Genomic DNA, 49,928 nt, shown 5'->3' on the forward strand with positions numbered 1-49,928 from the left:
ACCATAATAAGCCCAAGACTAACTAATGACTGGTTGCTAACCTTTATCATGCAGGATTTCCACCTGCTATATAGTGATAATAAAAACATTGCTTTTATTATCTTTTACGCCCTTGCTTGGCGTACCCAGGGGTCCTAGTGAGAGGCTTGCCTTGAGCTTGCTCAGCAGAAAAAAAACTCCACTAAACATACATTTAGTGAAGTGGCTTGTACTTGCATTTTTCAGCTGACTGTCACCCTTGCGGAAGACTGGACTGAAAGGACTCCGCTTGCTATAAACTTAGTTAAGCATACTCTTTTTTATCTCTAGTACTTTTTCTACCGATAGACCTGTTCCTCTAGCTACTATTTCTTCATTTACTCCTAGTTGTAAAAAACTTATAGCATCTTCTATCTTTCCTTCTAGCTTTCCTTTTTCTCTCCCCTTTTCCTCAGCAGATTTTATCCTAGTCAATTGGTCGCTGATTTCTGCTTGCCTAGATTCATATAATATTCTAGCTTTTTCATCTTTACTAATTATTTGTAGTAAGTCATAAGCTTTCTTTATATCCTTATTCTTTTCTGCTAACATTTCTATCACTCCTTTCGATTTTGCATCTAGGAATTCCATCCATTGAACTATTGGATCATTTTCATCTCTTTCAATATCTTTATCGAATAGCTTCGGTATTTCTAAGAAGTGCACCTCAAGTATATCAGTCAATCTATATCCGCTTTCATCTTCTGTAAGATGATAACTAGAGTACAACTTCTTTATTGGCGTACATTTGAAATCTTCAATATTTATGGTTACACATTTCTTTAGTTTATCATATGTATCTCCTGGCTTTATTTGACTTGTGTACATCTTACTCCAATAAAACATGGTTCGTTCTGCCATGTACTCTGTTGGTAGTATTTGTATTTCAACATCTATTTGCTTTCCTAGCTTAGTTCTTACCCTTACATCTAATATTCCTTTTCTATCCTCTTTGAATTCTTTTATCAATTCATTATTTATTATTTCTATTCCATCAAACTCTTCCTCTGAAATAACTAATATATCGCTTAGTAGTGCTATTAATAGATCTTTATGCTTTTCATTTCCAAATATATACTTGAAAACAAAATCATATTTAGGGGACATTATAAAATTATCATCTATTATGTTTCCTTTTTTCTTACGCATTACTATCACATCCTCTATATTTACCTTTGACTGTTATCCTTAATTATATTCATATCTCTATACCTTTATTTTATCAGAAAATTAGATTTTGTTCCACATATACCTAAACCAAAAAAAACTTCACTAAATTTATTATTTAGTGAAGTTCTTATTCTTTTTGTAATTACCCTCGGGGGATATTGCGAGAGGCTTGCCTTGAGCTTGCCTTTTTATTTAATTCCTTATATATACTAAACTCAAAAACCATCTTTCTATGTTTTTTATAGTTTACAAATAGCTTGAAACGGTTAATTTTAATGACTTCGCAAAAATTGTATTTAGTGAAGTGATTGTACTTGGAAATTTCAAGGTTACATTTTCGTCTAGATTCGCTATTTTTCAAGAGAGGCCAGTCACCCTTGTAGATGACTGAAAGAAGTACTCCCTACTTTATAATATGCAAGTTCTTCTTTAATTTAAATAAATCTTCTTCTGTTTGATGCTCTTTATGTTTAAGAAAATCTACATCATCCGATATTTTATCAATTTTCATATTAGTTCCGGTTATCTCTTCTGTTATTTTAGCTGTATGTTTATGAACGGACCCTAATTTTTTTTCAATTCTAACTTGACCTTCTTTAAGATCTTTTAATTCATTAAGTATTTGTTGTAGTATTTCATTCATATCAATACCTCCATTACATTACTGTCATTATATCATATAGAATATTTTTTATGAATGCCTTTACTAGAAAAAAACACTTCACTAAATCTACATTTAGTGAAGTTCTTGGATTAGCTATTTCTTTACTTATTTTTGAATTTTATTAATATTTTGTTAATAGCCTCCGGAGAATATTTCGAAAGGCTTGTAATTTATACGTTGACTTGGTGGAGCTTGTTAATTATCTTTTGCCTGTTTGTATATTTCATCAATGTTCATATCTTTATAAATTTCTTGTTGTATGCTTAAATAATCCTCACTTCCGTTATTTTCTACTTGTCGTATAAACCTTATAAATCCAGAATACCCCAATTCTTTTATTAATACACTAGAGCCTTTTTCAATTATTTCCTTATCATTATATTTACTTTTTTCATTCAATAACATCTATACTCATCTCCCCTCTAACAAAATCTATAGGATTCATTAATTTTATTTTACCAATTACCTCTTCTAACCTTACATTGTTTTTTATCACGGTTTTTATAAATTTATCATCACATGTTATAAAATAGTCACACTTAAAATATACTGCACAAGCTAAGTGAAGTGCATCTTTAGGTTTTGTATTAGAACTAGCCATTATAAATTTACCTATTTTTAATATTTCATCATTTGGTTCAATATTGATTTTACATATGCTTGAAATAGTCTTTATAGAACTTCTTCTATATGAAAATGGATTTTTATTATTCTCATCATCTAGCATAAAGGACCAACACAACTGATATTGTTCCTTTTCTATCAATTCAAAAATAATATCAATTGCCATTGTTTCAAACTTAATTCTAAGTTGTGATTGATCATCAAAAACTCTGTTATAAATATTCATATCTAAATAAATATGCATTTATCTTATATCTCCATTCTTATTGTTTTCATTTTAATATTATATAGTATTACCTAATATAATAGTATTATATCATCTTTTTTATTTTTAAACATCTTTTCATAAAAACTACAAAACTTCTATCACTCCATTTTGTAGTCGTTTATATTGAATATCTCTTTACTAATGCGTTTTATTATTTTAAGTATAGATGATTCACTAATTTCTAATCAGAAATGAAAAACTTCACTAAAACTATATTTAGTGAAGTTCTTATTGTCTTTGTAATTACCCCCGGGGTATATTGCGAGAGGCTTGCCTTGAGCTTGCTACCTACGGTTCCCACGGGCTGTTATGTGAAAAGCGGCCCCTGGGTAACTTTCTCTTTTCTTGTTCGTCACATTCTTCAACTCCCTTTATATGATTTTTAACATAAACAATTAAATCTAATCAAAAAAACACCAAATAAATAGTTAAACTATTTACTTGGTGTTTTTTTGTAATGAACCCTTCGGGGGGCTATTGCGAAAGGCTTGCTTTGAACTTGCTAATTAGATAGTTTTTTCCTTAATTCATCTATTACCGTGTTTTCCAACTTAGTATATCTTTTTATTTTTTCATTTTGCTCCCCATCTAATATCATTGTTTTAGCCATTTCAATAGCTTTTTTTATTTCGCCTTCTTCTCTTCCTTCTTCTCTTCCTTCTTCTCTTCCTTCTTCTCTTCCTTCTTCTCTTCCTTCTTCCTTGTAATGCAACTTTCTAATCTCGTCTATACTCAATTTAAATGCACCTCCACTTGCCTTTTTATATTCTTCATATTTATTTTCTAACTCCTGATCCTGAATTAAAAATAAGTATTCCAAAAAATCTACTAATGCCCTTATCTGATCATTATTTTTAACTTTATCATAACTTTTTAATTCTTCTGCTAATTTTATTTTTGCCTCATATATGTCTTCATCTCTTACACCTGTTTCTAATAAACTTTTTGCCATCTTAAAGACTATTTTTAATGGGTTGTTATCATTAATTTTTTCAAGTTTTATTTTTTCTACATCAATAGTTTTATAATTATATGTTAATATTTCGCTTTCTATCTCTGGTAATTTATATACATATCTTTTATCTTTTCCTCGCTCACCTTTATAAGTATATATTGCTGCAGCTACTATTTCTGACTTATCTTTATTTTTATATCTAAATTTATCCCATATCCTATAAAAGTATCTGAACATTCTTTCTCCGAAAACTTCATGTTCGCTGCTATAGCTTTGTACTTCTACATGTATGAATAGTATCTTGCTTTTTTTATCTTTTAATCTCACTTTTATTATTTTATCAGATATTACTTTTTCACTACTATCTCTATCAAATATATCTTTTTGTATTTCTTGTAAATCTTTATCTAATGACTCCGTTCCTAACTCCCAATCTACATTATTAAATATCTCTGGAAAAAGCAATTCTACTATTTCTACTTCAAATGCTTCCAAAATTGATTTCCATGCTGCATCAAAATCATGTTTCTTTGCCAAATTTACTCACTTCCTTGTAATTCTACAATTCTTTATTTGTTTAATTAATTTTATTATATCACATTGATTTTCCCTTTACACTACTCTAACTAAAACCATAAAATTTCTATAACTCCATTTATTAGTCGTTTCTATTGAGTATCTCTTTTTTAAACATTTTATTTTTTTAAGTATAGACAATTCATAAATTTCTAATCAAAAATGAAAAACTTCACTAAACCTATAATTTAGTGAAGTGCTAAGATTCGAATCATCTTTGTAATATCCCCCGGGGACTATTGCGAGAGGCTTGCCTTGAGCTTATGAGAATGCTTGTACTTTGGCGCTTTTAGCGCCTTATTAATTGCATACCTTCTATATCTTTCATATATTTGATAATAAGCTAGATAGAAAAATGTTACTCCTATTAAAACTCCTCCGAAATCTATTAAAACATCTCCAACTGAAGAGGTCCTATTTGCTATAAAAGATTGGTGATACTCATCAATTACAGCATAGAGCAAACAAATAAATAGGATATAAATTATTGAATTCTTGCCTTTTTTATTAAAGGCAAATAATATGCCACTTACAAAAAATGCTAGTACAATATAAATAAATGCATGAGCACTTTTTCTAACTATATAGTCTAATTCTTTTTCTCTCACTTTCTGCGCCTTAATAGTATCTTCCTGTATTAATTTACTTTCAATAAAATTGACTATTTTATTACTTTTTGCATGGGATGTTTCTCTATTATTACTTGACATATAAAATATAAATCCCATCCATATTATGCATGAAAATATAATGATTTTCTTCAATTTATCAGCCCCTTGTTATCATTGACGTAAATGACCCCCGGGGGGCATGACACCATTGTTTAATTATACCATATTGATTTTCCCTTTACACTACTCTAATTCCACATGTTTATTAAGATAAAAAACTCCACTAAACCTATAATTTAGTGAAGTGCTAAGATTCGAATCATCTTTGTAATATCCCCCGGGGACTATTGCGAGAGGCTTGCCTTGAGCTTGCTTTCACAGTTACCGTTCTGGGGTGCTCAGCGACCCACTTGCTAATTTTATTAACTTTTTGTGCCCAAAATATTGACCTAAGTACAATTCTTTCTTAAACATATATATAAATAAGTTGTACTAAAATCACACTTTTATATCTGCCTTTAAAACAACTTATTCCTTTTATATTTAATTATAATTTCTTTTACACATTAACTAGGTCATAAATGTCTACATCTCTATTGTTGTTTATATCTTCTTAAGATTATTGCACGCCTAAGATGCACCTTTTCCAATAGTGTTAATTTATAAATTGGCATAAAAATTTTTTTTGTTTTATACATTTTCAAGTGTTGGAGCTGGTATCATTAAAATATCAAACTTGCTTATAGACCTATTACTCCATTCTTACTAAAAGTTACAAGGTCTCCAACACATCCACTTTAGTAGTTATTCAGTGGCTAGTTTTTTTAAGGTTTTGAAATAGATTGTCCACTAGCCAATGACAGTCACTTTATTTACTTCCGTCTTGGTCGCCATATAAGTCTATTGTTAATCTACCTTCCTCCTAGGGAAAGTCTGTTTAACACCTTTGATTTTTTTATGATGTTTATAATTTGAATACTAACTATAGTAATTATTAAACTCATAATAAAGCATATTATAGTATAGATTGCTTCATTTAGAGATTCAAAAATATTTATTTTAACTAGTAGATAATTTGATATGTATATATTTAATATATAAATACCTAAAGATTCAACCCCTATATTCCTGATAACATCAAGTTTCTCGCTATTATATCTATCATATATTATACCCACTACCCATATAACTATTATTGATCCTAATAAACCAATTACCCATCTGTATATATCTATTCCAATAGTATTAAATACGTTTTTAGAATTATAAAAGGACAATCCAGTTGTATAAATATACTTATTTTTGTCCCAAAACAGCATCATTATTATATATGTAGCTGAAATAATCTTAATGTTATATGATTTAATATCAATTTTATGTTTATTCGCATAATATCCGATTGCGAAATATGGGTACATGAAACCATATAAATCTTTACTTAACATATTCGGAAGTAGCATTAACCCTAATACCACCACTACATGAAATAAAATATTATCCTTGAATAATTTATTTCCTATAATTAAACCAATTGAACTATAGAATACAGCCCACAAAAACCAAAGTGAACTTAATACTTGTAATATGAAGCTTTTTACTGTAAAAGCTTCCCCATTAAATATTACCATTAGAACTTTGGTTAATAACGCCCAAAATAGAATAGGAACTACTATCGTCTGTATTTTGCGAATTATCAATGTTTTTGAACTGTATTTATTAATACTAAAGAAAAATAAATAACCACTAATAATGGCATGTGAAAACTATAAATAATTGAAAACACTGGGTTTTCATAAAATAAGCCTGTCATATAGGTACTACCTTTTGATACTTGAATACTATGACCTATTATAACTAATATTATGGCTATGCCTTTAATGACATCAATTTTTTTATCTCTTGTACCTTTATTTTCATTCACCAAAAAACACCCTCTTCTTAAAGTACCTATACGGCTTCTTTATTTCTACCATTGCATGTCAATCCACTCATCTTCTGTTTGGTCTTTTTCACTAGGAATGGTGCAAATTTGTTTGATTTTTGCTAATAGTTTTGATATTTTTTTGAGCATTTATTTCATTCCCCTTTTAACATTTATACAATATCTATATATTAGCATATATTTTTACATCTTCCCATGTATTAAACTAGTATTTCTTTAGCACTCTGCTTAACTAATGAAATTATCTTTGCATGACCTACTCCATTTGGATGAACATCATAACTTACATTTCCTAATGTATCTGTATTAGTATAATAATCTTGATTAATTACATCATTTGTATTAAAAGCATTGTATAAATCTATTATGGTAACTCCTGTTAAAGTTTTAATATAGTCACTAACATCCTTTTGTGTTGGTACTGTACATATATATAATTCAATACCCTTATTGAATAGATATGTTTTAATTTCAGCTATCTTTGTGGCATAATCAGATTGATAATTAGTACCTAAGAACATTAAACAATTAGTTGGCTGAATTGAATTTAGATCTTGTTGCATTCTTGTAAATGCAGAAGTTAAAGAAGCTCCAGCAACACCACTTATGACACAATCATTAACCCCTAGCCTTTGTTGTATTAAAGAGCTAAAGCCCTCGTTGTAATTTACCCCAAAGGCTTCTGTTATTGAGTCACCAATAATATATAATTTAGGATATTTCTTAGCATGTAAATATTGAGTAAAAGATAATATCTTTATATCTCCACCTACAGCAGCAATTACAGTTTTACCTTGCAAGGTTCCTTGGTCAAAACCATAAGTGTGCAAAGGATAACTAATAAATCCTTTTGGGGTAGCTTCCCTAAATATGGTAAAGTATTTAGTGAAGTCAGCATTATGAACTGTTATATTTAATCCTCTACCTATTTTTTCAATCTCAATAGTACAAATATCAATTGAATCTACAGTGAAGCCCATATCATACTCTTGCAATAAAACAATAGCTTCACCAGTTGCTTTAATAGACTTATAAATTTGTAATTTATTTAACATTATCCTAAAACACGAACCATACTTTGTACATTCATCGGGTAAGGTTATTAATTGTAAAATTGTATTAGTTGTTTTTGTGAATTTAATCTATATACCTCTATTATCTAAATTTAGAGCATAATCAGATGTAAGCGTGTTTGTATTAGCTAGTGCTATATTATTTTTCTGCTCAATTATTACTTTATTTTCATATAACTTTTTTAGAGTTTCATATTGATTTAAGCTATTGCGTATCAATGCATAATTAGGGATATAATCAGTCGTTGAGATATTATTGGCATGGTTTAAAAATGGGGTTATTGCCGTTCCTTTTTCCAGCATTGCACCATTACTTTTACTTATAATTGGTATTGATACTACAATGAAGTAACAATTTGAAGGAGTTGTAAAACCATTTACACTTCCTGTTGATATCCCCGAAATATAAACTTTATTTATATCATAATAACAAATATGAGCACCACTTTCAGCAATCTGAGTAACTCCATTGTAATAACTTAATCTATATCCTGTACTTGGAATACAAGAGATCAAAGGTGAATAACAGTATGCCGAATTAGCCTGAACTATTCCATCAGAATAATATTTAAAGCCTCCAATAGTAACACTCTTATAATCAAAAAGGTTTTTAGGATTCACCTGCAATAATATTGGGAATTGTCCATCTTTATAATGCCTAAAATATTCAATAGAATTATTTTTTATATTGAATTCTCCCGTTGAATTTATCCCAACTACCGCAACACTACCACCTGTCATGTTAGTCTTAACTTCTTGTGTTAAATCCCTCATTCCAATTTCAGTTGCTATATTCCTTTTTAATAACAATTGAGCAACTGTATAAGTTGTGTCTGTTTTAGTTGTTTTTAAATCACTTACTTCTGTCGTATTTTTCTCCTATTGCACAACAGCATTTTGTGCAAGTTCGAATCCCTTAATATTATTACTTCCTTTAGTAGAAACAATTTTTGCTGGTACTCCAGTTATAGTTACGTTTGGTTCTAAAAAATCTTTAGTAACAACTGCATTTGCCCCTATTCTTATTCCATCCGCTATTTTAACTCCAACAAGAAGCTTTGCTCCTGGCCCGATAAATACATTATCTCCAATTTCTACATTTAATGCTATGTTAGTGCCATTATATAACTGGCAATTGCGTCCAACCTTAACTGTATCATTAACAATAATAGTACCATGATGAAATATCGCTAACCCTGGTCCAAATATGTTAATGGCTATTGTAAAATCTGATTTCATGCCTAAATTATGTAGTAGATATCTACTACATAGTAATCTCATTCTTCTAAAACAAATATTTTTGCAGTTTGTTAAATATTCAGTTTTTCTCAGTATTCGAACAAATTTCCAAGCTTCATCGCTAAAAAGTCTCGGCTTTCTTCTTTTAATATCCATTGCAATTCTATCAGCTTCAAGATAAAGAAGATAATCTTTTTTAGACTGTATCATTTTATATTTCCCCACCTTTACTCTATAATTTAAACTGTTACGCATTTAACCCTGCAATATTATTTCCAAAACTATTTACTCCAATTGCAACATACCCACTTAACTTTATCTATCTCTAAATGAGTATCCACTCTTAAACACTTTGCTTTCTTTTCATCTGACCAAGCTACATTATTGTAAAGAGTAAAAATTGTATCTTGTGCTTCATCATATGCTCCTCATGCCCTATGTTTTGCCTCTTCAAAAACCACTGCATATTGCATCTCCTAGCTTAGTTTTAATAATACAATTATCAACTATAAGCTTTTGTTTGTACCACCACCGCCTTGTTGATATGATATTACCACACAATTTTCTATTATATTTTTCCTTTTCCAATAGTACCATTTTCCATCTGCCAAAGCTATATATATTCCAGTAGTGCCCTTTGAAAATCTGGATTATAATAAAGCTAACGTTGCATAAAACCCTTTTGAACTACCACTTACTACACTTGCTAAGTCTACATTTGTCGCTTTTCAGGTCTATTGTTTGTTTATAGTTAGTTCGTATTTTTTTCATATTGTGTATTATTTTGTACATCAATATTTAAGTTTACAGGTTTTTTATTTATTAACTTTATTATATTTTCACCAACTTTTACGCCCTTAAGTTCAATGAATTTATACATCAATCCTACTAAGAAATATGTAAGTATTACTGTCATTAAATACAATAAAATTAAGTTTCTTTGATATGTATTCTAAAATATAAAAAGCAAATATAACATGTAGCAAATAACAAGAGTATGAACGGGTACCTATTTTTACTAATAATTTGTTCTTGAATATATTATAGTTTTAAAGTATCGCAAATATAAAAACAAACGATAACGCTGAAATAAATGTCCTTAGCCCTTTGGAATTTAGCTATTTAATTCAATTTATATCATTTCCACTGTCTAATGACAGGGTACAGTTCATTTTTTTATGGTGCCATAACTACCTGAATATCTATAATATCTAACTAAGTCATGATATATTCTTTTTGTTTTAATGCCCTTATTTATTTCAACATTTATGTGCTCTTTGTATGGATCTACAATAGATTCCCGTTTTTTCGTCGTTTCAGTAGAATCTTTTTTAATGAGTTTATCTCTTACGGTCTTACTATTTGGGATTGCTCTATCGTTTTTAATAGTGAAATGATTTTTAACGACAAGAAAACTACCAAAATGAATTTCGGTGGTTTCCTCTAGCTGCCGCCAAGTTTTTTTGTTTAGTCTTTTCAGAATTCTAGAACTTTTCCGTCCAACTTAACTTCTAATAAATCCACATCAACTATCTCATTTTGCCAAGCTATCGCTTCATTCCATTAACTTTTACTCTAATTGAATGCTTATCTGGTCATTTTTGAGATCTCTAAGGTGTCAGTGGGGTACAAACGTCTCCCTTTGCTAACAGTATTTTTGTGTAATCTAGTACCGATACTCTAATTGATGGAAACTACTAAGAATATAGATAGGTGTCTACTCTTTAGGGTTCACTCCAAGTATGCTCTGTATTTTATTATTATCTCCCCATACAGCTAATGAATCATATTTTCTATCAGGAAATGCACCATATTGTAATTTTATTTTAAAATTATTTTTTTCAATAAATTCTTCAACCTTTTCTGCAAGTGAAATTGGGTTTCCAGAGCAGCAATTAATTATACCACCGACTTCGGTTTGTGTAGATGCAGCAACTATTTGCTCTGATAACTCTTCAACGCTTATAAAATCATATTTATTTTTACCAGTAGTAAATGGGAATTTCTCTTTGCCTTCCATTTCCATTTTAGTTATTTTAGAAAATATAGAGTTGCTTTTTAAATCATCACCAGTTATATAGTATGCTCTTAACCATTGTAAAACTATATTGTTATCTTTTATCATCAACTCAATAGCCTGCCTTAGACTATTCTTAGCTATACCATATAATGAAGAAGGGTTAGTTGGTGAATTTTCATCAATAGGTCCTTCCCAATATCCAACCTCATGCATTGTACCCATAACAGATAAATGCTTCAGTCCTCCAGTAATCATATTTTTCAAAAATGTATAATGATTATTTAAATCTTCAATATGAGTTTCTGAATTATGAACAAAGCCGTTTCTCCATGCCATATGTATACATATGTCTGGTTTTCCCAGTTTATCATATATATCTTCATCTCCATTAAATATGGGTGTATATATTTTATTAGCTCTTTCATCTACTCCGTCAAATCTAAAATCACAAGCATCCACATTATATCCACAATTTAGTAACGTTTTTACAATATGTCGCCCAATATATCCATTGGCACCTGTAACTAATATTTTTTTCATATATCCTTACTCCTTCTATCTTATTTAAAATAATATATAACTGTGATTTTTTACACTACTACTAACTTTATTAGTATTTAATTAACTATTGAAAAACAAACATATTAGAATACAAATAATTCAACTTAAAAATAATAAGTTGAAAATTTTCTCATAGACACAAAGCTAATTTAATATCATTATCTTAAATCAACAGTAACACTTCACACCTTAGTTCTCATCTTTTCTTCCAAGAGACTCCTTCTCAAACCGCCATGCATCCCTGCACATTGCTAGCAAATCTCGTTTAGCTACACATTGTAGTTCAATGGACGCTTTGGAAGTATCAGCATAGCAGGCGGCAATATCGCCAGGTCTCCTTTCTACGACTTCATAAGGTACTTCAATAGCATTTGCCTCTTCAAAGGCCTTTACTAATTGCAATACTGATGTACCTTGACCAGTTCCTAAGTTATAAATATGTACCCCTTCAGTAAGATTATTTAGTGCTGCCACATGTCCTTCAGCAAGGTCCATAACATGAATATAATCTCTAACTCCAGTACCATCAACTGTTGGATAGTCATTTCCAAAAATACGGAGTTTCTTAAGTTCTCCTTTTGCAACCTTAGTGATATACGGCATCAAATTGTTAGGGGTACCATTAGGGGCTTCACCAATTAATCCGCACTCATGAGCTCCCACAGGATTAAAATACCGAAGAAGTACCACAGCCCAGTCTGGATTTGCTTTGGCAATATCTGTAAGAATTCGTTCACTCATAGCTTTAGTTTCTCCATAGGGGTTAGTGGTAGGCATAAGTTTTATAGTCTCAACAAAAGGTACAGTATTATCTCCATACACAGTAGCTGAAGAGCTAAAAACAAAATTTTTAACACCATACTTTCTGCAGGCTTTCGATAATACCATTGTAGAAACTAAATTATTATAGTAATATTCCAAAGGCTTCTCTACAGACTCTCCTACTGCTTTAAGACCAGCAAAATGAATAATTCCATCAATTAGGTTATCGGAGAAGATCGTATCCAAAGCTTTCTCATTAGTCACGTCTATCTGATAGAAAGTAATTTCTTTATTCGTTATCTGTTTTATTTTATCTATAGTCTCAGCCTTACTGTTGCAAAGATTATCTGCAACAATAACTGTGTGTCCCGCTTCAAGCAACGCAACGCATGTATGTGAGCCTATATATCCGGCACCTCCGGTAACTAATATGTTCATATACTTTATTTCTCCTTTCGCTGAGTATTAATACTGCCTTTATTCCATCCCATAATACTCCACATACCAATCCGCAAACTTCTGAAGCCCTTCCTCAATGGATATGGATGGTTTAAAGCCTACAGCTTCTTGCAGTAAGTCCGTTGATGCATAGGTTGCAGGTACATCCCCTGGTTTCATAGGTTCAAATACCTTGTCAAAGACTACCTTTCTCCCAGTAGCCTTGCTTAATGTATTTTCCAAAGTTTCTATAAATGTCATCAACCTTTCAGGACTGTTGTTTCCAATGTTAAATACTTTATTAGGAATTTCTTCCACAGGAGGATTACTAAGGAGTCTTTCAATTCCCTCTACAATATCATCTACGTATGTAAAATCTCTGTATAGGTCATGTTTAAAATCCCCATTGTTAAATATCTTAATGGGTTTCCCTGCAAAATACTTATTTGTAAAACCAAAATACGCCATATCCGGTCTTCCCATAGGACCATAAACTGTAAAGAACCTAAGTCCTGTAGCTGGAATATTATAAAGATGGCTATAGGTATGAGCCATCAGTTCATTAGATTTTTTAGTGGCTGCATAAAGAGATACGGGATGGTCCACAAAATCTGATTCTTCGAAGGGTACTTTTTTATTTGAACCATAAACAGAACTAGAGGATGCATACACAAGGTGATCTACGGGATAAAATCTACAGGCTTCAAGGATGTTAAAGAAACCGATGATATTACTTTGTATATATACATCTGGATTCTCTATGGAATACCTAACACCAGCTTGGGCTGCTAAATTTACCACAATATGAGGCTTGTACTCTTCAAAAATCTTCATCATCATAACTTTATCTGAGATATCTCCTTTAATGAAAGTAAACTTTTCAAATGGTTTAAGTAGTTCCAAACGAGCATACTTAAGATTCACATCATAATAATCATTTATATTATCAATCCCAATCACCTTACAGCCCTGTTCCAAGAGCTTCTTGGATAGATAATATCCTATGAACCCTGCTGCTCCGGTAATTAGATAATTTTTACTTGTATCTAAATGTTTATAACTCAATTTCCTGCCTCCTTTAAAATAGATGTCCTTATCTTCCGATAGAATAATACTCTACCCCTGATTTTTTCATCTCTTCTATTCCATATAAATTTCTTCCATCGTAGACCAAAGGTGTTCTCATAAGCTTTGTGTAATCCTCTGGTTTCATATCTTTAATCTCACCCCACTCGGTAAATATAAAGCAGACATTAGCTTCTTTTAAAGCTTCTTCTATATTATCAACATACTTTATACTTCCTTGTCCATTTTTACCTTCTGGGTATAGTCTTCTAAAATTCTCCTTTCCTACAGGATCATAAGCATAAACTTCTGCCCCTTGCTCCAATATTAAAGGTACATTTTCAAGAGATGGTGCCTCTCTTAAATCGTCTGTTCCTGGTTTAAATGTAAGTCCGAGAACTGCTACTTTTAGACCATTAAATGTAATAAGACGTCTGCAAGCTTTCTTATATAACATGGTCTTTTGATCTTTATTTACATCAATGGCAGCTTTAATTGTTCTAAGCTCATAACCATTTTGTCTTGCAATATATTCAAGAGCTTTTGTATCCTTAGGAAAACATGAACCACCATAACCGATACCCGCATTTAAAAAATTTCTTCCAATACGCTCATCAAAGCTCATGCCTTTAGCTACATCTTGAATATTAGCACCTATTAACTCGCAAAGGTTAGCGATATCATTCATATAAGATATTTTAAGTGCAAGAAAGTCATTTGATGCATACTTTATCATCTCTGCTGACCTTCTAGTAACAGATACTATAGGAAGATTAAAAGGCTTATATATTTTCTTTAGTATATCTTCTGCCCATTTGCTTTCAGTTCCTATAATTATTCTTGCAGCATGAAGGGTATCATGAACTGCTGTTCCTTGAGCTAAAAATTCAGGGTTAGATGCAACTTCTACTCTAATCTTTTTACCAGCACCACTTCCGTTTCCTGTACAAACTTCCCCATCATGTGGCAGAAAATCTTTTATAAACTGCTCCACTTTGTCGTTGGTACCCACAGGCACTGTGGATTTTACCACCACGAGACAGTCCTTTTCTATTGTTTCAGCTATCTGCCTTGCAACGGTTGCTATATAACTTAGATTGGCAGAACCATCTGGCTGCTCTGGAGTTCCAACTCCTATAAAGATAGCATCGGCTTCTTTGTAGGCTGATATGTAATCAGTAGTGTACTGAAGCCTACCTGCTGCATAATTCTTCTGCATCAAGACTTCCAAATCGGCTTCATAAATTGGAGAGATACCATCTTTCATTAGATTTACTTTATTTTCATCAATATCTACGCAAATAACCTGATGCCCCGCTTCGGCAAAACATACGCCTGCCACTAGGCCAACATAACCAGTTCCTGCTACTGCTATTTTAAACGAGTTAGTACAAATATTTTGAGTGCTCATATTCTTTCCTCCTTGCTTGTATTTATTAATCATTCTGTATACAACCCTTCTATAATTACTTACCATAGATTTTCGTCATAATCTCCTATTACGGTCTAAACATTTACCCATATACCAATTTCAAAATTCCATATCTTAATTACCTTAGCTGGATTTCCAACAGCAATACAATAATCTGGGATATCTTTTGTAACCACTGAACCTGCGCCAATTATGACTTTATTACCAATGCTAACTCCTGGAAGAACACATACCTTCTCACCAATCCAAACTCCATTACCAATAGTTATATCTTTCACAATTAATGGTTGATCAAGATAATTATCAATTAATGGATTAATTCCATGATTCTCATTACATATAAACACATCGCTTGCTATGAGAACATTGTCGCCAATATTTATTTTCCCTGCACATTGGATAGTCAAATTTCTTGTGGCGCTAAATTTTTTTCCAATATTCAGCTCTATAGGGGTAGATATTCCTTTCCCTTGATAGCTATCCCATACTAATAATCGGCTATTGGCTCCAATACCTACATCTTTACCAAAAGTAATATATTGCTTGTTCTGAAATATGCATGATTCATGTATGTACCCTCCATCTATGGCTTTAAACCCATTATAAACATTATGATGCATTATTGTTTTAATACGTCTAATTGCCTTTTTTATCATATCTTTTCCTCCATCATGAATATTGCCTAAATGTGTAGATGATTTTTAGAAACCAATAAATTTATTCTCACTATGTTATCTTAATTGTCTAGAAACCTTTTAATCCATCCCTCATAATCATAGCTATCTATAATACTCTGCTCAATTTCAACATATGGTGTATTTAAAAAATTATATAGACTTTCAAAATTAATATCATTAATATTATTTGATATAACAAAAATATTGTTCTGGTTGTAAAAATCATAATTCTTTATGTCCTCACTATTCGTTACCATTTTTTTTCTAAAGAATATTGATTCCATACTTCTTTGAGTTAATGCTATCTGTCCTGGTCTAACAATATCCAATATAGCTTTACTTCTAGAAACCATATCTAAGTATGTTGCATAATCAACATATTGGATTGACATGTGTTGATCAAGTTCATCATTATTAGATCTTCTTTGATTTTTAACAATATGAAACTTACACTTCATATTATTTACTAACATTTTCTCTTTCAATTCGACTAGATATTCACCTCTATTTTTCTCTATACCCACGAAAATAATATCCCAATCAATAGTTTTTAAAGGCAGATTCATTCTCTTAGTAAAAAAAAGACTATTATATCGTAAATTATATTTTTTACAATCATTCTTGTCGGTTGTCCAGATATGGTTATGTTCTGAAAATTTTTCAAGTAATACCTTATTATTGTCATCAACTATATTCCAATAGTACAAATGTACTTTGCAATGTTTATTAACATTTCTAATATAGCTTTCGATTTGTTTGTTATATCCCCACTCAAATAATACAACTATATCAGCATCTTTAATTTCGTTCTTCCAATCACCATAAAATAATTGTACTATAGGTAGATTAAATCTAAAAGAGATATGAAAAATCAACCTCAAGAGCTTGTTCCGTGGAATATTAAACGCTTTAAATATTATTGAGCTAAGTTTGGGGAAAAAATATAAACTTGGGTCCCAAAAAATTACAACTGATTTTTGACTTTTCATTATCAAGCTCCTTATTCTAATTTAAAATAAATATTACTTTTCTTTTTCAAAACTAAACTATTTGTTTATATAATTAACCTTTTTTCTTAAAAACGCTAAGCAAATAATTTATGTAAATATTTAATTCTTTCCTATTTACAATACTGTATATGGTAAATATTATAACTCCAATTAAAATACAAAGTACAGAACTTGTCAAAAGGAAAGATATAATTGATGTAAATTTCAATTCTAACATTGACGATATTATTCCTGCAAATACAACAAGCACTATCAATAAAGCGAAATTCTTAGTTACCATTCCATTTTTAAATCCTTTTATTTTTTGCTTTTGATAATTCTTTTGCATGTATGCATTAATTATAAATGCTAAAGTTGGTCCAACTAGAACTAAGGGTGCCGCTATATTTCCACATATAACAACAGCTATAACACTAATGATAGTTGAAACAACTGCATACTTAGCCGTTTCTTTAAAAAAGCCATGTGTAGAGATGGGAATTGAAAAAATAACACGAATGCAGTTTGCTGCCCCGAAAATCACCAGCATATTTCCCATTAGCGGCATATTATAGTCAAGTGATGTATAATTTCTAGTATATAAATCAACAAAAGGAGTAATCAAGAAAGCCGCTGTTGTTAATAACCAAGCTGATCCGAAAAGATACCAAAATTGAAAAATAGAAAATACTCTATTCTCCTTATCTATATTATTTTCTATTACCATATTTCCGTAGCTAGACGTTACTGATTGATAAACTGTTGCTAATACTGCATTTATCAACGCTATCGTGATATTATAAATGGCATAAATACTTGCTATAGTTAAATCGTAAAAAACATTTATTGCCAATAGTGGCATTGTTGTGTTTATTGTATAAAAAATTTCGTGTATAAAAACATACTTTTGTTTCTTCAAAACTACTTTATTTTGTTTTTCTTTAAAGTATATTTTGTCATTATATATCTTCTTAACACAAATATTCAATATTATACCGCGACCGATATTAACCATTAAAGAAAAAGTATAAACCAATACGATATTAACCTTCATATATATTAGTATTATTGCTATTACATTGTATAGTATTGTGCTACCTATCATTGCTACTGATATAATGTAACTCTTTTGATCAGCCATAAGTATAATTCTGCATTTCGCCATAATAAAAAATTCCATAGCACCTGTAAGCCCTAAAATCAAGAATATAGCAAGTACTAAATATTTATTTAGTTCCGTATCAACTATAAAAAATGTATAAATGGGTGCGGTAATTAAAATACCAGTTGAAAATATGGCACCGATTTTTTTGTAGTAGCGGTTTGCATAACTAACAATACTGTTTATTTCACTATAATCTTTTACTAACATATATTTATATAATTCATATACAGCTGCTCCAGCCAATCCTGCCTCTAACAAATTGAGGCATCTAATAACTTGATTTATGGATGAAGTAAGACCATTTATTTCAGAACCATAGTACATTATTATTAATCTTGGTGTTATGAATCCAAAAATCGTAACAATAAGCTGAAATAAAATGGCATAAAAACTATTTTTTATTACATACCTTGATTTCATTCTTGACTTCCTTTCTCAATATGTCTTATTGACATACTTGTCATTTTAAAGAACTCTTCTCAGAGTTTTGATGAAATTGCGTTAGATAAAATTCTTGGTGCCAAATATACACATTCAAGCAAAGCCTTACTTTTATTAAAAAGTGAGCTATTGCTACAATGATACTTAAGAATTCCTTTTGCTAAAACTATAAAATAAGTTTTATATAAAATAGTCTTAAATAAGCTTTCTTTAAATATCTCCGTTTCTTTATTCTGAGTAATAAGTTTGCTTATCCAATCATTCATTATTCCAACTTCAAAATCAGGATTTCTATCACACAATTTAATGTGATTATCACACTGTTTAATATCAGGTGATATTCCTATGTCTGAAAGTTGACTAATGCAAATATCATGTTTGAAATTTTGTTGATCTTCCTTTGCATAAGAAGATATTTGATCATTACTAATACGATATTCAACTAAAGGCTCTTTAATAGCGGTTATGTCCCCTAGTCTTGTCGCCCTTACCCATAAGTCATAGTCTTGGGATCTCTTTATATCATTGTTATAGTAAATTTTATGCGTTGTAAAAAAATCTCTTCTTAGCATCATGCTAGAATGAACAAGGCTAGTGTTCCCAAAAAACAAACTTGCTTTTATATATTGTGGATTTGTACTTTTAATTTTACGTTTCATTATCTTGTTCTCATTTTTTATATAACATGCAGTCCCTAAAGCAATAATTTCCTGATTGCATTCCATAAATTCGATTTGCTTATTCAGCCTAGTTGGTAGACTAATATCATCTGCATCCATTCTGGCCACATATTTTCCCTTAGCTCTCTCAAGGCCATTATTTAAAGTTCTAGTTAATCCAATATTTTGTACGTTTCTTAAATGTACTATTCTGTTATCCTTCGCAGCATACTCACTAACAATAAAATTCGACCCATCTGTGGATGCATCGTCATAAATAAGGAATTCAAAATCTGTTAGTGTCTGAGTCAATATACTTTCTATCGATTCTCTAAGGTATTCCTCTTTCGTATTATACACAGACATTAAAACTGTCACCTTTGGAATTTTCATTTATCTATCCTCCTAGTTACTTATAATTATACCAACATTCAAAAATGCTGATATTCCTTTCAAGGTAGAGCTGCTATTTTTCTGTGATCATTAAAATATAATTATAACAATATAATTAAGTAATATTATTCTGTTTTAACTATAATTTTGCATATTTTTCCTTTCAGTAAAAGCTTTCGCACTTTAATTTTTCTTCTCCGAAAAAATTACCTTTCTCGCCAAATAATGAGTAACCCATATTAATATTGCTCCCCAAACAAATGCCCTAGTCAAGTCCATAAATGCTGCCCTTACCCACCAAATTATATTAACAAATAGCATTAAATAAAAGGATAATTTATAGAAATCACAATCATTTATACATTGTTCTATCTTTAGAGAAATCTTATTTACAAATACGCCTATAAATAAACCACCCATAATAGAAAAATAGCCGAAGTTATAGTATAGCTCTCCTATATAACTCCCTCCCATTGGAGAACCGTCACTAATATTTTTACTAAATGAAGCGGCAATCCCAACATCATTTAGTAATCCATTGAAATTTAGAAATATTTGAGATAAACTATAAAGATATGTTGCACCAAATGAGTAATCTAGTTGATTCGGAACATAAAGTATCGATTGATATACCGTATATATAGTCCCACCAAATTCCTCTAAAATTCTTAAAAACGGATTGTTTTCACTTGTTCTTATTGCTACAAACAACTGATTTACCGATGATATACCCTCGGTTCTTAATGTTGTAAGCGCATTAAGCACCATAATCACCACATACCCAATAAGAAAAAAGGTCACGACCTGCCTAACTCGAATTTTCTTTACTACCGTAAAGAAAATGTATATTACTAAAAGAATGTTAATCATTGCTCGGCCTCTTCCACCAGATAGCATTGAAATTGCATTATAAGCACATGTAATTATAAATATTAAATTAGCCTTCTTTATATTTTTTCTATATGCTATCAACAAAAATACAATACCTATGACATAAAAAGAAGCAATTTGATATGCTACTCCGCTAAACTCCAGTTCAAACACAGCGAGATATCCAGCTTGAGCAGATGTTCTAATTGCTTGAAAATCTATAATAAATCTTACTGGTAGTGAAATAATTAATATAATCCAACCCATTTTCTTATAAAGGTTATCTGATTCTTCTAATACTCGAAAGGATTTTTTACTACTGGGTATCGGTGATAGTAGCATTCCAAGTACAACCATCATAATAACTAATAGAGATAATTCAATTGCATCCTTAAACCATTCACTGTTCAACCACCTTGAATAATTGAGAATAGTAAATTGATAATTTTCTGAAATAGCTAAAATCATTATTTGTCCGAAATGAAATATATATGAGAAACCCACAAAGAATCCACTAAGGCTAAAGAGCTTAACTTTTGATAGATATAAACAAAATAAAGACACTATCATGTGAAAAATCACATACCACCCCATATATTGTAGCCAAATTTTATAATCATATTCTCTAATGATATTTATAAAAATCAGAGTAGCAATTATTATCATAAAATACGCTAATAGAGTGTATATTTTCATTTTACTAATCTTCATTTAAGTTCTCCTTTACAATATAAGTTCTCTAACTGTTTACAAATGCCTTGAATGCCATACCCTGATTTCTCAATTTCTTCTGTAATATCCATTCTAGGAAAATGCCTCTTTTCCAATATAACATCAGCCCAGATTTTTTCTGCAGTTTTTAAGTCCATAAATTTTACTAATTCTGTTACTTTTATCTCTGATGTAACATTTTTTGAAACGATGCATGGTAATCCTGTTGCTTGTGCTTCAACAACACTCACTGGTAGGCCTTCATAAATCGATGGGAACACAAAAATGTCCATAAGCTGCAATATCTCAGGAATATCCGCTCGTTGCCCAGTAAATATCACGTTTTTTTCTATCTCCAATTTAATTACTTTACTTTTTAATTCATCGTATAATGGACCAGTTCCTACAAGTATCAAAACAGCATTCGAGTCTCTTTTATGAATCTCTTTAAAAATATTAATTAAAAAGATGTGATTTTTCTCTACACTCATTCGACCAACATGTCCAATTACAAATTTGTTTTCAACATCAAATTTCTTTCGCATTTCATCTCTTACTTGAGAATTAGGCGTAAACCTCTTTACATTAATTCCATTTTTTATAATTATTCCTTTTTTCTTGAATACATCTTCACTATATAGATAATTACCAGCTTCATTTCCACATGCTAATAAATGTGTTGAATTATTTATTATCCATCTTCTCATAAAGTTTGTATATAGTTTAAAAACCACTGTGGATTTTTTCCCTGGTTTTGTGGTATGTGAATGAGTTATTCTAATTGGAATGCCTTTTTCCTTTGCAACCTTCATAATAAACCCACTATTAAATGAAGTATGACTATGTATAGCATTATATGGACCATTTTCTTCCATGATTTTTTTTATTCTATGCTTAAATTCACGATATCCAACTTCATTTAATGAAGGTGCATGTATAACCTTCCCCCCCATTAATTTTGCTTCTTTCTCAAATTCTCCAACTTTATCTCCATATACTAAAAAGTCAAATTCTATTTCTTCCTTAGTTATGAATCGGCAAAAATTCATTACCATCATTTCTTGTCCACCTATTGTGAGTTGCCCTACTACTTGTAACACTTTTATTTTTAACATTTTATTCTCCTGTTTAAACTTCGCTCAATATACCTGCATGTTTTATCTTTTATAATTAAGCGTAGCTTAGAATTTTTTATTATTTCATAACTTTTATAGTTCACCAACATCATTAAAATTTTCGAAGTATTACAATTAATATTCGTCTTATATACTTCGCCCAATAAAAACCTCTCAAAAACACATAAAATCTATTGCTAATTACCGAATCTCTCTTTAGCTCTTTAATATTTTTTATAGTTCCTTCGTACATCTTTTTTAAATTAGCAGAAAGACCACTAAACCCAAATCCTGGCTTACCACCACCGTAAAACACCATTTTTACCGGCAGATAATAGTAATTATAAGAAGTGCATATTTTTAAGAAATAATTACCATCTTCAGCATATTTCTGATTCTCATCATACCCACCAATTTGTTCGAAAATATTTTTTCTAAATATTGCAACTGACGTTTGAGGAAACATTTTTAAACATAGATCTTTTACATTAGCTTCATATAATCCATTAATCTGTCTCCACAGTATTTTCAATCCTCTATTATCAATATCTCCACCCAAAAAATCAATCTCAGGGTGTTCTTGTATAGTCTTCATTTGTATTTGGATTTTTTCAGGAAGCCAGTCATCATCTGCGTCAAGAAGTGCAATCCATTCCCCTTTAGCAACTTTCATACCTATATTGCGTGCAAACGAAACACCCCCATTTGGTTTATCAATAACAACAATAGGCATTTCTTTGTACTCTATTATATATTTGTTGACCACTTCAAAAGAATTATCTGTCGAACCATCATTAACAACTATAATCTCTAATATTTGCTCAAAAGCGGTTTGATTTTTTATAGAATTAAGGGTACTAATAATAGTATCCTTGCTGTTATACATTGGAATTATAACTGATATTTTCTTTAGTCCTAACTCTTTAGACATCTTACTATTTCTCCAATCATTTTTTAATCTTTTCCCATTCACCCGTATCATGATTATATTTTTTTACCACTTTGGCTGGAGCACCTACAATAATGCAATAGTCAGGAAACTTACCTCGTACTACAGAATTAGCCCCCACAATACATTGCTTACCAAGAATCGTACCCGCCTGTATAGCAGCTCCATATCCAATGAAGCAATTTTGTCCAATTCTAGTTTCTTTAGTCAAATATTTCTGTTTCAAAATATGAACACCTATTTGTCTATAATCATGGTCAATATTAGTAATAAAAACATTTCCTAAAATAGTAGTATCTTTACCTATCTTCAAGTCAGAATCACTTGATGTTATATGGAAATTCTGCCCTATAGCTACATTATCTTCAATAGTTATTCCAGCTTCTTTTCCATGAGTTTCAATACGAACTCCTGGATAAATACGAACTCTACTTCCAATTTTCACTCTCTTAGTACCCTCTAAAATAATGGGTTTTCCTATATATGATAATCTACCTATCTTTTCAAATCTAAATTTATATACAACAGCTCTTAATCCCCAAAAGTATTTTACAATATTCAATTCATCATCTCCTATCTTCCATACAATCCTTTTCTATAAAATACTATCAATAATCTTTTTAAGCCAACTATGTAAGCTGTACTTTTTATACATTTCTTCGTCAATTGGGACATACTCTTTTTTAATAAACTCAATCATCTTGTCCCAATTTCCATCGTTTAAAAGAAGTATATTTTCTTTTGTATAAAAGTCATATTGTTTAATATTAGCGTTATACGTAATTAGCTTCCTTTTAGCTCCAAGTGTCTCAATTGTTCGCATAGTTAGACCACTTTGCTTATTATGCTGAAGGTCAAATACTACCCTAGAATTTCTGATAACGCTTAGCATTTCCTTCTCCGGCAGAGATTCAAACTGAAACTCAAGCCTCTTAGCTTTTTTAAACTCCTTAACAAAGACTTTGTTATATAAATACTGTAGTTTATTTATAAACATATACGAGTAAACTTTTAGCCCTTCGGTCTTTAAATATGGTAGTAATTGGCTTAATATTTTATATCTATTTGGATGAGTGGTACATACACTTATGATATCGTATTCTCTATCTTTATATTTATCTTTCAATGCCTCTGTACCAATTTCTTCATATGGCTTAGTATAAAAAAGTGGAAGTAATTCTAACTCTTCCATCTTTTTGCAATCCTCTGAATCAAAGGAAAATGCCTTATCAAAAATCGGCAATAATTCTTTTGCATTAGGATAAAGGGCTAATGAATCCCACATATAAAAAACAAATCGTGCAGATTGTTGAATATCTCTTAAACGTCTAATCATTTTAGCTGTAAAGACTTTACAGTTCATAATGAAAACCACATTATATTCTTTGTTCATTGTCTCATGGATAATATTTTTAAAATACTTATCGACCAAAGAATCTATTAAGTTTCTTTTAATTTTAACCATTCCTTTGACAAACCCATTTTCACTTGGCCTATCATTATAATAATCAACTACATATCCTTGTGATTCTAATTCATTAATAATATGCTTATAATAGCCAAAATACGGTGAGCAAATAAATAATATTCGCTTTTCTTTTTTATCCTTGTTAAATGAATTCATCATGTTTCCAACCTCTATTTCTGAATCAACATACCAGTTGCTTTCATTTCTTCTAAAGAACGTTCAAATTTACCATCTGAAACTAATAGCTTATTTTCGCTATTTTCAGCTATAACCCAAGCAGTGAATTCTTCCATTCCTTTTTCAAAATTAAAAGCAGGTATAAATCCACATAAGTTTTTCGCCCTGCTAATGTCTGCGATATTATGTCTTATATCACCTTTTCTAAAATCTCCACTAATGTTAATCTTAGATGTTGATGAATAAAATTTCTTCAATACTTCTGCCACTTTAATAACAGATACAATTTTACCACTACCGACATTAATATGTTGATAATCTGTTGCAGAATTCTCAATTGCATTACACGTAATAGAAGCTACATCACTAACATGAACAAAGTCTCGGCTTTCCTTACCATCCTCAAAAATATTAAGTGTTTTGTTTTGTAATAGCATTTTAGAGAATATTGAAAGTATTCCTGTATAAGGATTGCTTAGTGACTGTCCAGCTCCGTATACATTTTGGTATCTAAAAATGGTGTACGGTATTCCCAGAATTGGGCTCATAGTCTCGAGCATCTTCTCCTGTGATAGTTTTGTATATGCATAATAAGAAATGGGATTAAGGTTGCACTCTTCTGTGGTGTCACGTAATTCAACATTTTCCCCACAAATAGGACACTTTGTTTCGAAATTTCCTAATTTCATATCCTCAACTTCTCTTGATCCTGGTACTACTATGCCATGGTCCTTACAAAAATACATACCTTCTCCATACACTGAGCGAGAGGAAGAAAGTATTATCTTTTTAATATTTAATTTATTATTAAGTATTACATCTAGTATGTTTGATGTTCCCATTATATTGACATCTGTATATTTATTAATTTCATACATAGATTGACCTGTTCCAGTCTCTGCCGCTAAATGAATAATGTAATCTACACCTTTCAGTGCCTTTTCAACATCTGCCCTATTTCTGACATCTCCTCTTATAATTTCTGCCTTATCCTTAATATTTTGATAAAGGTAAGACTCCTCATAATTATCACCATGTATTTGTTCAGAGAAATTATCTAGGACAACAATTTTATGCTTTCCTTCTTTATTTAAATGATCAATTATAGAATTTCCTATAAATCCTGCTCCACCAGTTATCAGTACTCTACTCATTTTTATTCCTGCCTCCTATTTATTTTTCCGTTTTTAAAATAGATTCTTCAAATTCGCAAACACAATATTCATAGTTACCCGACATATCATGTTCATATATTAAACTACCAAAAGCCTTCTTAACAATTCCAACATTTTTACAAGCTAATTTAAGCAATGGATTAAAAATTCTGGTTGTATGAGAGGTTTTATTATTTGCCATAGCAATAGCTTTAACCATCTCACTTGTTTTTACATATTCTTTATTCTGAGGGAAGAAAAGTCCACTTGTCCCATCCTCTAGCAATAGCCTTACAAATTCATTTAGGTTATCTATATGAATCATACTACGCTGATTTTCAAACTCTGGGAATACAGGCAAATTTTTAGCTAATTTGGATAGCGCTACGTAATTACCTTTACATCCATTTCCATATACCATTGGAGGTCTTAATATTGATATAATAAAGTTTTCACTTTCTAATTCTTTGATAAGTCCCTCCGCCTGTAGCTTCGACTTACCATAGTTACTTATAGGGCTTGGTTGTTTGGCTTTAGTTATAACACCTGTATTTATCCCATAAACACTCATTGAACTCAGAAAGATAAAATGTCTTTTTGACTTTGTTTCTTCAGTTACAACCTTGAAAGCTTTAGCTACTTCTACTGCCAAATCGCAGTTGACTTTATAGTACAGGTCTTTATTCTCAGGTGTTTCTTTGATATGAGCAATCCCCGCCACATGAAAAACAACATCATATTCAGAAAAATCTTTTTCTTTCCATGATCCATCTTTCATATCAACAGTATCAACTGAGTATTTATCTGGCCATTGTTCTACCCATCTCTCAAATGAAGTGCCAATATAACTATTGGCACCTGTTATAAGTATTCTCTTCATAACTTCATATTCTCCTCATACCCAGATTCCCTTCCAGCCGCAGCTTCTGCCCTAGCTTTTTCCATCTCACCCCAGCCACCTTCAACAACTCCATCGTGTTTTAGCACAGAAGTTATAGTTCCAAAAAAACATTTAACATCCATCCCAAAGCTCATTCTTTCCACATACTCACCATCAAGCTCCGCCTTCACTTCAATTGGCAGTTCATCCCTACCATTAATTTGAGCCCAGCCTGTAAGTCCTGGTGGAATATCATTTGCTCCATATTTATCACGTTCATCTATCAGGTCATATTGATTCCAAAGACAAGGGCGTGGCCCGATAATTGACATGCTGCCACAAATAATATTTATAATCTGTGGTAACTCATCAAGGCTTGTCTTTCTTAAGAACTTACCAACCTTTGTTATGAACTGATCTGAATTCTCAAGGAGATGGGTTGGCGTATCCTTAGGCGTATCTATTCGCATAGTTCTAAATTTTAGTATATTAAAATATGTCTTATGAATACCAACTCGCTTTTGTTTAAACAGCACCGGTCCCTTGGATTCAATCTTAGTAGCAATAATCAAAATTAAAAATAGTGGTGAAAGAATTATTAAACCTACTAACGCAAAAATGAAATCAATCCCTCTTTTTATTATCAAATACATCTAAAAAACCTCCTACTCATGCGTTAACATAAGACTCTCCACATTATCTTCCATGAACTTATAACTAGGAACAACTTCCCTAATTTTCTCTCTTAATCTCTCATCATTTCCAAATCTAATTACATCTACTAACTCATTTATTTGCTGCTTTACAACAGGCAATTCAAAATCACCAGGTTTACCTATGAATATCTTTCTATGAGTTGTCGCCGTTAGCCCTTCCTCATCCATTAATAATTCCTCATAAAGTTTTTCTCCAGGTCTTAATCCTGTAACTGCAATTTCAATCTCTACATTAGGTTCATATCCTGAAAGCCTAATTAGATTCTCAGCTAAATCATATATTTTAACAGGTTTACCCATATCAAGAATAAATATTTCTCCCCCATTCGCAAGAGCTCCTGACTGTAGCACAAGCTGAGATGCTTCTGGAATAGTCATGAAATATCTAGTTATATCTTTATGTGTCAAGGTTACTGGCCCACCACTAGCAATCTGCTTTTTAAATAAAGGTACTACTGATCCATTTGAGCCTAATACATTACCAAATCTAACAGCCACGAATTCAGTTTCACTTTCTCTATTAATAGCTTGTACTATAGTTTCACAAATCCTCTTAGTAGCTCCCATTACATTAGTAGGATTAACAGCTTTGTCTGTAGAAATTAATACAAATCTTTCTACTCCATATTCACTAGCAAGTTCAGCTACATTTAAAGTTCCAACTACATTATTTTTTATAGCCTCCATTGGACTATCTTCCATAAGAGGAACATGTTTATGCGCTGCTGCATGGAAAATTATCTCTGGTTTATATTTGCTAAATATACTCTTAAGTCTATTTCTATCTCGAACTGAACCTATTAAGGTCCTTAGATTAAGGCCTTCATTATTTCGAAGTAATTCATTTTGAAGATCATATGCATTATTCTCATATATATCAAAAATAATAAGCTCTTTAGGGTTAAACTTAACTATTTGCCTGCATAACTCAGAACCAATAGATCCGCCACCACCAGTTACCATTATCACTTTATTTTCTAAGTAATCTGAAATACCTTCAAAATCTAATTTAATAGGTTCTCTGCCTAGTAAATCTTCGACATCTACATCCCTAATCTTGTTTAAATTAAACTTTCCGTCTATAACATCAGATAATCCTGGCATTATCTTAATCTGTGCTTTTGTCGTTTTGCATATATCTATAATCCCTTTTAAGTCTTCTTCTCCAAGCTGCGCAATTGCGATTATTATCTCGTCAATATTCTTATTTTGAACAAGCCTTGGAATTTCATGTCTATTGCCCTCTACCTTAACCCCTGCAAGGTAAGTTCCTCTCTTTTCCTTATTATCATCAACAATAGATATAACTTTCTTCTTAAATCTTGGATTTTTTTTAAACTCACTAACAACTAAGGCACCTGCACCTCCAGCTCCAACTAAAAGAACCTTTTTATAATTGCCACTTTTCTCTGTTTCAATATATAAAATTGTCCTTCGTATAAGTCTCCAACCAATCCTCATGCCATTGCAAGATAGCATAATAATAACCCCAGCCATTAAAGTTACCATAAGAGAAATACTATTTTTATCAACAAAAGAAATTGCTACTACTATTATCCCACCAGTTACTACTGCTAGAACTCCTGATGAAAATTCTTGAATACTTGCTACAGTCCATATACTTTTATATTGCCTATAAATTGCAAACATCACCACATAGATTACGGCTATACCAGTTATCCTAACAATATCACCACTAAATATATTAACAATTTCTGCTAAGCTTACATTTTCATACTTAAATCTAAAATAGATAGCAATAAAATACGCTAAATTTATTAAAATATAATCCATTAATACTAATATAATTTTCTTTTGCTTTCTGTTTCCCACTATTTTTCCCCCTTATCAAATTTTTCTGTGCCCCATTATTTGAATTTATTTAAAAAAGAAGAAACCTTTTTTTTCTTTAATTTTTTCTCCACTAAAACCTATTTCTATATTCTTAATCAGTTTTTTAGCACTATCCTTAAAAACTTTTCGATAAATTTTATTTTTCTTAGTTGAAATCTCTATCCCCTCAGATATTCCTGTACATCTATTACCATTATTATGAGCATCAGACCCAATAAAATTATATATTCCATGCTCTAGCAAAATATTTGCAGTTTTTTTAACTTCAGCCCCAAAGGATCCTTTGATACTTCCTGAATTCATTTGGAGTAAAATTCCTTCTTGAGTAAACTTATTAATATAAGAAGGCTTGTCTATTATAGGTCTATACCTCTCTGGATGAGCCAAAACTGGAACTATATCCATCATCTGAAGTTCATAGAGAATATCAAAGGTTTCTTTATCAAATCTTTTCATAGGAAGCTCAAAGAGTAAATATCTAGAATCATTTATACAACCAATAAGCCCGGATTTATAATCTTCGATAATACTCTCTGAATAATAAACTTCCTGGCCATAATGTATATCAATATTTATATTTTCGCTCTTAATCAAAACATTAAAGTCATTAACTATCTTTTTCACTTCTTCATAGGTGGTTTCTCCATAACCTCTGCAAAAGTGAGGAGTAGCAACTATTTCTGTAGTGCCATCCATCACCGCATTTCTTAGCATGTCTAAGCTCATCCCTATATCTTTTGAACCATCATCAATTCCAGGCAAAATATGCGAATGAATATCTATCATATCTATTCCTTCCCTTCTTTACCCTCACTACCATAATAATAGTAATATTTCTTCCTGCTATTCTCTACTCCGTTGAGTACTACCCCAAGGATAGTTCCTCCAACCTTATCAAGCAAAGCTTTTGCTTGAAGGACTGAATCCTTTTTAGTTCTTTCTGCTCTAACGACTATTATAGTTCCATCGGCCTTAGTTGATAGAATCTGAGCGTCAGTAACAGCATGTAATGGAGCTGAATCTAATATTATTATGTCATAACTTTCCTTCAATATTTCTAACAAACTCGTCATAGCCCTAGAGCCTAACATCTCAGATGGATTAGGAGGAAGTTTTCCAGAGGTTAACACACTTAAATTCTTATTATATTGATGTACTGCCTCATGAATTTTTTCTTTGCCAATAATTACATCTGAGAGACCTATTAAATTAGAAATTCTAAAGTTCTTATGCATTGATGGTTTCCTTAAATCGCAATCTATTATTATAGTCTTTTTCTCAGCTTGCGAAAAGGCTAAAGCTAGATTTCCAGCAGTGGTAGACTTCCCTTCCCCTGGCTCTGAGCTTGTAACGACTATAGTTCTAATCTCCTTATCAAAGGATGAATATTGTATATTAGTTCTTAATGTTCTATAGCTTTCCGCTGATATTGATTTTGGTTTACTCTCTACTATAAACATACATTTCTCCTTTTAATCAATCTACTCTTCATTAGGAATACTTCCTAAAACAGGTAATCCTAATATATCTTCAGCTTGTTCCTTATCCTTAAAGGTATTATCCATAAATTCAAGTAATAATGCTAATCCTATTCCCATCATAAGTCCAAGTATTGCTGCTATGGCAATGTTCATCTTCTTATTAGGACTAACTGGATTTTCTGGAAGTACAACACTCTCTACTACCTTTACATTTGCATTACCAATTAGTTCAGTTGATGTTGCAATGAACTGAGTTGTTACTGCCTCTATAACTTCTTTGCTTTCATTTCTATCTGTACTTGTATAAGATATCTTAAGTATTTGAGTACTTGCTATTGCCTCAACCTTTAGACCGCTCTTTATGGCTTCTGAACTTGTACTGATATCTTTTCCAGATATTGCACTGCTAACTAAATCATTAGTTTTTATTACATCTACATAGGTCTTAAGCAAGTTTTGATACATTTGAACATCACTACTGCTGTATGTACTTTCCTTACTAGCATCACTAGTTTCTTTACCTATAAATAATTTAGTACTTGCTTCATATTTTGGTTTAATTAAAAAGAAAGATACTACAGTAGCTAATATGGTTGCAACTAGTGCAATTCCCACTATCATTTGCCATCTGCTTTTAAGAGCATCTATCATATCTCCAATTTTTATTTCCTCTTGATCCATCGAGTTCCCTCCATCAAAATTAATTCATTTGTTTTTTTGTTTATATAATTACTGTCTTAGTATAGCATGATTTTTATCCTTTGTTAACAAATTACTTTATATTTCTTTGGTTTTTCTTGCTTTTTTTTACAACTCAACAGCTAAATCCATATTCTGTACAATTTGCTCTCTTAAATCAACGTAAAAAAGGAGAAGCTTAAAGCGCCTCCCCTACTAAAATTATTTTATTTTATAATATGCATTCATACAAAAGTTCACTATATAATTAATATCAATCTCAACATGAACTTTAGCCTTAACCTGCTTTGCTATATCTTCAACTAGCTCTTTAGTCAAAATTGGTATTTTATATTCTACATTTTTCTTGACTTCTAAAAATAACTTTACCATTAAATCATTTCTTTCTTGGCTTTTAGCGTATCCTCTAGATATCAAAGAGAGGTTATTATCAAAATTAGGGGCTAAGCTTAATATTGCACCTGTGTTTACATCCCTTAATAAACCATAATTAAAGGTATGTCTATCTACATTCATTATTATTGTATCTAAGAATATAATATCTAAATATTCCTTAACTAATCTAGACCCCATTTCTTTAATAATATTAATATTATCCATATAATCTTCATTATCTAACATTATTGAATGCATAGGTTCATAATTAACCTGACCATTATTTGTAAAATCCTCAGAGACTACATATTTATCCCACATATCATACTTTGCCATATTAAATCCAAGCTTATTTCCAAGTTCATAAGCAAAAACCTCAGAAAATCTTTCAAATTCTGAACCTTGCTTATACATATACCACTGTCCTCTTTTCATCTTCCAGCACTTCTCATAGCTTCCTATATTGGTTAGCTCTGGAGTAGGCTGCCTCCCTAATGAAAATGCATTTGGATCACCATATAAAGCTAAATCACTAAAGGTATCTTTAGTAAATATTATATCCTTATATAGAAGAGTGGATCCCTTCTCTTTAACCCAATAGGTATCTGTTATTGTTGCTGCATTTGCAGTTAAGACAATTTCTATTTCATCACTAGTATTTAATCTTAATACCTTTTTTAACAATCTTGAATTTGTTCTATGCAAATCTATGCTTCGCATCCTTAGCCAGCCTTCAAAGTCACTAGTTCTAATAATATATAGAGGAGCAAGTTCTTTGTCCATCTCAATTATATTATTTTTCTCTATTTTTACTACTACCTTATCCCTAGACATTACTGCACCTGAAAATAAGCCTTTATTATTCGGACTCACAAAAACTCACACCCCTTAAACCTTTACTTTTAATAATTATATCACTTTTTAATAAGTTACTGACAGAAAAAATTCCATTTTAATCTTATGTGCAATCATCTCATAATATAACGAACATACATTTGTATATATAATCACTCTTTGGGATAAAATAATAATATACCTATTGGAAGGAGCGATTATATGGATTATAATAAAGTTGAGGATGCTGTATTCAAAAGGGCTATGGAGGTCTTTAAAGAAGGTGCTGCAGAGTTTTTCGATTTGGACGAAAAAATTATAGCACCCGCTGAGACTGAAATAAAAAATATAGATATAAAAACAAACGTTATGGATTATTTGTTTTACACAGATTCTGGTGATTATCTTCATTTTGAATTTCAAACTACTGATAAGAAAGACGATATATCACGATTTTTATATTATGATGCATCCTTGTATTTTAAGCATAAAAAGAAAATAAGAACTGTGGTAGTATATTCATCAGACATAAAAAATACAATTACATATTTAAATTGTGGAACAATAAACTATAATGTAGAAGCATTTTATATGAAAAGTCTTGATGGTGATAGTAAGTTAGATTATATAAGACATAAGGTAGAAAATGATATAACACTTACAGAACAGGATATAATGTCTTTAAGTTTTATACCTTTGATGAGTAGCAAGAAAAGCAAAAGTGAGATCACCCTGGAAAGTATAGAAGTTGCTAATAATATAAAATTAGCTATTGAGAAGAATAAATGTATAACTCTTTTATACGCCTTGTTCGATAAATTTGGAGATGAAGAAGCTAAAAAGAGATTTAAGGAGGTAGTTAGTATGACCGATGTCGGAAAAATGATTTATGCCGAGGGAATGGAAGATGGCATGGAGAGAGGTTTGGAAAAAGGTTTAGAAAGAGGTATAGGCAAAGGGAAATCTGAGCTTTTGATAAGGCAGCTAACCAAGAAATTTGACTATGTCCCAGCAGAGTATAAGAAAAAGATAATGGAATTACCTGAAGGCATTATTGAAGTAATAGGCACTGATATCTTTGATATGAAATCTTTAGAGGAAATACGAAAGTATTTCAAATAATCTTATATTTATAAAACAAAACATAAAAGCTCCACCCCTATTTATCATAGAGATGGAGCTTTTAAAATTATTCTGTTTTACTTATACTAGATAACACAAGTCCCTTATTATGATCTAATGCCCAACTAATTCCCCAATCATTTTGGAATATTAAGAGGTTTCTATCTTTTAGATCTTTTACCTTTCTTGTATCTGATGTAAGATTTAAAGTACTTGGGTCTAAATCCTCATCTTCAATCCATCTAATATATCTATAAGAAAGTCTATCCATTTTAATTTCAACATTATATTCATTATTAAGTCTGTATTCTAAAACTTCAAATTGAAGAACACCAACAACTCCGACTATAATCTCCTCCATGCCAATGTGAAGCTCCTTAAATACCTGGATGCCTCCTTCTTGAGCAATTTGAGTTACACCCTTAATAAATTGCTTTCTCTTCATTGTATCCTCAGGCCTAACTCTTGCAAAATGTTCTGGTGCAAAAGATGGGATTCCTGCGAATTTGAATTTCTTTGATGGCGAGCAAAGAGTATCTCCTATTGAAAATATACCTGGATCAAATACTCCAATAATATCTCCTGCATATGCCTCTTCAATAATCTCTCGATCTTGAGCCATGAATTGTTGAGGTTGTGCAAGCTTTAGCTTCTTGCCCCCTTGCATATGCATAACTTCCATACCCTTCTTAAACTTACCTGAACAAATTCTCATAAAGGCAATTCTATCTCTATGTGCCTTATTCATATTAGCTTGAATCTTAAATACAAAAGCTGAAAATTTCTCATCATAAGGATCTATCTCTCCAACACTTGAATCTCTTGGAAGAGGTGATGTTGTCATCTCTAAGAAATGCTCAAGAAATGGCTCAACTCCAAAGTTAGTAAAGGCAGAACCAAAGAATACTGGTGTAAGTTCTCCATTTCTTATCTGCTCTACATGAAAGTCATCTCCAGCCATATCTAAAAGTTCAACGTCTTCAATTAATTTTTTATGAAGATCCTGTCCTAATATGTCCCCAAACTTTTCATCTTTAAGATCACCCTCTATAACTGCAACTTGAGTTTGCCCATGATGTCCAGCGTTAAATGCTAAGATTCTTTTATTATCTCTTTCATATATTCCCTTAAAATCCTTACCTGAACCTATTGGCCAGTTCATTGGATAAGTTTTTATTCCTAGTTCCTTCTCTATATCATCAAGTAACTTAAATGGATCTTCTGCATCTCTATCCATCTTATTTATTAAGGTGAATATAGGAATTTCTCTTAAAGCACAAACTTGAAATAATTTTCTAGTTTGATCCTCCACGCCCTTAGCTGCATCCATAACCATTACTGCTGAATCTGCTGCCATAAGTGTTCTATATGTATCCTCTGAGAAATCTTGATGTCCTGGTGTATCTAATATGTTGATACAATGACCCTTATAATTAAATTGTAGTACTGATGAAGTAACAGATATACCTCTTTGCTTTTCTATTTCCATCCAGTCAGAAACTGCATGTTTAGTTGCTTTTCTTCCCTTAACTGATCCTGCAAGTCTTATAGCTCCTCCATATAATAAAAACTTCTCCGTTAATGTAGTCTTACCTGCATCTGGATGAGAGATTATTGCAAAGGTTCTTCTCTTTTTAATTTCATTTATATAATCAGACAAAGTTAATTCCTCCTCTAATGTAATTATCAATTTATATGACTTTAGCCGCCAAATTTATGTAGTTATTATATAACTATAATTACCTCTTTATACGACTTTTTATTATAACATAAATAGTTGATTAAAGCCCTACTTTTTAATGTAAATTAAAAAAGGTTCTACAGTATTGATAGTTCTATCAAAAAGACCACGAAGCGACTACAGTCTCATCTTTACCTAAAGGTTTTTTCTCATCATAATCCTGAAAACCAGTTGTATCATTACCTTGATCATCTTCTCTCTTAGTGAAATCAAAGATCTTCTCTTTTTTCTTCTTTTTATTTATTGTCGTATTTTTCTTAGTTTCCAAACGTAAAGAAATATTGTCTTTCACCTTAATACTAGGCCTATCCTTACTCATATTATCAACTTTGTTAATGCTACTACTAGTACTTTCTAAATTTTCTTTAGCCTGGGTTTTAATAACTTCAACTTCATCTTGACTTATTTTTTCTTTCACCTTAATATTTTGATGTTTTGCAAAATTCTTAACTCTATAAACATTAACTTCATTAAGTTCAACCATTTCTAATTCTATAAATGTATCTAAGGCTAACTTAATTTGCCTACAGTCTCTATTAAATTCTATTGCTAAAGTTTCAATAGTATATGGAAGGTTTTTTGACATATATAAATCGCCTTCTCGATTAACCTTGCCAGCTAAATTTATAAGTCTACTCCAAATATACTGAATAAGATCCCTTTCAGGCCTTGTATCAATTATTTTTAATTTTATATTGTCATACATATCAACTCTTAATTTTACAACTTTTCTTTCTATCATAATAATCCTCCTAGAATTTATTTTTTTATTATTATATCTACATAAGATATATATGCTTTACTTAATAATATCGCAGTAAATACAATAACTTTTTTCTATTAAATTTCTACAAATTTTTCCTTTTGATTGGATTTTAAGAGAAAATAAAAAAGATACTACATCCTAGGAGATGTAATATCTTTTATAAAATAAATTTTGTTATTTGTTTCTATATTTCAAGTTCAGGAATTAAAGACTCATCTATAATCCTTCCAAAATGAGTATATTGCTCATCAATTTTTAACATTCTTTCAATAAATCTTCTAGGTTATCTTCCATATTTAAAGTATCTTCAAAAGTAATTTTTGGTTGCACAACTATAGCCACATCAATGTCGCTTCTATCTTTCACCCAATCACAGGTTCCATAACTTCCAAATTGAATTACACTAATTATCTTATCATCCATGCTCTCAAGATTCTTTTTTAATTCTTCTTTATACATGATGCACTCACCTCTTTAATTACATTAAATTATAACTTATAAATACATTTAAAACTACTTGTATTATTTGATTGAGTCAAGTAAAAGTGGGCAACTATTTTATTTTTTTAAGTATAGACAATCCATAAATTTCTAATCAAAAATGAAAAACTCCACTAAATCTATATTTAGTGAAGTTCTGTAAGCTTAATACTATATTCATTAAGAATTGCTTCAACCTGTGTTTGTTGTTTCAATACCCAGCCAATCACATCTGTTAGGTTATTACCATTTGTAACTTCTATATACTGCGAATGACTTTGGCTAATCCAATTAGAACGTTAGCAGGAATTAAGTCTTTAGTTTCATCTATAACTGAGTAATATATGCCATTTGAAAGTACTCCTGTGAGGGCTATTGTGAGAGGCTTGCCTTGAGCTTGCTCTTCGTCGCCTTTCGTCGGTCTTCGTCGCCTTTCGTCGGTCATCTATTTTTTAGTGCATACTTTACCTTATTACCATCACCTAATTTTTCTATTTTTTCTTTCTTCATAAGACTATTGAATAGCCTTACACTTTTATGTTTTTTTAAATGTAATTCTGTTCTACAAAGTAAATTAGTAATAAATCCATTCTTAACTATGTAGTTAAGAATCCTAGTTTCATCATCATCCAATATCACATCAAAGTCTAGTTTAGCCTTATCATTCTTTGTATCACTTAAAGTATCAATATTAAACATACTACAAAGATGATATTTAGTTCCTCTTCCAACACCATCTGTTTCCAAAAATCCTTTATCTACTAATGAGGATAGTATCTTATTACTATTTACTGTATGAGTGTCTAATAGCTGTTGTAATCTATTATTAGTTACATATTCCTCTTGCTCTGCAGCTACTAAAGCCATTACTTCATCTTTACTTAATTTTGAATATTTTTCTTTAAGCCCTGATTTAAGTTTTTTAATACTTTTTTCAGGTAATATTGATGTTGTTTTTAAAGTAAGTGTAATACTATCTGGATTATAGCTTTCTTCTAAATCAGGAACTATCCACTTTTGTTCTCTCCATGCTAAATGAATATTTTCAAGGCCTGAACCAGCTCTCTCACCAACTCCTAATAAATTAAACATCTTAAAAATATTTTCATTTCTTGGATCACTAATTCCACCTTTAAGGGCTTCTTCTCTTGTTATTCGTAGATTTCCCGGATTAAAAAATTTAAAATAAGTTTTTCCTTTTTCAATCACAATTCCTCTTGGTAGTCTATAATCTGAATGTATAATTGTATTTGCAACTGCTTCTCTAACGGCCTTATGAACTCTTGTATCTTCTTGTCTTATTCCATCAATAGTTCTAAACGGTATGTTTAAATTATCCGTTACTTTATTTATAATCTTAAAATAAAAATCAAATAAATTTCCAGACCATGTTCCGTCAGATGATATAACTCTATAATCCCATCTAACTTCATCTGAAATTTTCTCTCTATAATCTAGAAAATACTTAGGAAATTCATCTATAATGGATCTTTCTTCTCCAAACATCAAAAGACCAGCTGCAGTTATTCCTTCTTTTCCTGATTTTCTATCTTTTCCATAAGCGCCTATTTTATAAAGAAAAGTTTTATTATCTAATGATAGCCATGGATGTTGTGATTTTAACGCGCCTAATCTATTTCTGAAACTATTTACAGTATCAATATTTAGGTCTTCTATTCCAAATCCATCTATAATAACACTATCTTGTGATGTCTCCCCTTGATCTGCTAGCATTCTTTTTATCTCTTCACTAGAGCACTTATAATCCCCAGAATAATTTCTTCTAAATGTTCCCAAACTTTTAGATTCTCTATTAAATGGATTTTCACCGATATATACTGGTCTTTGTCTTCTATCTGCCTTTGGTACATTTATTATTACTATTGTTTTGTCCTCAATTGCTCTAACCTCAACAGAATTGTTACTTAATATATTAGAACTCACTTTTTTAGAATTATTTAAATTGTCCCATAAGTCCTTAATAATATTTTCAGAGTTTTCTACTCCAACAGGATAAAATTTTCCCTTCTCTTCCTTCACCCCAAGAAGAATTCTTCCACCATTAGTATTTGCAAAAGCTGAATAAGTCTCCCATAGATCTTTAGGCAATCCCCCTGCAGCTTTCTTACATTCAATTTCATCATTTTCAACTAGCGAAAATATATCAAGCTCCATAACCTCTCATCCCTCCATTCCATAACCTCATATTTTATTATGTCTCACATACATAATAAAATTTATAAATAACTATACTTTATTTTAACATTAAATTGAATAGGAAAACATGTCCTTATATCATATTTAATCTTTAATTTAATTACTTTATTCATATCAAATATCTTCACCTAAATAACTATCTATATACCAAAATAGATTACTATAATATAATTATTGCCATTTATAAGAACATAAATTCTTTACATTGTAAATCTGCTTGTATTATTTCTATACTTTCGCAGAAACTATATCTAAGAATATAAAGGAGGAATTACTTATGATTAAAACAAACATATACATACCAAAGGTTACACTAGAATTATATAGTGAAGAAAATAAACTAACAAATTCTGCTCCAAATGAAATCCCTTATGATGAAGTCACTAATGTTTTATCCGACGATACGGATACTAATCCATTTGGATATGAAGAGTGTAATATTATGAATATGATTAATTAGAGAAAGAGCTAACTAAAAAGAATCATATCGCATTTAATAATGCGATATGATCCTTTTCTTATATCTATTTAACTGCTTTAATTCTAGCTATTTCATAGCAATTTTCCTTAGTTACTATCTCAACATCTTTTAAGTTTTCTAATCTATTTAATACTGATGTTTTAAATTCAGTTAAATCAGCCGTTTGTTCAACTACCGCATCAAGTTTCTTTTCAATTCTTTTTTGACCACCTTCTAAATTATCAATTCTAGTTACAACATCATCAAATCTAGTTACAATTCTTTTTTGACCATCTTCTAAATTATCAATTCTAGTTACAATTTCTTTTTGGCCTTCTTGTATTGATTTTAAAATGTCCAAAATTTCTTTCTCCATGCTTAAATCACTTCCTTATTTATATTACTCATACTATAACTTTATTTTATCATTATTCTTATTTTATTTAAATAGCTATTATATTATAATTATTACCATTTGTACGAACTCATATTCTCAAATATTTCAAATTCATTTCAAACTACTTGTATTATTTTTATACTTTTGCAGAAACTATATTGAAGAACACAAAGGAGGAATTATTTATGACTAAGACACACATATACCTACCAAAGGTTAGGACAAATTCTTATCCACAAAATAAAGAGCTAAGAAGCTATGCTTCAGATGGAAGTTCAACTATGCTTCCTAATCCTGCTATAGATGACATTGCAGCAAATAATATAGCTTGCCAAGAATTTGATTACACTGAAAGTTTAGTTGATGAAGGCACTAATATTTTGCCTGATGATAACAATATGATGGCTCATGCTGACACTATGATGGCACCTGATTATGAAGAGTATAATATTATGCCTGATAATAAATTAGAGGGAGACAAATAATAAGTGGCTTCGCCACAGTTGAAAATTGAAAGTTGACACCCAAAGGGCGTCCCTGTGGACACCCTTGGGCGTCCCTTTCAGGGGAGTTGAAAGTTAATGGATAAAATCTCTTCGAGATTTTTGGAATTCTAAATTTCAACTTTCAATTTTCAACTCATATTAATCCACATTTTCAAAGCATATTCTAAATATTATCCTCAAACCCTGATGTTTCCTATAACTTCTTAATTAATTATCTTATTAACTTCTTTTCTTTTAATGTTAGTATAAAAAAGTGGACACAATACAAGTTTAAATATCAAACTATATTTAAGAGAAAGGTTGTGTGTCTGCATGAGAATTACAAGAAAGCGATATAACGAAGATAGATTCAGAAGAAAATCTGAAGCTAAAGAAACAAAACGAACGACTTGCTATGAAAAATTAAATATTACACCAAAGGCGGCAGAACTGTAGAAAATGAAAACTACGAAGCTGAAATATATAAACCTTACAATAAGTATACATTAAAGTTATTTATTCAACTATTTCAATATGATTAAGGATTCCGATTTCATTTCATAGTGTGATTTTTACCTTTTCCAACAAATAGCATTGCCCAAACAATAAATGATACAGATGAAATAACATAAGCAAAAGTTCCAAATTTCGGTCCCAATGCTAAAAATATTCCACCTAAACAAAGAAGAAAAATGTTCAAAAACCTGCGTTTATTCATTAAAAAACCTCCTATTTTTATATTACTATATCCTTTAGTATATCTTTATTTGAAATAATATACAAATGAGATTGACTAATAGAATTAACTTCTTTTCTTCTTATCGTACTTGCCATAATTTATAATTTGTATATATAATGTAGAGAGACAAAATAAATTTAAAATACAGGAGGAGAAGTCATGGCAATTTTAGTTTGTGGAGGGGCTGGCTACATAGGAAGTCATATGGTAGCTGAGCTTTTGGAAAATAATGAAGACGTTGTTATCTTAGATAACTTAGAGAAAGGTCACAAAGATGCTCTTTTAGGGGGTAAGCTTTATATCGGGGATCTAAGAGATAAGGAAATTTTAAATAAGGTTTTTACAGAAAATAATATTGATTCAGTTATAGATTTCGCTGCCTATTCATTAGTTGGTGAGAGTATGACAGAACCTTTGAAATATTTTAACAATAATGTATACGGTACAATAAGTCTTTTGGAATCTATGAGGGAGCATAATGTTAAGTACATCGTCTTCTCATCAACTGCTGCTACTTATGGAGAACCAAAAGTTATTCCAATTTCTGAGGACAATGATACTATTCCAACTAATCCCTATGGAGAATCTAAACTTTTAGTTGAGAAGATTTTAAGATGGTGTGATAGTGCCTATGGAATTAAGTACACTGCTCTAAGATATTTTAATGCAGCTGGTGCTCATATTAATGGTAAGATTGGTGAAGATCATTCTCCTGAATCACATCTAATTCCTTTAATTTTACAGGTAGCTTTAGGTCAAAGAGATAAAATAATGCTTTTTGGAGATGATTACGATACAGAGGATGGAACCTGTGTCCGAGATTATGTTCATGTTACTGATTTAGCTAAAGCACATTCTTTAGCACTTAAAAGATTAAAGAATGGTGGAGATAGTACAGCTTATAATCTTGGTAATGGTACTGGCTTCTCTGTTAAAGAGGTAGTTGATGTAGCAAGAAAGGTAACTGGCCATGAAATTCCAGCCGAAATTGCTCCAAGACGTGCCGGAGATCCAGCAACTTTAATAGCAACTTCTGAAAGAGCTGTTAAAGAACTAGGCTGGACACCCGAATTCAACCAACTTGAAACTATAATAAGCAGTGCTTGGAATTGGCACAAAGCTAATCCTACAGGTTATAGTAAGTAAGTTGAAAGTTGACACCCGTTGGGCGCCCCTTGCGGGGAATTGAAAGTTGAAAATTATATATAACATCATTTCCCATTAACCAGAAGAAAGCCACTTTACCTCTAAATATTATAGGTAAAGTGGCTTTTTTAGTTTAAAATTAAAAAATCCAAACTCTCAATTTTCAACTCTCAATTCGCCCAAAGGGTGCCTCCCAACTCTCAACTTTCAACTATCAATTTTCAACTATCAACTGCCCCCAAAGGGCGGCAAGCTTATGTTGCCAAGTATGACATTTCGTTTTGCTCCTGTTGCTGCTGCTACATTTGAGGTCTTCTTATTTAAAGTCTCATTTCCTAATATAGCAAAGGCTATTGCCTCTTTTGCATCTGATGAATATCCTATCTCATCTTGAGTGAATACATCTATTCCTTTAAGTCCATCTTTAATTAATTGTATTAAAACCTTATTATGTGTGCCTCCACCAGCTAGCAAGACCTTATCTAGCTTAGTCTTTGGCAAAACAAATTTCTTATAACTATCAACTATTGAGAATGCTGTGTAGGCAGTAACTGTCTTTACAATATCCTCAGGCTTAATATCCTTAAACTTTTCAAGAAGATTTTTCACAAAGTCCTCACCAAAATCTTCTCGTCCTGTAGTCTTTGGAGGTGTCTTCTTTAAATAAGGATGGTCCATTAAGTTCTTTAACATCCCTTCATTAATATTACCTGTTTTTGCAATATCACCATTCTTATCATAACTTACATTAAAAAGTCTACTACAAACCTCATCAATAATCATATTACCAGGGCCTGTATCAAAGGCAAATATTTCATCAATATTTCTTTTTGCTGGAATAACTGTAACATTTCCTATTCCACCTATATTCTGAAATGCAATAGTTTCCCCACGTCCTCCATATAATATATATTCACTATAGGGAACTAAAGGGGCTCCTTCACCGCCTGCAGCCATGTCCATAGTTCTAAAATTAGAAATAACCTTTAAATTATTCTCATATGCAATTACACTTGGCTCACCAATTTGCAAAGTCGATGGAATTATACTTCCCTTGCCTTTAGGTATATGATAAATAGTTTGTCCATGCGATGCTACAAAATCAATTTTTTCAACAGAGACTTTAGCCTCTTCACATATATGTTGAACAGCCTTGCTAAACAAATAACCAAGCTTAAAATTCAAACTACATATAAGCTCCACTGAAGATTCTTCAACTGAACATGCTCTTTTTATCTCAGCTTTTATCTCCTTTGGCATCTCATAAGTATTAAATTTCACAAGTTTAACCTTTGTCTCAAATTCGCTGCCTTCTATATCTACTAAAGCCGCATCTACACCATCTAAAGAGGTTCCAGACATTAATCCAATACAGTACATGATTCATCTTCCTTTCCAAACTTAGCAATAAGACAAGCTCCTACATCAGGAGAAAATTTAGGTGCTCTAAGCTTTGCCCTTTTATCCAAATAATCTGTAAGGGGCCCTAATATTAAATCGCCTGCCTTAAATACTCCTCCAATATAAGATACATTAACCTGTTCTCCATGAAAATCCTTTATTAATGTATTTACAAGAGCTGCTAATTCAAATGCTGCTTCCTTAAAAATCTTTATAGCATTCTGATCTCCTTGTTTAGCTGCTTCAGTACAAATCTTAGAAAGTTTAGCAATTTCTCGTCTACTATTTCTAATTTCATTATTTACATATACAATTAAGTCATAATCATTATCAATCTTCAATTCCTCTTTCATAAGATAATATAAAGGGCCTTTTTCAAACCTTCCATCAGCTTCTTTAGAGAAATATTCTATAGTCTTTTTCCCAATCCAATAGGCAGAACCTTCATCTCCAATGGAATGCCCCCAGCCCCCTGCTCTTCTATTTTCTCCATTGTTTATTGCATAAGCTATAGATCCTGTTCCAGAGATAATTACTATGCCATCCTCTTTATTCAAAGCTCCAGCACGAGCAATATGGACATCACTATAAACAACATAATTTATGCCACTTGATATTTCTTTCAATGCTTTATCTATTTCTCTATTTATCTTTTCAACTTTCCCATATCCAGCAAGACCAAGGCAAACACAATTTATAGCATTTTTACTTATTGAATTGCTTTTTATTAAACTCTCTATGCCTTCCTGAATAATTCTACCCATTCCTCTAAGTCCTACTTGATTATGATGGCAAGCTCCTCGCTCAATAGTTTCAATGATATTTTCTTCTCTATCCATAAGCGAGAAACTTGTCTTTGTTCCTCCTCCATCTACGCCAATATAGTACATATTTTTTTCCTCCGTATTTTTACTTTATCTCATTAAAGTTGAATTTCTGCCAAGGCTTAATCAAGTCAAGTAAGAATATTTCATCTTCTCTAATTCTAGCTACAACATTTGATTTTCCATTATTCTTCATATCCCTAACTGCTATTTCAACTTCTCCTGCATAATGCCCATATTCACTACTTTCTATTACAATATCACCACGTCTAATTATTTCGGGTGTATTAAATACTTTGAAATTATGACCTTTATACTTAAGTCTACTTTGTGTTGATCTAATTATATTATCTGAGAAATCTCCTCTATTAAAATGCATCTCATCAAATAATATCTTTTTCTCAACTTCAGGTATATCCTTCTCAAGAGTTATATCAAAAGTTACCATATCTTTTCTCATATCTGAAATTTTCTTAAGTTCGTCCTCTGTAGGATAACAATTTGAAATAATTATATCATCTATATCCCCTATTGCTATAAGATGTTTAACTTGAACCTCTATTGGTAAATTCCTATGAATCTCAAGTGTAGGTAATCCTTCTCTAACTGGCCAAGGTCCGAAAGTATCTTTATTGTTACTGGATACAAATGCAGCTGTTCTAAGTCCATATTTCTTAAACCTTTGTGTACATTTTATAAAATGCTCATAATTTAACCCACTATATCTATGAGGATAAAAGTTATGACAAGCTATTAAGTTATATTTATTAGGCATATAATTCATTATTGTATCAATATAATTTGTATCATTACTCATATTAATTTCGATCTTTAGCCCCTGAGGATTAAAACTCATAAGAGCTTCTTCTGAACCTGAAAATCCTTGATCTAATCTTACTCCATCTGCTTCTATTTCCTTGAAAAATGATAAATCTCCATAACTTATGTCTAAATCCTTAAAAACTCTAGGATTAACATCTACTATTATCTCAAACCCCTTTTCATGGGCATAATGATTAATTTTTTTAAATTTCTTTATAATAATCTCTTTTGAATCGGTTACAGATAAAAGACAAGAGAATATTCTACTAAAACCATATTTCTGTGCTTTATCAATATAATCAAATATTTCTTTTTCTGTAGATTGTTCTTCATAAATTGATATTCCTAATTTCCTCATTTTTATCATCCTTTCATTATTATACTTCTACTTTTATTTCTCTATCATACCTCTTTTTGCTCTTCTAAGACTAATTTCTTGTCGTACATCTTAACAAAGGGAAAGTATATTATTACAGATAATACTATTAATCCTAAGCTTAAGACTATAGCTCTCCAATCTCCACCAGTTGCTAAAAATGCTCCAATAGGTCCTGGCAATGTCCATGGTGCTATTACTGTTACCGGATTAACTAGTCCAGCACTTGTTGCAAACCATGCTATTATTCCGCATACAATAGGAGTTATTACAAAAGGTATTATAAGTATTGGGTTAAGCACTATTGGTGCTCCATATATTAATGGTTCATTTATATTAAATATACTTGGTGCAAGTGCACTTTTTCCTAAAGTTCTAGCATATTTAGATTTTGTAATTACTGCAAGCAATATTGCAAGTCCTATAGTACAACCTGAACCACCAATCCATATAAACCATTGATAAAAAGGTTCAGCTCCTATTCCAGGTATTGCATTTCCTGCAGCGGCTGCTGCTGTATTAGCATCCAAGATTTGTAGCCATATAGGTCTTGCAAGAGATCCTATTATAGACATACCATGGATACCAAAACTCCAGAAGAATGTAGTTAAGAATACTAATATTATAACTGATGGCAAACTATCTGTAGCTGAAACTAATGGTGTCATTACAGTTTGAATAGCTGTATGCCAATTGAAATTCAAGAAATAAGATATTGATCCAATTACAAATATTATTAATGCTGTTGGTGTTAATGCTTCAAAAGACCTTGCAACAGCTGGTGGTACTTCCTCTGGCATTTTAATTCTAAATCCCTTAGTTGTTGTAAATCTTAAAACTTCAACTGCGAATATAGATACAATTATACCTACAAACATTCCGGCTCCACCTAGGTTTTTCATTGGTATTACAAAACCTAAGCCCTCTACAGCTTGTGGCACAATAGTTAACATAAATGCAATTGCAGATAATATTCCACCTGTAACTCCATCTAAATCATAAGATCTAGCTAAACTATAGCCAATACCCCAGGTAGCATATATGGTCATTATGTACATTGTCATACGATAAGGTAAAAGTATGGTTGCTGCATTTGCTTTTAAGAAAATAGATACTCCCCAAGTCTCAGGTAATGGTGGATTTGCGATTATAAGAAATAATGATCCAACTATAATTAATGGTAATGTGGCAATTATTCCGTCACGTACTGCATGAAGATGTCTCTGTCCTGCTAATCTCCCCATTGGCTCTGAAAGTCTCTTGTCTAAAAAATTAGTAATTTTCTCTAACATAATATTAACCTCCTATATATTTTGATTTATATATAACTTCCTAGGTATACCCAGAAAAAAGATATGATTAAAAATATTACTCCAAATCCTAAATATGTGTACCAAAACTTTTTACATTTCCCTCTTTTGGTTTCAATAAAAAATCTACTATAGGCTAAGGCACCACCTAAAATTATTCCGCTTCCTAAAACTATAGATATATCTCTATCAATTCCAACTAAAGACAGTAAAAATGGTACAATGAAAGTTGCTAAAGCCCCTGCTGCAACCAAAACAAATGCACTCTTAAAACTAAAAGTTGGGATATCATAATCAGTTTTTCCCATTGCCATATTCTTCTTAACAACTTTACTCATAACATTCCCTCCTCAACTATCAACTGCTCAACTGCTTAACTGTTCCCAAAGCATCTCTTATTCTTCCATTATTCTTATTTAATATCATTACGCTTTCTTCCATATTATTATTTGAAAGAATCATAAAAATAGCTACTTTAACATCCTTATTACTTTCTATAAATGCCTTTTCTGCTTGCTCTCTAGTACAGCTTGTACAATCTATTATTATGCTTTTTGCTCTTTCAACTAGCTTTTCATTTGTTGCTTTAACATCTATCATAAGATTCCTATAAACCTTACCAAGCTTTATCATAACTGTTGTTGAAATCATATTTAATATCATCTTTTGTGCTGTCCCAGATTTCATCCTTGTTGAACCAGTCACAACTTCAGGCCCAACTAAAACTTCAATTGCTACTTCTGAAAGCTTAGATATAGCTCCATTTTTCACACAACATATTGAAACTGTAGTAGCTCCAATGGTTTTTGCATACCCCAAAGCTCCAATAACATAAGGGGTTCTTCCTGAGGCTGCAATTCCAACTATTGCATCGTTTTCATTAAGTTGTACTTTTTTTAAATCTTCATAAGCTAATTCCTTAGAATCCTCTGCCCCTTCTTTTGCCTTAAACATAGCATCATTTCCACCTGCTATAATTCCTTGCACGAAAGTATCTTCAACTCCATAAGTTGGTGAACATTCTACGGCATCCAAAACTCCAAGTCTACCAGAAGTTCCTGCTCCTATGTATATTAGTCTTCCTCCATTTTTTAGCTTTTTATAAATTTTATCAACAGCTAATTGTATATTATCAAGTTGCTTCTCTACTGCTTTTGCTATTGTTTTATCTTCATCATTTATTAGTTTTAATATATCTAAGGTTCCTAGTTTATCAATATTAAGACTATTAGCATTAATCTTTTCTGTATCTAAAATATCTAAATCGATTTCCATAAACTGCTCTCCTCCCTTTGATTATATTATACTATACTTAAAATATTATTTCAATGATTATTGTATTTATTTGAAATAAAGTTTTACTATTAACATAAAAAAGAAACTTAACATACTACTCTATTAGTACATTAAGTTTCTTACAAATAAAACTCCAACAGATACTTTATTAGCATCCATTGAAGTTTTATTATTTACGGTTTAATAAACTGCTTATTTTTCATATCAGGATTTCTCTTCTTATCACTGAATAATGCAAAAAATATACCTGGCAAAAGAATTACAGCGCTCATTTTAAATGTAAAACTAAAAGCTTTAACAGTATAGGTCAAAAAGGTATCTTGGATATTAGGTACTATTTTTTTTATTTCTTCCTTTTGAGCTTCAAAACTTTCTTTGATTTTATTTTCAGCCATCGCTGTAGAAGATGCTAGTACAGCAGTTTCTTCTTTATCAATTGTGTTTAATATTTCTGAAAGACTAACGCTTTTATCACTACCTGCTTTTATAGAAGAAATCATCTGTAGCTTGGTTTCATTATCAAATACAATGTCCTTCTGTATTGTTTCCACAGCAGAGTCTTTGGCATCAGATATCTGGGTAGTCATATTTGATGTAAATATAGTTAAAAATAAGGCAACTCCAAGTACAGTTCCAAGTGTTCTTGTCATGTTACTTATTCCAGAAGCTATTCCTATTTTATCTACAGGAACGTTAGCAATTGTAGAACCTATTAGTGTTGCCATACTAAGGCCCGTACCAGCACCAGCAACAATTAATCTTAAAATAATCTCTGTATTTGAAGAATTTTGAGTAAGAGAACTATTTAAGTAGCAGGAGGCACACAGCAAAAGAAGTCCCAATGCACTAAGAAATCTGCTTCCTAATTTTTTTGTCAAAATAGCAGCTAATATTGAAAAAATCATTGAACATAAGGACATAGTTGAAATAATAAGTCCTGCTGACAATTGATTTAATCCTTTAACCTGAATTAGGAAAAAAGATAGAAAAAAGGAACCAGACATCATACCAAGCCCCAGTAAGAATAGAGAAATTGAGCCGTTAGTAAATTGTACGGATTTAAATAAACTAAGTGGAAGCATGGGCTCCTTAACCTTTAGTTCTATAATAATAAATAGTATAAGGGCTATAGCGAAAGCAGCAAAGAGAGAAAGTATAAAGCTTGAAGTCCAGCCTTTTTCATTAGCCTTTATTAAGTAAGCGGTTAATAACTCGTCACGTTGACAGTCATTAACCGCTTATTTTCAATCCTTTTTATTTAAATAGCATTCAGCAGGAAGATTACTCCATGGAAATAGTGATTTAAATAAATCTGGATCAT

At 31.1% G+C, this 49,928-nt stretch carries 50 protein-coding genes and 1 pseudogene; 5 read left to right on the forward strand and 46 right to left on the reverse strand.

All coding sequences use genetic code 11. The annotated features are described in order from the left end of the window. Positions 1 to 279: 279 nt before the first annotated feature. From CLVI_RS11030 to CLVI_RS11180, 33 genes and pseudogenes are all read right to left on the reverse strand, one after another. Positions 280 to 1,167, reverse strand: a complete 888-nt coding sequence (locus CLVI_RS11030; RefSeq protein ID WP_106060190.1) for an Rpn family recombination-promoting nuclease/putative transposase — start codon at positions 1,165 to 1,167, stop codon at positions 280 to 282. Positions 1,168 to 1,591: 424 nt separating this feature from the next. Continuing rightward, positions 1,592 to 1,831: a hypothetical protein gene (locus CLVI_RS11035; protein ID WP_106060191.1), complete on the reverse strand. Its 240-nt coding sequence runs from the start codon at positions 1,829 to 1,831 to the stop codon at positions 1,592 to 1,594. A 216-nt stretch (positions 1,832 to 2,047) separates the two neighbouring features. Beyond that, positions 2,048 to 2,257, reverse strand: coding sequence for a hypothetical protein (locus CLVI_RS11040; RefSeq protein WP_106060192.1), 210 nt, complete (start codon positions 2,255 to 2,257; stop codon positions 2,048 to 2,050). Next, positions 2,244 to 2,702 carry a type II toxin-antitoxin system VapC family toxin gene (locus tag CLVI_RS11045; protein ID WP_242980670.1) on the reverse strand — a complete coding sequence of 153 codons (459 nt, stop codon included), beginning with the start codon at positions 2,700 to 2,702 and terminating at the stop codon, positions 2,244 to 2,246. Before CLVI_RS11045 ends, CLVI_RS11040 begins: the two co-directional genes overlap by 14 nt. 544 nt (positions 2,703 to 3,246) lie before the next feature. Beyond that, the gene (locus CLVI_RS11050) at positions 3,247 to 4,236 is read right to left on the reverse strand and encodes an Rpn family recombination-promoting nuclease/putative transposase (RefSeq protein ID WP_106060194.1); all 990 of its coding nucleotides are present in this window, start codon (positions 4,234 to 4,236) and stop codon (positions 3,247 to 3,249) included. Positions 4,237 to 4,511: 275 nt separating this feature from the next. Continuing rightward, positions 4,512 to 5,039, reverse strand: a complete 528-nt coding sequence (locus tag CLVI_RS11055) for a VanZ family protein (protein ID WP_106060195.1) — start codon at positions 5,037 to 5,039, stop codon at positions 4,512 to 4,514. Between the two features lie 758 nt (positions 5,040 to 5,797). After that, positions 5,798 to 6,807, reverse strand: a pseudogene (locus CLVI_RS11060) (acyltransferase family protein). 221 nt (positions 6,808 to 7,028) lie between these two features. Next, the gene (locus CLVI_RS11070; protein WP_106060198.1) at positions 7,029 to 7,883 is read right to left on the reverse strand and encodes an SGNH/GDSL hydrolase family protein; all 855 of its coding nucleotides are present in this window, start codon (positions 7,881 to 7,883) and stop codon (positions 7,029 to 7,031) included. 87 nt (positions 7,884 to 7,970) lie between these two features. Further along, a complete protein-coding gene (locus tag CLVI_RS11075) occupies positions 7,971 to 8,711 on the reverse strand; it encodes a hypothetical protein (RefSeq protein ID WP_106060199.1) in 741 nt (246 codons plus the stop codon). Positions 8,712 to 8,780: 69 nt separating this feature from the next. Beyond that, entirely contained in the window at positions 8,781 to 9,350 is a 570-nt protein-coding gene (locus tag CLVI_RS17880) for a serine O-acetyltransferase (RefSeq protein WP_106060200.1), read from the reverse strand. Positions 9,351 to 9,590: 240 nt separating this feature from the next. Beyond that, complete coding sequence (locus CLVI_RS17700; RefSeq protein WP_207655366.1) at positions 9,591 to 9,737, reverse strand: hypothetical protein; 147 nt, start codon at positions 9,735 to 9,737, stop codon at positions 9,591 to 9,593. A gap of 154 nt (positions 9,738 to 9,891) precedes the next feature. Next, positions 9,892 to 10,056, reverse strand: a complete 165-nt coding sequence (locus CLVI_RS17705; protein WP_207655367.1) for a hypothetical protein — start codon at positions 10,054 to 10,056, stop codon at positions 9,892 to 9,894. Positions 10,057 to 10,857: 801 nt separating this feature from the next. Beyond that, positions 10,858 to 11,700 carry an NAD-dependent epimerase/dehydratase family protein gene (locus CLVI_RS11085; protein WP_106060201.1) on the reverse strand — a complete coding sequence of 281 codons (843 nt, stop codon included), beginning with the start codon at positions 11,698 to 11,700 and terminating at the stop codon, positions 10,858 to 10,860. A gap of 210 nt (positions 11,701 to 11,910) precedes the next feature. After that, on the reverse strand, positions 11,911 to 12,921 hold the full coding sequence (gene galE, locus CLVI_RS11090; RefSeq protein ID WP_106060202.1) for a UDP-glucose 4-epimerase GalE: 1,011 nt from the start codon (positions 12,919 to 12,921) through the stop codon (positions 11,911 to 11,913). Between the two features lie 39 nt (positions 12,922 to 12,960). Next, positions 12,961 to 13,986 (reverse strand): GDP-mannose 4,6-dehydratase, encoded by a 1,026-nt coding sequence (locus CLVI_RS11095; protein WP_106060203.1) that lies wholly within the window; start codon positions 13,984 to 13,986, stop codon positions 12,961 to 12,963. Between the two features lie 28 nt (positions 13,987 to 14,014). After that, complete coding sequence (locus tag CLVI_RS11100; protein WP_106060204.1) at positions 14,015 to 15,397, reverse strand: UDP-glucose dehydrogenase family protein; 1,383 nt, start codon at positions 15,395 to 15,397, stop codon at positions 14,015 to 14,017. Positions 15,398 to 15,492: 95 nt separating this feature from the next. Next, positions 15,493 to 16,074, reverse strand: coding sequence for an acyltransferase (locus CLVI_RS11105; RefSeq protein WP_207655368.1), 582 nt, complete (start codon positions 16,072 to 16,074; stop codon positions 15,493 to 15,495). Positions 16,075 to 16,154: 80 nt separating this feature from the next. Next, positions 16,155 to 17,084, reverse strand: coding sequence for a WaaS/CpsH family glycosyltransferase (locus CLVI_RS11110; RefSeq protein ID WP_106060205.1), 930 nt, complete (start codon positions 17,082 to 17,084; stop codon positions 16,155 to 16,157). Between the two features lie 73 nt (positions 17,085 to 17,157). Next, on the reverse strand, positions 17,158 to 18,669 hold the full coding sequence (locus CLVI_RS11115; RefSeq protein WP_106060206.1) for a lipopolysaccharide biosynthesis protein: 1,512 nt from the start codon (positions 18,667 to 18,669) through the stop codon (positions 17,158 to 17,160). 59 nt (positions 18,670 to 18,728) lie between these two features. Then, positions 18,729 to 19,742 (reverse strand): glycosyltransferase family 2 protein, encoded by a 1,014-nt coding sequence (locus tag CLVI_RS11120; protein WP_106060207.1) that lies wholly within the window; start codon positions 19,740 to 19,742, stop codon positions 18,729 to 18,731. A 183-nt stretch (positions 19,743 to 19,925) separates the two neighbouring features. Beyond that, the gene (gene wzy, locus CLVI_RS11125) at positions 19,926 to 21,323 is read right to left on the reverse strand and encodes an O-antigen polysaccharide polymerase Wzy (RefSeq protein WP_106060208.1); all 1,398 of its coding nucleotides are present in this window, start codon (positions 21,321 to 21,323) and stop codon (positions 19,926 to 19,928) included. Then, positions 21,320 to 22,438: a glycosyltransferase family 1 protein gene (locus tag CLVI_RS11130; RefSeq protein WP_106060209.1), complete on the reverse strand. Its 1,119-nt coding sequence runs from the start codon at positions 22,436 to 22,438 to the stop codon at positions 21,320 to 21,322. The genes wzy and CLVI_RS11130 overlap by 4 nt, the downstream gene beginning before the upstream one ends. A gap of 112 nt (positions 22,439 to 22,550) precedes the next feature. Beyond that, positions 22,551 to 23,369, reverse strand: a complete 819-nt coding sequence (locus CLVI_RS11135) for a glycosyltransferase family 2 protein (RefSeq protein WP_106060210.1) — start codon at positions 23,367 to 23,369, stop codon at positions 22,551 to 22,553. A 16-nt stretch (positions 23,370 to 23,385) separates the two neighbouring features. Continuing rightward, on the reverse strand, positions 23,386 to 23,949 hold the full coding sequence (locus CLVI_RS11140; RefSeq protein ID WP_106060211.1) for an acyltransferase: 564 nt from the start codon (positions 23,947 to 23,949) through the stop codon (positions 23,386 to 23,388). Between the two features lie 33 nt (positions 23,950 to 23,982). After that, positions 23,983 to 25,014 (reverse strand): WaaS/CpsH family glycosyltransferase, encoded by a 1,032-nt coding sequence (locus CLVI_RS11145; RefSeq protein ID WP_106060212.1) that lies wholly within the window; start codon positions 25,012 to 25,014, stop codon positions 23,983 to 23,985. Positions 25,015 to 25,025: 11 nt separating this feature from the next. Further along, complete coding sequence (locus CLVI_RS11150; protein WP_106060213.1) at positions 25,026 to 26,186, reverse strand: NAD-dependent epimerase/dehydratase family protein; 1,161 nt, start codon at positions 26,184 to 26,186, stop codon at positions 25,026 to 25,028. Between the two features lie 19 nt (positions 26,187 to 26,205). Next, positions 26,206 to 27,066, reverse strand: coding sequence for an NAD-dependent epimerase/dehydratase family protein (locus CLVI_RS11155; RefSeq protein WP_106060214.1), 861 nt, complete (start codon positions 27,064 to 27,066; stop codon positions 26,206 to 26,208). Further along, positions 27,063 to 27,719: a sugar transferase gene (locus CLVI_RS11160; protein WP_106060215.1), complete on the reverse strand. Its 657-nt coding sequence runs from the start codon at positions 27,717 to 27,719 to the stop codon at positions 27,063 to 27,065. The genes CLVI_RS11155 and CLVI_RS11160 overlap by 4 nt, the downstream gene beginning before the upstream one ends. Positions 27,720 to 27,731: 12 nt before the next feature. Beyond that, on the reverse strand, positions 27,732 to 29,576 hold the full coding sequence (locus tag CLVI_RS11165; protein ID WP_106060234.1) for a polysaccharide biosynthesis protein: 1,845 nt from the start codon (positions 29,574 to 29,576) through the stop codon (positions 27,732 to 27,734). A gap of 84 nt (positions 29,577 to 29,660) precedes the next feature. Further along, entirely contained in the window at positions 29,661 to 30,422 is a 762-nt protein-coding gene (locus CLVI_RS11170) for a tyrosine-protein phosphatase (RefSeq protein ID WP_106060216.1), read from the reverse strand. A gap of 2 nt (positions 30,423 to 30,424) precedes the next feature. Continuing rightward, positions 30,425 to 31,096, reverse strand: a complete 672-nt coding sequence (locus tag CLVI_RS17710; RefSeq protein WP_207655369.1) for a CpsD/CapB family tyrosine-protein kinase — start codon at positions 31,094 to 31,096, stop codon at positions 30,425 to 30,427. Positions 31,097 to 31,117: 21 nt separating this feature from the next. Continuing rightward, positions 31,118 to 31,798 (reverse strand): YveK family protein, encoded by a 681-nt coding sequence (locus tag CLVI_RS17715; protein ID WP_207655370.1) that lies wholly within the window; start codon positions 31,796 to 31,798, stop codon positions 31,118 to 31,120. A 219-nt stretch (positions 31,799 to 32,017) separates the two neighbouring features. Beyond that, a complete protein-coding gene (locus CLVI_RS11180; RefSeq protein ID WP_106060217.1) occupies positions 32,018 to 33,064 on the reverse strand; it encodes a HipA domain-containing protein in 1,047 nt (348 codons plus the stop codon). 183 nt (positions 33,065 to 33,247) lie between these two features. On the opposite strand from CLVI_RS11180, the gene CLVI_RS11185 reads away from it, so the two are divergent. Next, positions 33,248 to 34,147: a DUF4351 domain-containing protein gene (locus CLVI_RS11185; protein ID WP_106060218.1), complete on the forward strand. Its 900-nt coding sequence runs from the start codon at positions 33,248 to 33,250 to the stop codon at positions 34,145 to 34,147. 67 nt (positions 34,148 to 34,214) lie between these two features. On the opposite strand, the gene CLVI_RS11190 is transcribed toward CLVI_RS11185, so the two are convergent. The 4 genes from CLVI_RS11190 to CLVI_RS11210 all read right to left on the reverse strand — a co-directional run bounded on the left by CLVI_RS11190 (position 34,215) and on the right by CLVI_RS11210 (position 39,309). Further along, the gene (locus CLVI_RS11190) at positions 34,215 to 35,807 is read right to left on the reverse strand and encodes a peptide chain release factor 3 (protein WP_106060219.1); all 1,593 of its coding nucleotides are present in this window, start codon (positions 35,805 to 35,807) and stop codon (positions 34,215 to 34,217) included. A gap of 178 nt (positions 35,808 to 35,985) precedes the next feature. Further along, positions 35,986 to 36,630, reverse strand: coding sequence for a phage replisome organizer N-terminal domain-containing protein (locus CLVI_RS11195; protein WP_106060220.1), 645 nt, complete (start codon positions 36,628 to 36,630; stop codon positions 35,986 to 35,988). Positions 36,631 to 36,909: 279 nt separating this feature from the next. Further along, a complete protein-coding gene (locus CLVI_RS11200) occupies positions 36,910 to 37,113 on the reverse strand; it encodes a nucleotidyltransferase domain-containing protein (protein ID WP_106060221.1) in 204 nt (67 codons plus the stop codon). Between the two features lie 462 nt (positions 37,114 to 37,575). Continuing rightward, positions 37,576 to 39,309, reverse strand: coding sequence for an RNA-binding domain-containing protein (locus CLVI_RS11210; protein WP_106060223.1), 1,734 nt, complete (start codon positions 39,307 to 39,309; stop codon positions 37,576 to 37,578). 319 nt (positions 39,310 to 39,628) lie between these two features. Here CLVI_RS11210 and CLVI_RS11215 point away from each other — a divergent pair, with 319 nt between their 5' ends. Then, positions 39,629 to 39,811: a hypothetical protein gene (locus CLVI_RS11215; RefSeq protein ID WP_106060224.1), complete on the forward strand. Its 183-nt coding sequence runs from the start codon at positions 39,629 to 39,631 to the stop codon at positions 39,809 to 39,811. 64 nt (positions 39,812 to 39,875) lie between these two features. Here the strand turns inward: CLVI_RS11215 and CLVI_RS11220 are convergent, their stop codons facing one another. Further along, positions 39,876 to 40,187, reverse strand: a complete 312-nt coding sequence (locus CLVI_RS11220; RefSeq protein WP_106060225.1) for a hypothetical protein — start codon at positions 40,185 to 40,187, stop codon at positions 39,876 to 39,878. Between the two features lie 206 nt (positions 40,188 to 40,393). Here CLVI_RS11220 and CLVI_RS17720 point away from each other — a divergent pair, with 206 nt between their 5' ends. Further along, positions 40,394 to 40,693, forward strand: a complete 300-nt coding sequence (locus tag CLVI_RS17720; RefSeq protein WP_207655371.1) for a hypothetical protein — start codon at positions 40,394 to 40,396, stop codon at positions 40,691 to 40,693. A gap of 333 nt (positions 40,694 to 41,026) precedes the next feature. Next, complete coding sequence (locus CLVI_RS17990) at positions 41,027 to 41,149, forward strand: hypothetical protein (RefSeq protein ID WP_278320522.1); 123 nt, start codon at positions 41,027 to 41,029, stop codon at positions 41,147 to 41,149. A 97-nt stretch (positions 41,150 to 41,246) separates the two neighbouring features. Here CLVI_RS17990 and CLVI_RS17490 read toward each other — a convergent pair whose 3' ends face one another. Continuing rightward, positions 41,247 to 41,411, reverse strand: coding sequence for a hypothetical protein (locus tag CLVI_RS17490; protein WP_170065652.1), 165 nt, complete (start codon positions 41,409 to 41,411; stop codon positions 41,247 to 41,249). A 180-nt stretch (positions 41,412 to 41,591) separates the two neighbouring features. Between CLVI_RS17490 and galE (CLVI_RS11230) the strand changes: the two genes are divergently transcribed. After that, positions 41,592 to 42,578 (forward strand): UDP-glucose 4-epimerase GalE, encoded by a 987-nt coding sequence (gene galE, locus CLVI_RS11230; protein ID WP_106060226.1) that lies wholly within the window; start codon positions 41,592 to 41,594, stop codon positions 42,576 to 42,578. A gap of 228 nt (positions 42,579 to 42,806) precedes the next feature. Here the strand turns inward: galE (CLVI_RS11230) and anmK are convergent, their stop codons facing one another. The 7 genes from anmK to CLVI_RS11265 form a co-directional block, all read right to left on the reverse strand. Next, positions 42,807 to 43,958, reverse strand: a complete 1,152-nt coding sequence (gene anmK, locus CLVI_RS11235; protein WP_106060227.1) for an anhydro-N-acetylmuramic acid kinase AnmK — start codon at positions 43,956 to 43,958, stop codon at positions 42,807 to 42,809. Further along, a complete protein-coding gene (locus CLVI_RS11240) occupies positions 43,940 to 44,869 on the reverse strand; it encodes an N-acetylglucosamine kinase (protein WP_106060228.1) in 930 nt (309 codons plus the stop codon). Before CLVI_RS11240 ends, anmK begins: the two co-directional genes overlap by 19 nt. A gap of 19 nt (positions 44,870 to 44,888) precedes the next feature. Further along, positions 44,889 to 45,983 carry a DUF871 domain-containing protein gene (locus CLVI_RS11245; protein WP_106060229.1) on the reverse strand — a complete coding sequence of 365 codons (1,095 nt, stop codon included), beginning with the start codon at positions 45,981 to 45,983 and terminating at the stop codon, positions 44,889 to 44,891. A 44-nt stretch (positions 45,984 to 46,027) separates the two neighbouring features. After that, entirely contained in the window at positions 46,028 to 47,293 is a 1,266-nt protein-coding gene (locus tag CLVI_RS11250) for a PTS sugar transporter subunit IIC (RefSeq protein WP_106060230.1), read from the reverse strand. Between the two features lie 26 nt (positions 47,294 to 47,319). After that, complete coding sequence (locus tag CLVI_RS11255; RefSeq protein ID WP_106060231.1) at positions 47,320 to 47,649, reverse strand: hypothetical protein; 330 nt, start codon at positions 47,647 to 47,649, stop codon at positions 47,320 to 47,322. A gap of 19 nt (positions 47,650 to 47,668) precedes the next feature. Further along, positions 47,669 to 48,586, reverse strand: a complete 918-nt coding sequence (gene murQ / locus CLVI_RS11260) for an N-acetylmuramic acid 6-phosphate etherase (protein WP_106060232.1) — start codon at positions 48,584 to 48,586, stop codon at positions 47,669 to 47,671. A gap of 194 nt (positions 48,587 to 48,780) precedes the next feature. Continuing rightward, a complete protein-coding gene (locus CLVI_RS11265) occupies positions 48,781 to 49,800 on the reverse strand; it encodes an MFS transporter (protein WP_278320524.1) in 1,020 nt (339 codons plus the stop codon). Positions 49,801 to 49,928 lie beyond the last annotated feature (128 nt).

It is taken from the genome of Clostridium vincentii, assembly GCF_002995745.1.
GTDB lineage: Bacteria > Bacillota > Clostridia > Clostridiales > Clostridiaceae > Clostridium > Clostridium vincentii.

What these genes read in the sequence shown, in the direction of transcription:
- CLVI_RS11035 (WP_106060191.1), bottom strand. Translation starts at nt 1,831, where the DNA reads ATGAATGAAATACTACAACAAATACTTAATGAATTAAAAGATCTTAAA.
- CLVI_RS11135 (WP_106060210.1), bottom strand. Translation starts at nt 23,369, where the DNA reads ATGTCTAAAGAGTTAGGACTAAAGAAAATATCAGTTATAATTCCAATG.
- galE (WP_106060202.1), bottom strand. Translation starts at nt 12,921, where the DNA reads ATGAACATATTAGTTACCGGAGGTGCCGGATATATAGGCTCACATACA.
- CLVI_RS11150 (WP_106060213.1), bottom strand. Translation starts at nt 26,186, where the DNA reads ATGAGTAGAGTACTGATAACTGGTGGAGCAGGATTTATAGGAAATTCT.
- galE (WP_106060226.1), top strand. Translation starts at nt 41,592, where the DNA reads ATGGCAATTTTAGTTTGTGGAGGGGCTGGCTACATAGGAAGTCATATG.
- CLVI_RS11070 (WP_106060198.1), bottom strand. Translation starts at nt 7,883, where the DNA reads ATGTTAAATAAATTACAAATTTATAAGTCTATTAAAGCAACTGGTGAA.
- CLVI_RS11045 (WP_242980670.1), bottom strand. Translation starts at nt 2,702, where the DNA reads ATGAATATTTATAACAGAGTTTTTGATGATCAATCACAACTTAGAATT.
- murQ (WP_106060232.1), bottom strand. Translation starts at nt 48,586, where the DNA reads ATGGAAATCGATTTAGATATTTTAGATACAGAAAAGATTAATGCTAAT.
- CLVI_RS11200 (WP_106060221.1), bottom strand. Translation starts at nt 37,113, where the DNA reads ATGTATAAAGAAGAATTAAAAAAGAATCTTGAGAGCATGGATGATAAG.
- CLVI_RS17700 (WP_207655366.1), bottom strand. Translation starts at nt 9,737, where the DNA reads ATGGTACTATTGGAAAAGGAAAAATATAATAGAAAATTGTGTGGTAAT.
- CLVI_RS11030 (WP_106060190.1), bottom strand. Translation starts at nt 1,167, where the DNA reads ATGCGTAAGAAAAAAGGAAACATAATAGATGATAATTTTATAATGTCC.
- CLVI_RS11155 (WP_106060214.1), bottom strand. Translation starts at nt 27,066, where the DNA reads ATGAAGAGAATACTTATAACAGGTGCCAATAGTTATATTGGCACTTCA.
- CLVI_RS11185 (WP_106060218.1), top strand. Translation starts at nt 33,248, where the DNA reads ATGGATTATAATAAAGTTGAGGATGCTGTATTCAAAAGGGCTATGGAG.
- CLVI_RS17720 (WP_207655371.1), top strand. Translation starts at nt 40,394, where the DNA reads ATGACTAAGACACACATATACCTACCAAAGGTTAGGACAAATTCTTAT.
- CLVI_RS11130 (WP_106060209.1), bottom strand. Translation starts at nt 22,438, where the DNA reads ATGTTAAAAATAAAAGTGTTACAAGTAGTAGGGCAACTCACAATAGGT.
- CLVI_RS11145 (WP_106060212.1), bottom strand. Translation starts at nt 25,014, where the DNA reads ATGATGAATTCATTTAACAAGGATAAAAAAGAAAAGCGAATATTATTT.
- CLVI_RS11110 (WP_106060205.1), bottom strand. Translation starts at nt 17,084, where the DNA reads ATGAAAAGTCAAAAATCAGTTGTAATTTTTTGGGACCCAAGTTTATAT.
- CLVI_RS17710 (WP_207655369.1), bottom strand. Translation starts at nt 31,096, where the DNA reads ATGTTTATAGTAGAGAGTAAACCAAAATCAATATCAGCGGAAAGCTAT.
- CLVI_RS11250 (WP_106060230.1), bottom strand. Translation starts at nt 47,293, where the DNA reads ATGTTAGAGAAAATTACTAATTTTTTAGACAAGAGACTTTCAGAGCCA.
- CLVI_RS11255 (WP_106060231.1), bottom strand. Translation starts at nt 47,649, where the DNA reads ATGAGTAAAGTTGTTAAGAAGAATATGGCAATGGGAAAAACTGATTAT.
- CLVI_RS17705 (WP_207655367.1), bottom strand. Translation starts at nt 10,056, where the DNA reads ATGACAGTAATACTTACATATTTCTTAGTAGGATTGATGTATAAATTC.
- CLVI_RS11105 (WP_207655368.1), bottom strand. Translation starts at nt 16,074, where the DNA reads ATGATAAAAAAGGCAATTAGACGTATTAAAACAATAATGCATCATAAT.
- CLVI_RS11120 (WP_106060207.1), bottom strand. Translation starts at nt 19,742, where the DNA reads ATGAAAATTCCAAAGGTGACAGTTTTAATGTCTGTGTATAATACGAAA.
- CLVI_RS11085 (WP_106060201.1), bottom strand. Translation starts at nt 11,700, where the DNA reads ATGAAAAAAATATTAGTTACAGGTGCCAATGGATATATTGGGCGACAT.
- CLVI_RS11115 (WP_106060206.1), bottom strand. Translation starts at nt 18,669, where the DNA reads ATGAAATCAAGGTATGTAATAAAAAATAGTTTTTATGCCATTTTATTT.
- CLVI_RS11160 (WP_106060215.1), bottom strand. Translation starts at nt 27,719, where the DNA reads ATGTATTTGATAATAAAAAGAGGGATTGATTTCATTTTTGCGTTAGTA.
- CLVI_RS11240 (WP_106060228.1), bottom strand. Translation starts at nt 44,869, where the DNA reads ATGTACTATATTGGCGTAGATGGAGGAGGAACAAAGACAAGTTTCTCG.
- CLVI_RS17880 (WP_106060200.1), bottom strand. Translation starts at nt 9,350, where the DNA reads ATGATACAGTCTAAAAAAGATTATCTTCTTTATCTTGAAGCTGATAGA.
- CLVI_RS11195 (WP_106060220.1), bottom strand. Translation starts at nt 36,630, where the DNA reads ATGATAGAAAGAAAAGTTGTAAAATTAAGAGTTGATATGTATGACAAT.
- CLVI_RS11220 (WP_106060225.1), bottom strand. Translation starts at nt 40,187, where the DNA reads ATGGAGAAAGAAATTTTGGACATTTTAAAATCAATACAAGAAGGCCAA.
- CLVI_RS11100 (WP_106060204.1), bottom strand. Translation starts at nt 15,397, where the DNA reads ATGAGCACTCAAAATATTTGTACTAACTCGTTTAAAATAGCAGTAGCA.
- CLVI_RS17990 (WP_278320522.1), top strand. Translation starts at nt 41,027, where the DNA reads ATGAGAATTACAAGAAAGCGATATAACGAAGATAGATTCAGAAGAAAA.
- CLVI_RS17715 (WP_207655370.1), bottom strand. Translation starts at nt 31,798, where the DNA reads ATGGATCAAGAGGAAATAAAAATTGGAGATATGATAGATGCTCTTAAA.
- CLVI_RS17490 (WP_170065652.1), bottom strand. Translation starts at nt 41,411, where the DNA reads ATGAATAAACGCAGGTTTTTGAACATTTTTCTTCTTTGTTTAGGTGGA.
- CLVI_RS11040 (WP_106060192.1), bottom strand. Translation starts at nt 2,257, where the DNA reads ATGTTATTGAATGAAAAAAGTAAATATAATGATAAGGAAATAATTGAA.
- CLVI_RS11210 (WP_106060223.1), bottom strand. Translation starts at nt 39,309, where the DNA reads ATGGAGCTTGATATATTTTCGCTAGTTGAAAATGATGAAATTGAATGT.
- CLVI_RS11245 (WP_106060229.1), bottom strand. Translation starts at nt 45,983, where the DNA reads ATGAGGAAATTAGGAATATCAATTTATGAAGAACAATCTACAGAAAAA.
- wzy (WP_106060208.1), bottom strand. Translation starts at nt 21,323, where the DNA reads ATGAAGATTAGTAAAATGAAAATATACACTCTATTAGCGTATTTTATG.
- CLVI_RS11165 (WP_106060234.1), bottom strand. Translation starts at nt 29,576, where the DNA reads ATGGATTATATTTTAATAAATTTAGCGTATTTTATTGCTATCTATTTT.
- CLVI_RS11170 (WP_106060216.1), bottom strand. Translation starts at nt 30,422, where the DNA reads ATGATAGATATTCATTCGCATATTTTGCCTGGAATTGATGATGGTTCA.
- anmK (WP_106060227.1), bottom strand. Translation starts at nt 43,958, where the DNA reads ATGTACTGTATTGGATTAATGTCTGGAACCTCTTTAGATGGTGTAGAT.
- CLVI_RS11215 (WP_106060224.1), top strand. Translation starts at nt 39,629, where the DNA reads ATGATTAAAACAAACATATACATACCAAAGGTTACACTAGAATTATAT.